Source organism: Xanthomonas sp. LMG 12461 (genome assembly GCF_009192935.1).
Taxonomy (GTDB): Bacteria; Pseudomonadota; Gammaproteobacteria; order Xanthomonadales; family Xanthomonadaceae; genus Xanthomonas_A; species Xanthomonas_A sontii.
Genome location: NZ_NQYT01000022.1, coordinates 1 through 46,691, shown reverse-complemented (window position 1 = coordinate 46,691; position 46,691 = coordinate 1). Strand labels below are relative to the sequence as shown.

Below are 46,691 nucleotides of genomic sequence, written 5' to 3'. Positions count from 1 at the left end.
CCTGTTCCTGCCGTTCGGCCCTGTCCCTTCCCCCATGCCCCTCGTCGCGCTGCCGCGTCGCCGCCAGCGTGCCGTGCGGGCGACGCAGACCGCAGGAGAGACCGATGCATCCCCATACCGAAGCCCTGGAAATCGCCACGTTCCGCCTGCTGGACTGCACCTGGCGCACCTTCCTGCGCGCCAATGCCGAGGTCAATGCCTGGCTGCAGCGCCAGCCCGGCTTCCGCTCGCGGCGCATCGCCCGCCGCCGCGACGGCAGCGTGGTCGACATGGTGCTGTGGGACAGCGTCGCGCACGGCACCGCGTCGGCACGACGGCTGATGCGCGAACTGCAGGGCGCGGCGATCCACGCCTTGATCGATCCGGACACGGTGTCGTGGGACATCGCCGCGGTCCAGCACGTCAGCGGCGAGGAAGGCGACACCGCGGAAGACGCCGCCGAGGCCGACAGCCTCGCGGCGTGACCTGCGTGGCCGGCGCCGCGCGCGACTGGCTCAGACCCAGCCGCGCCGGCGGAACCAGGCCAGCGGCAACAGCATGCTCAGCGCGATCACGCCCAGCGCCCAGTAGTAGGCGTCGTGCCATTTCAGCTCGGGCATGTGCGCGAAGTTCATGCCCCAGATGCCGACCAGCACCGTCGGCGGGATGCCGACCACTGAGGCCACCGCCATCACCTTCATCACGTTGTTCTGGTCGACGTTGATCATGCCCAGCACGCTGTCGAGCAGGAACTCGATGCGGTCGTTCAACTGCTGCTCGAACTCGCTCAGCGTGACCAGGTCCTTGTGCAGCAGGCCGATGCGCTTGGCCGCGTCCTCGCCGAACCAGTCCGGCGCGGCATCGTCCAGATAGGTGGCCAGGCGCAGCAGGCCGTGGCCGGCGTTGTGCATGCCGCCCAGGCGCCGGCCCATGTCGCCGACGTCGTGCAGCATCCGCTCCAGGTGCCGCGACTTGTGCCGCGCATGCGGCCGGTCGAACGCCACCCGCGTGGTCTCGGTGATCTGCGCCTCCAGCGCCTCCAGGCGATCGGCCAGGCGCCCGACCAATTGATCGAGCAGGCGCAGCAGCAGGTCGTCGCTGCTACGACAGGGGCTGTGCTGCAGCTGCGCGGCCACCGCGTCCAGCGAGGCCATCGGCTGCTCGCGCTGGGTCACCAGCACCCGCGGCGACACCGCGAAACCGAGCGGCGCGGTCGGACCGTCCTCGTCCTGGAAGCGCGGCACGTTGAGGAACAGCACATCGCCTTCCACCCGCACCCGGCTGCTGAACTCGATCTCGCCGATGGCCGCGCGCGTCGGCACCGCGAATCCGACCTTCTCGTCGACCTCGGCCAGCTCCGTCTCGCTCGGCCGGCACAGGTCCACCCAGCACACCGGCGTGTCGGAGGTACCACCGAGGCGATGGATGGTGATCATCAGGACTGGCTCGCGCAGGAAAGGCCGCGAGCATCCGTCAGCGCGCGCGGAGCGTCAACGCCGGCCGCGCGCACCGGTTCAGGCGCTGCGGCGCTTCAACGCATAGCCCACGCCCAGCAGCAGGAACCATACCGGGCTGGCGAACAGCGCCTGGCGGGTGTCGGCCTGCAGAGTCAGCAGCGCCAGCACGAAGGCGAAGAACGCCAGGCACACGTAGCACATGACCACCCCGCCAGGCATCTTGAACGCGGAGGCCGCATGCAGCTGCGGTCGCTTGCGCCGGTAGGCGATGTAGGCGCACAGGATCAGCGACCAGACGAACATGAACAGCACCGCGGCCAGCGTGGTGACCAGGGTGAAGGCGGTGACCAGGTTCGGGATCAGGTACATCAGCACGGTGCCGCCGAGCAGGCAGGCGCAGGAGAACAGCAGCCCGCGCGCCGGCACCGCCGCGCGCGAGAGCCGGGCGAAGCCGCGCGGCGCGTGGCGCTCCTCGGCCAGGCCGTAGAGCATGCGGCTGGTGGAGAAGATGCCGCTGTTGGCCGAGGACGTGGCCGAGGTCAACACCACGAAGTTGATCAGGCTGGCCGCGGCCGGCACGCCGGCCAGCACGAACAGCTCCACGAACGGGCTCTTGCCCGGCACCACCTCGCGCCACGGCGTCACCGCCATGATCGCCACCAACGCCAGCACGTAGAACACCAGGATGCGCACCGGGATCGAGTTGATCGCCTTGGGCAGGTTGCGGCGCGGGTCGGCGGTCTCGGCGGCGGTGGTGCCGACCAGTTCGATGCCGACGAAGGCGAACACCGCGATCTGGAAGCCGGCGAAGAACCCGCCCAGCCCCATCGGGAACATGCCGCCGTCGTTCCACAGGTTGGCCAGCGAGGCCACGTGCCCGGACGGCGACTGGAAGCCCCAGGCGACCAGCCCGGCGCCGGTGAGGATCAACGCGCAGATCGCCACGATCTTGATCAGCGCGAACCAGAATTCCATTTCGCCGAACAGCTTCACCGTCACCAGGTTCAGCCCCAGCAGCAACAGCACGCACAGCATCGCCGGGATCCACGGCGCCAGTGTCGGGAACCAGAACTGCGCGTAGGCGGCGATCGCGATCACGTCGGCGATGGCGGTGATGATCCAGCAGAACCAGTAGGTCCAGCCGCAGAAGAACCCGGCCCAGGGCCCCAGCAGATCGGTGGAGAAGTCGATGAACGACTTGTACTCCAGGTTAGACAGCAGCAGCTCGCCCATCGCGCGCATCACGAAGAACAGCATCACGCCGATGATCAGGTACACGAACAGGATCGACGGCCCGGCCAGGCTGATGGTCTTGCCCGAGCCCATGAACAGGCCGGTGCCGATCGCTCCGCCGATCGCGATCAACTGCAGGTGGCGGTTGGACAGGCTGCGCTGCAGGTGGTCGGGCTGGGCGGACGGATCGGTCATGGGCGCAGGCCATCGCGAGGGATTAGCCTGCAAACATAGAAGATGGCGGCAGCGCGCGCCAGCCGCGCGTGCGCCGGGTGGCGCCCGCGGCGGCGCGGACGGCGCCGCATGCCGTCCGCGCCGCCGCGGGTGCCGTCGCTCAGGCCAGCGCGCCGCCCTGCCCGATCGCGACGAAGCTGAAATCGCGGTCGGACTGGTTGCCGCCGCCGTCGCCGGTCTTCAGCAGCACCTGGCCCGCGTCCAGGCGGATGATCACCGCGTTGTCGCAGGTGCTGCCGTCGCCGGGATAGATCTGGGTGACCGAGACGCCATCCAGCGCCTGGAACGGCGGCTGGAAGCTCACCAGGTAATGGCCGGTACTCACATGCGCCACCGTGTACCCCGCGCCGTTGCGGACCGCACCGTCCGCGCCGACCACGCCTGCCACCACCCGCACACCCGCCGCGCCCGCATGGGCGGCGGCGTCGAGCAACTGCCCCATCGCATTGTTCGTCATGCCGTTCTCCGATCTTGATAAGGAAAGTCCGATGGCGCGGCGACCGCAGCATCCTCGCGGCCACGGCGCCTGCATTGCCTCGTCCGTGAACGGGCAGCATCGCCGCGCTGCGTGCGCGGCCGTATCGGCGATTTCCTGATCGGCGCCGGTGCGGCGACCGAGATCGGCTCAGGCGACCGCGCTCACACCAATTTGGTGCGCCGCCACCACCGCGTGACCTTCTCCTCGCGCACCAGGGTGAACAGACCGGCGCCCAGGATCAGCCCGATGCCCACCGCCATCGGCCAGTCCAGGTGATCGTGGAACAGCCAGTAACCGAAGCCGATCGCCCACAGCATCTGGCTGTACTGGGTCGGCGCCACCGCGCTGATCGGCGCCGACCGCGAGGCGTACATCATGAAGATCGCGGCCAGGCCGGCGAGCAGGCCGTAGCCGGCCAGCAGGATCCATTGCTGCCAGGTGGGCCAGACGAAGGTCGGCAGCATCAACAGGCCGCCCATCAGCAGCGGTCCGAGCACGCCGGCGCCGTACAGGGTCAGGCGCTTCTCGCCGGGCCCGGCCATGCGCAGGCTGATCACCGACACCGCCCCCACCAAGCCGCAGACGATCGCCGCGACATGGCCCTGGCCCAGGTGCCGGAAGCCCGGCCGCAGCACCACCAGCACCCCGATGAAGCCGACGATCACCGCCAGCCAGCGCCGCCAGCGCACCTCCTCCTTGAGCAGCAGCACCGACAGCACGGTGACGAAGATCGGCATCAGGAAGATCAGCGCGAACGCCTCGGCCATCGGCAGCAAGGTGAACGCAGTGACCGCGGACAGATTGCCGGCCGCGCCGGTGAACGCGCGCAACAGCCAGATGCTGGGCCGCTGCGCCACCACCACCTCGCGCCAGCGATCGCCCGGCTTCTTCAGGAACGGCATCGCCGACAGCATCAGCAGCGCCCCGAAGAACACCACCTCGTAGGCCGGCAGCGAGCCCTCCAGTCCCTTCACGAAGGCGTCGCTGATCGAATAGGCGGCATAACAGGCGAAACCGAGCAGCACACCCTTGAGCATCATCAGCCTCTTGCGATCGAACGACGGCCCATACCGGGCACACGGGAACTGGCGCCCATTATGCGGGGGGAACGGAAGCAGCGACCGCGCGAACCGTCCAGGACACAACAAATTCTTAAGCAATGCGTTGCTATAAGCCTCAGCGCAACCAAGGGTGCGCTCGCGGTTGCATCCAGGGAGCGGGAGTTGCCTCCGTGTCAGGACGACGCGAACCCAAGACCGCCTCGTCGGCCTCCCTGCTGCCTTGAACCCGATCGCAACGCGTCCGTTGCATGCAGCCAGAGACCGCCCGATGCCATCACTGTCACGTTGTCTGCCTTTCCTCCTTGCGGCAAGCCTGATCGGCTGCCAACCGTCCGCGCAAACCACGCCGGCCGACCACGCCGCCAACGGCGGCACGGACTCGCCCTCCCCTGCTGCAGCGACCACCAAGGCGCCCGCTTCGCCGGCGGCGTCGCTTTCAGGGGAGGCATCCCTGCAACCCTTGCTCAAGCCGGGAGACCAGATACTCGCCTTCAAACAGCACGACCTGACCGGCAACGGCGGGACCGATGCCGTCGCCATCGTCCGCCACGCCAATGCCGATGCATCAGGCAATACCTGCGAGCTGCTGGTCCTGCAACAGGCGAATGCGGCATGGAACGTGGCCGACCGTAGCCCGCAAGCGGTCGACTGCCTCTACAACGATGTGGCGCGCAACGCGAAGCGCCTGGACCACAACCTGAGCCTGAAGCCGCAGGAAATCGTCTACGTCAACCAGCAGACGCGCAGCAATGTCACCTACACGTTGAAGTACGACCCGGCCAAGAAAGCCTGGTATCTGGCGGAAGCGAGCAGCACGGCACCGGCAGAGAATCCGCAGAGCGGCGCGATGGACGTCTTCCGCGGAACCGCCAGCTATCCGGCGGACTTCGCATGGACGCCGATCTCGCAGATCGATCCAGAAAAACTGCAGGACGCCATGGACAAGCACCGCGCCGTCGTCCAGTAATTGATTCCAAGGAGAGAACCATGCCCCGTTTCAACGAAAGCTCGGCACTGCTGCTCAAGACTGCGGTCGATTCCGGCATCACCTCGCCGACGGAACTGGCCAACCTGATGGGAAACGCCGCCGTCGAGACCGGCCACTTTCGGCGCATGCATGAGAACCTGGGCTATACCTCGGCCGACAGCGTGATCGCCGCGGTCTCCTCGGCCGATGACCGCTTCACCCGCAAGCAGGTGGAGGACGCCGTCGCCAGCCGCGATCCGCAGCGCATTGCCACCGTGATGTACGAAAACCGCGCCGATCTCGGCAATACCGAACCCGGCGACGGCTGGCGGTTTCATGGCCGCGGCTATCTGCAGTACACCGGCCGCGACAACTACGAGCGCTACGGCCAGCGCTTCAATGTCGATCTCGCCAAGAACCCGGACCTGGCGGCCGAACCGCAGACGGCGGCCAATCTCGCGGTGGCGTATTGGCGGGATCGCGTGCCGGAGAACCTGCGCGACAACGCCCGTGCAGCGGGCCGCATCATCAATGGTGGCGACAACGGCGCCAACGAACGCGTGCAGGCCGCGAACCAATGGGCCCAGACCATCACGCCCGAACTGGTCGCCGACATCCAGAGCGGCAAGGTCTCGCTGCAGCAGTTGGCCAGCATGGGTGGGGATGAGCGCAACCAGCAAACCCGGGCACTGCAGGAACAGTTGGCTGAGCTGGGCTACCATGGCGCCGACGGCAAGCCGTTGAAGCCGGATGGCGACTTCGGACGCAATACGCGCCATGCCCTGAAAGAGTTTCAGCGCGCGCATGGCCTGGATGACGATGCCGTCGTCGGACGCGACACACGGACGGCCCTGGCCGAGGCCAAGCGTTCGCCGCTGGTCTCCGAAGCCACGCACGCCGACCATCCGTTCTTCAACGCGTTGCGCGAACGCATGCCCGGCGCCACCGACGCGCAAGTCGCGCACACCTTGCAAGCGGCCAAGGCCGAGGGCATCCAGGGCCCGCAGCAACTGCAGGCGGTCACGGTGCAGGACAAGGTTGCGTTCGTCGCCGGCAACACACCAGGATTTCGTACGCGTGTCGATCTGGACCAGGCGCCGACGCTGCAGGAAAGCACCCGCCAGGTGGATGCGCAGAATCAACAGCGCGATCAAGCATTGCAGCAGCCAGCCCCGCAGCAGGAACCTGCGCAGGCACGCGGTGGCATGGCGCATTGAGCGAAGCTGCCGCGTTGCTCGCGCAGCGCGCGGCACGTCGGTCCCGGTGGGATTTGCACCGGAGAGCAAAGCGCTTCTTCCGGAGTAGCGCTTTGGTCCGGCGCCGCAATGCTGCCGATGCGTTTCGCATTTAGCGACGGCAACTGCGGCGCTTGCCCGTCGCAGTCATCCCCTCTCGGCGCCGCGTCGGTTACGATGCGCTCCCGCATCCGAGCTCCATGCCGCGCCCTGCCGCCGGCAGATCCCCCGTGACCCGCTATTCTGGCCCTCTTCTCACCCGTCCGCTCGCCGTCGCGCTGCTCGCCGCGCGCGATGCCGGTGCCGCCACCTGGTTCGGGTCGCTCGACCTGGAGCGCAGCCACGGCCAGGCATTGCTCGGTGCCGACCGCTGGCAGTGGCAGGGACGCGAGTATCCGTACCCGGGCAAGCTCAAGGACCGCACGTTGTACTACTGGGACGGCGAGGACTTCGCCGCGGTGTCGCGCTTCGGCGGTGCGCTGATCAAGCTGGTGCCGACCGAGTGGGGCGCGCCGACCTTCGAGATCGATGGCATCAAGATGCTGCCCAGCGCGCAGCTGTCGCCGTTCGAGGACGCGCGGCGCAAGGTGGCGCTGGTGGAACCGCGCGGCAAGCAGGTGCTGGATACCTGCGGCGGCCTCGGCTATTTCGCGGCCTGCGCGCTGGAGGCCGGTGTGGCATGCCTGCACTCGTTCGAGAAGAACGCCGACGTGCTGTGGCTGCGCACGCTCAATCCGTGGTCGCCGGATCCGGCCACCAGCGATGGCCGCCTGCAGCTGACCCATGGCGATGTCGGCGCCGCCATCGGCGGCATCGCCGATGCGTCGATGGACGCGATCCTGCACGACCCGCCACGTTTCGGCATCGCCGGCGAACTCTACGCGCAAACCTTCTACGACCAGCTCGCGCGGGTGCTGCGCCGCGGCGGCCGGCTGTTCCACTACACCGGCAGTCCGAACAAGCTCACCAGCGGGCGCGACGTGCCGCGCGAGGTGGCCAGGCGCCTGGAGAAGGCCGGCTTCGCCGCGCAACTGGCGCTGGACGGAGTGCTGGCCACGCGCCGCTGAGGCGATCGCCTCCGCCGCATCAGATCGACGCGAGAATGTGCTCGCGCAACCAGCGGTGCGCCGGATCGCGGTGCACGCGCTCGTGCCAGAGCATGGCCATCTCGTAGCCGGGCAGCTCCAGCGGCGGCGCGCACACCCGCAGGCCGGGCTGGTCGCGCACCAGGCGCTCGGGCAGCATCGCCACCAGGTCGCTGCGCTGGAGCGCGGCAACGACGAACTGGAAGTGCGGCACCGACAGCACCACCCGCCGCTGCAGGCCGCGCGTCCGCAACGCCGCATCGGTAGCGCCGCTGAAGCCGCCGCCGTCGGGCGAGACGATGACATGCTCGAGCGCGCAGAACTGCGCCAGGCTCGGTCGACGTCGCAACCGCGGATGGCCGGCCCGACCGACCAGCACGTAGTGTTCGGCGAACAGCGTGCGCCGGCGCAGGCCGGGCGGCGCGTCGGCGACGGTGTGCAGGGCCAGGTCGATCTGGCCCTGTTCGGCCTGCTGCGCGATCGACGGCGGCGACAGCTGCAGCACCGCCAGTTGGGTGCCCGGCGCCACCCGACGCAAGGCGGCGATCGCCGACAGCAGCACGGTGGAGGCGCCGTAGTCGCTGGCCGCCACCCGCCACAGCGTCTGCGCGCGCGCCGGATCGAACGGCGCGTCCGGTGCCACCGCCTGCTGCAGCGCCTGCAAAGCCTCGCGCAACGGGACGCGCAGCGCGTCGGCGCGTGCGGTGGGCCGCATGCCGCGCGGCCCCGGCAGCAGCAACGGATCGCCCAGCGCTTCGCGCAGCTTGGCCAGGTGCACGCTGACCGACGGCTGCGACAGATGCAGGCGCGCCGCGGCGCGGGTCACGTTGTGCGTGTCGAGCAACGTGTCCAGGGTCAGCAGCAGATTGAGGTCCAGGCGCCGCAGATCAACCATGGCAATAGCGACTATCAAGGCAATTCATTTCCACTATAGCGAAGCGCGGCCTAGCGTGGAGACCTTCCCTCACCGAGAACCCGCATGAACGTCCTGCTGGTCTATGCCCATCCCGAACCCGCCTCGCTCAATGGCGCCCTCAAGCAGGCGGCGGTACACCGCCTGCAGGCCGCAGGCCATCGCGTGCAGGTGTCGGACCTGTATGCGATGGACTGGAAAACCACCGTCGACGCGCAGGACAGCCTGGACGGCGCCGCGGACGCGCGCTTCGATCCTTCGCGCGACTCGCAGCGCGCCTTCGCCAGCGGCCGTCAGCGCGCGGACATCGCCACCGAGCAGGACAAGCTGCGCTGGGCCGATGCGCTGCTGCTGCAGTTCCCGCTGTGGTGGTTCTCGATGCCGGCCATCCTCAAGGGCTGGGTGGACCGGGTGTATGCCTGCGGCTTCGCCTACGGCGTCGGCGAACACTCCGACACGCACTGGGGCGACCGTTACGGCGAAGGCACGCTGGCCGGCAAGCGCGCGATGCTGATCGTCACCGCCGGCGGCTGGGAATCGCACTACGCACCGCGCGGCATCAACGGGCCGATCGACGACCTGCTGTTCCCGATCCAGCACGGCATCCTGCATTACCCCGGCTTCGAGGTGCTGCCGCCGTTCGTGGTGTACCGCAGCGGACGCATGGATGCGGCGCGTTTCGCGCAGACCAGCGCGGCGCTGGGCGAACGGCTGGACACGCTGTTCAGTACCGCGCCGATCGCGTTCCGCAAGCAGAATGCAGGCGACTACGCGATCCCGGCACTGACGCTGCGGGAGGAATTCGCGCCCGGCCGCAGCGGCTTCGGCATCCATGTGGTCGACGCGGACACGCAAGCGGCGGCGACCTCCGACCGCACAGCGTCGGCACCAGCGACGTAGGCGCGGCGCCGACAGCGCACCTGTAGGATGCAGCGACGCTATCCCGTTGGAGCCGCCGCGCCGATGTCCACCGCCGTCTTCGTCCGCCTGCTCGCCGTGTGCAGCGCCGCCTTGCTCGGCGCCTGCGCCACGCAGGCGCCACGCATGCCCGAGCGCACGCCCAGCGAGGTCAAGGCCGACATCACCCGGCGTATCCCGGCCACGGTACCCGATCGCCGCGGCTGGGCCGACGACGTCTACGTGGCCCTGGCCTCGCAGAGTCTGGGCACCAATGCCGAAAACATCTGTGCGGTGCTGGCGGTGATCGAACAGGAATCGACCTACCAGACCAATCCACCGGTGCCGGGGCTGGGCAAGATCGCCCGGGCGGAACTGCAGCGGCGCGCGGCGGCGGTGCATGTGCCGGCGTTCGCGCTGGATGCAGCGCTGCAATTACGCGGGCCGGATGGACGCAGCTATGCCGAGCGCCTGGCCGCCGCGCGCACCGAACAGGATCTCAGCACCATCTTCGAGGACATCGCCGGCAGTGTGCCGCTGGGCCGGCGCCTGTTCGGCGACCTCAACCCGGTGCACACCGCCGGGCCGATGCAGGTGAGCATCGCCTTCGCGCAGGCGCATACCGACGGCTATCCGTATCCGCTGAGCGACGGCGTGCGCCACGCGGTGTTCACTCGCCGAGGCGGCATCTGGTTCGGCACCCGCCACCTGCTCGGCTACCCGAACGAAGCGGCGATGCTGTACCGCTTCGCCGACTTCAATGCCGGCTGGTACGCCAGCCGCAATGCCGCGTTCCAGGCCGCGCTAGCGCGCGCCAGCGGCCTCTCGCTCGCCCTCGATGGCGATCTGCTGACGCCCGGCGCAGACCTCGACGCCCCCGGCGCCACCGAGCGCGCCGCACGCAGCCTGGGCACGCAACTGGGCATGGACGCGCGCACGATCCGCCGCGAACTGCAGCGCGGCAGCGAGGCGGATTTCGCCGACAGCGCGCTGTATCGCCAGGTGTTCGCGCTGGCCGACCGCGATGCCGGCAAGCCACTGCCACGCGCGGTACTGCCGGGCATCGCCCTGGAAAGCCCAAAGATCACCCGCAAGCTCACCACCGCCTGGTTCGCGCAGCGCGTGGCCGAGCGCTGGCAGCGTTGCCTGGCCAAGTGACGGCCGCGGCGATCCGCCGACCCAACGCTACTTCGGTTTGCGTAACGCCATCAGCGCCCAGCCCGTGGCGATGGCCAGCGCCAGCAACACGAGGCAGACCACGCTGTCCCACGCGATCGAGAACCAGTAGCGGCCTGGATCGGTCGCCAGCAGATAGATCCGCTTCGGCCCGGCTCTCGGTACGCCGATGTACACGCCGCTCTGCAGCGCTTTCGCCAGCAGGTACAGCTTCATCGCGGCGACCGCCACCATGACCGCCGCCATCAACATCAACACGGGCCGTTCCAGACGCGCGACCAGCCGTTGCAGGCGCGTGGGTGTCGACATTGGCGGGGGCGGTCGTCGTTTGCGTTTGCCCATGGCCTCCTCGCCTGCACTGGGGACAGCATTCTAGAGCGCTGCTGGAGAATGCAGTCACAACGCACTACCGATGCAGCGCATCGCACAGGACAAGATGTCTCGCCTGCGCCGCAGCGCCTGCACTATTCCACGGCACGCTGCCCTGGCGCGCCCAGCAGGCCGATCCGGCGGAACCACAGTTCCAGCGGCACCGTGACCAGCGGCGGCAGCGCCGCCAGCAGGCTCAGCGCCCACGCCCACCAGGGCCAGCGCAACCACAGTGCCGCGAGCAGACTGGCGACCACGTACAGCAGGAACGCCAAGCCATGCAGACGGCCGAACAGCCACACGCCCAGCTCGGTGGTCTGGGTGCCGTACTTGAGCAGCATGCCGAGCAACAGGCCGGCCCAGGTCAGGCCTTCGAACACGGCGGCAGCGGCGAACAGCCGGCCCACCGGCGACAACGGACGGGAAGAAGACAAGGACACACGCAACTCCAGTGAGGGAACGAGGCCGCGACGCGATGGCGGCGGCGACGCCCGCTGGCACCTGCATTGTAGAGCGTGTCCTTGCGCGTGGCGCACAGGCGCGACTCGGTCAGGGCAGGCGCTGCGGTCGCATCGACCGAAGCGCTCCATCATCCCGTGGCCGGCAATGCGCCGTAGCACACCGCGGCAGTCCTCAGCGACGCTGTTCCAGCACCGCCACGTCGTCGGGCGCCAGTTGCACCGTGTCGTTGCTCGGCGTCGGACCCAGCAGCGCGCGCATCGGCGCCGGCAGCCGCACGGTGTGCGCGGTGGCGCCGTGGTTGATCAGCACCACGATGCGGCGCGCGCCGTCGCTGCGCACGCCCACTTCCACATCCTCCGGCACATCGGCCAGCGGCGCCTGCACCCCGGCGTCGCGCAACCAGTCGCCGGTGAGGCGATCCAGCGTGGCGTCGTCGAACCAGCCGCCGACATAGCTGATGCGGCCCTTGCCGACGCGCCGGGTCAGCAGTGCCGGCGCGCCGTCCAGCCATCCATTGGCTGCGCCGTACTGCAGCGGTGCGGTGGTTTCGGCGGCGGTGGCCTGCAACTGTTCGGCCCAGATTTTGGCGCTGCCGTCGGCGCCCGCACCGGCCAGCGGGATCGGCTTGTCCAGCGCATAGAACTGCTCCACGCGCCCACCGAGCAACGCCGCCAGCGGACCAGGCTGGCGCTGCGGATGCAGTCCGTTGTCTATGTCCTTCATGCCGCTGCGCGGCCCCAGCACCAGATGCCCGCCGTGTTCGACATAGGCCTTCAGCCGCTGTGCCTGCGCCTCGGTCAGCACGTTCAGCGCCGGCGCCACCACCAGCTTGTAGCGCTCCAGTGGCGCCATCGCCGAGACCACGTCGACCACCTGCGCCTGCTGCCGCAGCGGCCGGTAGAAGCTCTTCATCTGCACGACCGGATCGAAGTCGGCCGCGTGCTTCTGGAAGCCGATCGCCCAGCGGCTGTCGAAGTCGTTGATCAGCGCCACCTGCGCCTGCGGCGTGGTGCCGGCCAGCGCCGGACCGGCCTTGGCGAACTCCGCGCCGACCTGCTGGATCTCCGCATACACCGGCACCGGCGTGCCGTCGGCGCCGACCAGGGTGCCGTGGTATTCCTCCTGCCCGTTGGGCGCGGCGCGCCACTGCCAGTACGAGACCGCATCGGCGCCATGCGCCACCGCCTGCCACGCCATCGCGCGTACCTGGCCCTTGCGCAGCGCCACGTTGGTCGCGCGCCAGTTGACGAAGCCCGGCTGGGTTTCCATCACCCAGTAGTTGCGCTGCTTGTAGCCGCGGGTCAGATCGTGGCGTGCCGCATTGTCCACCCAGTCGTAGCGCTCGCCGGCGACGTAGTCGTCCCAGGCGGCGATGTCGAGCACGTCGTGCACGGTGTAGGCGTCAAAGCCGGCGAACCAGCCCATGGTGTTGGTGGTGATGAACTGGCGCGGATCGGCATGCGGGCGGATCGCGTCGATCTGGTTGCGCGAATAGTCGGCCCAGGTGTCGCTGACGAAGCGCTTCCACTCCAACAGCAGCGCCGGATTTTCCTCGTCCTCGCGCACCGGGATCTGCGCGAAGTCGTTGTAGGTCTGGCTCCAGTAGGCGGTGGCCCAGCGCTGGTTGAGCGCCTCGATGCTGCCGTACTTGCGCTGCAGCCAGGCGTGGAACTGCGCCTTGGCCTCGGGATCGAACGAGGACTGCGCGTACTCGTTGTCCAGTTGCCAGCCGACCACGTGCGGGTTGTGCCCGTAGCGCTGCGCCATCTGCTCGGCGATGGCATGCGCGAAGCGCCGGTAGCGTGCGCTGGCAAAGGAGAACTGCTGGCGGTTGCCGTGCTCGTCGCGCACGCCGTCCTCGCTGACCCGCAAGGTGTCCGGATAGGCTTGAGTCAACCACGCTGGCGGCGCCGCGGTCGGCGTGCCCAGCACCACCACCATGCCATGGCGCGCGGCAGCGGCGATGGCGCGGTCCATCCAGTCGAAGTCGTACTGTCCCTCGCGCGGCTCCATCCGGCTCCAGGCGAACTCGCCGATCCGCACCACGCGCACGTGCGCCGCCTGCATCAGCGCCAGATCGTGCTCCCACTGGGCCTCCGGCCACTGCTCCGGATACCAGGCCACGCCCAGCAACAGCGGCGCGACGTCGCGATAACGGGTGGCCTGCGCCTGCGCCAGCATCGGCAGGCAGAGCAGAATCGACAGCATCGCAGCGAACAGGGCAAGGCCGCAGCGTTGCGGAATACGGAACAGTGGCATGCGCAACATCCTTCGCAAGAGGAAACGCCGGCACGCCCCCTGCGCTGTGCCGGCGCCTGCATTGTGCGCAGTTTTGCCATGCGCGCACTTGTGCATCTTGCGGCGTTTGCACGCGCAACTGCGCACAATCCGCACGCCGTACCTCACGCCGCAACCGTGTGGTGCACCGCGCTGCACGCATCATGCAGCGCGACGCAGGCGCTGATGTGGATTGAGGAGACGTTAGCGCTTGAGGTGCGCCTCCGGTCTCACTTGCCCGCTTTGGACGATGGCGACATTGAAATGGTCATCTGCGCTGGCTAGCGTCACGCCTCCCCCAACCGCTGGACACGCCATGAAGACCCCTCGTTTGCTCGGCACCTTGCTCGCCGCGGCCGCCACGCTGTTCTCGGCCGGCACTGCCCTGGCGCAGACCGTCACCGTGACCCCGAGCGAGGTCCACCAGACCATCCAGGGCTTCGGCGGCATGAACGGCGCCGGCTGGATCGCCGACCTCACCCCGGCCCAGGTCGACCTGGCCTTCGGCAGCGACACCGGGCAGATCGGCCTGTCGATCATGCGCATGCGCATCGATCCGTCCAGCTCCGGCTGGAGCCAGCAGGTGCCGTCGGCGGTGCGGGCCCGCGCGCACGGCGCGGTGCTGCTGGCCACGCCGTGGTCGGCGCCGGCCTACATGAAGTCCAACAACAACCTCAACAACGGCGGCAAGCTGTTGTCGCAGTACTACGACGCCTACGCCAAGCACCTGCTGGATTTCACCGCCTACATGGACAGCAAGGGCGCACCGATCTACGCCCTGTCGCTGCAGAACGAGCCGGACTGGCATCCGGACTACGAGTCGGGCGACTGGAACGGCACCGACTTCCTCAATTTCATCAGCGCGCAGGGTGCGAAGTTCGGCAAGTTCAAGCTGCTCGCCGCCGAGTCGCTGGGCTTCAACACCGCGCTGACCGACCCGGTGCTCAACAGCAGCGCCGCCCAGTACCTGTCCATCGTCGGCGGGCACCTGTATGGCGTGCAACCCAAGGACTACCCGCTGGCGCGCAGCAAGGGCAAGCAGCTGTGGATGACCGAGCACTACACCGACAACACCGACGGCAACGCCTGGCCGTCCGCGCTCGGCGTGGGCAGCGAACTGCACAACAGCATGCTGGCCAACTACAGCGGCTACATCTGGTGGTACATCCGCCGCAGCTACGGGCTGATCGCCGAAAACGGCACGGTGAGCAAGCGCGGCTACGTGATGTCGCAATACGCACGCTTCGTGCGTCCGGGGTCCGTGCGCATCGGCGCCACCGCCGCGCCGTATAACGACGTCGCGGTCAGCGCCTACAAGACCCCGAGCGGCAAGCTGGTTCTGGTGGCGGTCAACACCGGCACCCAGCATCGGCAGCTCACCGTGCGCGTGCCCGCCGGCAGCGCCACCGCGTTCACCAAGTACAGCACCTCCTCCAGCCTCAACGTCGGCTACGGCGGCAAGTACAGTGTCGCTTCGGGCCAGACTGCGGTCTATATCGACCCGCAGAGCGTGGCGACGCTGGTCGGCGAGTGATAGGTACGATGGCCTGAGTGAGTTGGATCGACCCGCGGCAGCTGAGAGCTGCCGCGGGCCTATTTTCCAGCTACTTTTGAGTTACATCGTCTCTGTGCCGCGCCTTGCGGCAGCGCCGCGACTCGCCACGGATGCGAAAGCTGGCGATCACCCCAGCTTGGCCAGGAACCCCAACAGCGCCTGATTGAACTCCTCGGCATGACTGGTGTTGCAGCCATGCGGCGCATCCCTCAGCAACACCACGTCGCTGCCGGCGATGGCGCGATGGGTGCGCTGGCCGGAGCCTTCGTACGGCACCGTGGCGTCGGCATCGCCGTGCAGCACCAGGGTCGGCACGTCGACCTTCTTGATGTCCTCGCGGAAATCGGTGGTGCCGAACGCCTCCATGCAGCCCAGCGCCGCGGTCTGGTCGCTCTGCAAGCACAGCGCGATCGCTTCCTGGCGCTGCGCCTCGCTCACCTTCAACGTGCCGTGGGCGCTGAAGAAGCCGCGGGTGAAGTCATCGAAGAAGGTCTCGCGCGAGGCCTTCAGCCCCTGCTCCATCTCCTGCGCCTGCTCCTTGCTCAGCGGCCCTTCCGGGTTGTCGTCGGTCTTGAGCATGTACGGCGGCACCGCGGAGGCGAACACTACCGCTGCCAGCTTCTCGGTGCCATGCCGCGCCACGTAGCGCGCCACCTCGCCACCGCCCATCGAGAAGCCGACCAGCACCGCCTCGCGCAGTTGCTTGTCTTCGATGATGCCGGCCAGGTCGTCGGCCAGGGTGTCGTACTCGTAGCCGTCGGCCGGCTTCTCCGAACGGCCGAAGCCGCGGCGGTCGTAGGCGATGACCCGGTAGCCCGCCTGCTGCAGCGGCCCGACCTGGTCCTTCCACGCCTCGGCCGACAGCGGCCAGCCATGGATCAGGATCACCGGACGACCGGCACCGCCGGTATCTTCGACATGCAGACGGACGCGCGCGTTGGTTGCAGCCATGGGCAAGACCTCGTGGTGGGGAGTCACGGCAGCTTCTCCCGCTCCATGTCCTGCCCGCGTGAGCGCCGTGTGTCGGGTCGTTTAACGCGGTGCGAAAGCGCTCAACCGATCCGCGATACGGCGCGCGTCAACTGCGCCAGCGCGTCCCGCGCAATACTGTGGAATGCCGCGGACACATGCACGTCCTCGATGACACGCTCCCAGAACTGCACCGCCATGCCGGCCGCCGCACGCCAGTCGTCGCGCTGTTCTGGTGTCGGCAACGGCACCACATAGGCGCGCTCTACCACCTCGCCGCTGGCCGCAGGACGGAACGCCATCGGCAACATGTCGTAGATCGGTGCCAAGGCAAGCGGCAAGACATCGCCCAGCATCAGGCCCGCGTTGCCCAGATGCATGTCGTTGTTGCCGATCAGTGCGCCGAACCAGCCGCACACACGCAGGCGCTGCGCATCTGCGTCGCTCAGCCAGCCTTCGCGCTGCAGTTGCGGTGCGAACGACCACCAGTCGATGCGCCCATGGCCGAAGTAAGCCGCATCCACCGCGGCCAGCGAGACGAAGCCGCGCCGTCCCAGCACAGGCGTACGGTCGAAGCGCGTCGATTGCAGGAACACGCGACCGTCGCTCTCGAGCAGTTCGCTCTCGGCGGCGGCGATGCCGTGCGCACGCAGGACGTCGCTGGCCAGGTGCTCACACCGCAGCAGGTCGCTCCAACGTTGCGCGGCCGGCGTGCCGGCACGCTCGCTGAACTTGACGATGACCGGCGTGTAGCCGCCTTCCGTTTGCAGCGTTGCCGTGAACTTGGGTTGCTCACCGCCAGCCGACGAGCCCACCGGCTCGCCCAGCAACGCCTTCTCGGCATGCTGCGGATACAGACGCCGCCGCTCCGCCTGCGGTATCACATCGACTGGCTGCAGCGCGGCTTGCTGCGCGCGCTGTAACGCAAACTCGCCCAACACCAGATCGCCGGGTTGATCCTCGCCGTGCCGCAGCAGAGCCAGCACCACATCGTCGGGCTGCCAGCGCTGCAGATCCTGCGGCGCGCCGATGTCTTCGGCCACGCGCCTCGCAAAGGCCCGGCCAAGGAAGCCCTGCGGGCGCTGGTCGTCCAGAAACCACGGAAGCCCTGGAAACAGTCCACTGGCGAAGTCGCCATGGATCAGCGCGGGGCACGTGACCTGGGGAACGAACAGATAGCCATCGCCGTGCATGGCGTGCAGATGGCCGAGCGTTTCGGCACGACCGCTCGGATCGATGCGGAACAACGGCCAACGATGGCCTGCACGGCCTAGCGACCGGGTGAGCGCATAGCGTGTCGCCCGAGCTTTGCCGATCCGCAGCACCTGCTCGCCAGCACTGGCCAACAGGCGCGATACCGTCGGTTGACTGATCTCCAGCACATCGCCGATTCGGGCCGCCGTCACGGCCTTTTCGCTGCGCAAGAGGGCAACAAGATCGCGTAGCCGGTCATCGCTCATACCGGCATTGAATAGATTTAAGAATAAATAGTCAAGCGAACTAACTACTGGAACTGGCCGCTTTCGGCCAACGCAGGCTTAAGAGCTCGAACCAGAGTGCAACTCTTGAATAGATACAAGAATTGATTTTCACATTATCGGCAGCTGGCGCCAGACTGCCGATAGATGTCAACCCTTTGAAATACAAGTATAAAAGCGTCTAGCCGCTGATGTGCTCGCAGACTGGGGACGACAAGCGCTGCATGCTGGCTGCATCTTAAGTCCAGTTGTCGTTGCCGAAGTCACCGTCGTCCTGGAAGTCCTGGCCCATGTCCTGCTGCGGCGTGTCGTCGTAGTAGTTGTTGGTGATGTTCTCGACTACCGTCTCCTGCGGCGCGCCGCCGCCGAACAGGCCGCCGCCGTGGTGGCCGCCCAGCAGGCTTTCCACGCCCTCGAACAGGAACATGCCGCCGGCCACGCCGGCCGCCGTGGTGGCCGCGGTGCTGAGGAAGCTGGGGCCACGCGCGGCGGCCGGTGCCGGCGTCGGCTCCGCGGCCGCAGCGCCACCGCCGAACCAGCGCTCGCGCCAGCCGGGCGCACCGGCGCCCGCGACGCCTGTGGTGGCGGGCGCCGGGGGCAACGGCGGCGGCGCCGCATTGAAGCCCTGGCCCAGGAAGCTGGCCGGCGGCGGCGGGGGCGTGGCCGCCTGCTGCAACTGCGCGATCTGCGCCTTGGCGGCCTCCAGCGCGTGCTCCAGCAGCAAGGTGCGCTGCACCAGCAGATACGCGGCATCGGGTTGATCGGCCAGGCGCGCGTGGATCAGCGCGTCGGCCTGCGGATCTTTGGCCACCCCGCTGGCGCTGCGCAGGCGCGCCAGGAAGTCTTCGAGAAGCTGCTGTTCTTGCGGAGTCATACCCGTACCTGGATGCGATGACCGGCCCAGTGCCGGCACGGCACGGTATGGGCATGGCCCGGCGCAGGCCAAGGGTGCGTCCGAGCTCCGGTGTATCGGCATTCATCAATCGCGCGCGCCAGGACAACCAGACCGGCAGCCGCACTGGCGAACTCCGACATTCTTCCGACAACGCGCGTCAGGTATGCCCCCACTCCAAGCGCAGACGCCTTGATTATTCCTCGTCGATGTCCGCACTGGAGGAGGACGTCGCATGCGGCAGCCGCGCCGCCCACATGTTGTCGACCAGGTTCGGATACGGGCGGCCGTTCTCCTCGGCGCGCTGCTTCGCCGCTTCCTTCTGCGACGGCGACAGCGGCTGGCTGCGTTGACCGCGCGGATTCGGCTTCTTCCACGGAGGCGTCTTGGACGAGGACATGGGCGTCAGGGTGAGCGGAGAGGAGCCATCGTGATCCGGCCATGCGTGCGTGGAGGGTGAAGGTGCCAGCGGTCGGCTGTGCCGACACTTAGCCATTCAACATCTTGCCGGCGGAGGTGCGCCCCCCCTTCGTCATTCCATCAAACTCGCCAGACACCGGCTTGCTTGGCGATCCTCGCACTCCACGACGCGTAAGATTGCACCGCGCCAACTCGAGCCCACACTGCATCACCTCCACCATTGCCAGCCAACTGAGCGGAAGCCAATATCGGCGTCGCCGAGCGATGGTTGGAATTATTTACCCACCGGAATGCGTATGAGCAAGCAACACACAGACATCAGCAAGTTCCTCAGCTTTGTGCTTCGCCACGAGCCACAGGCCGCTGGCATTACCCTCGACAGCGAAGGCTGGGCGGAGGTCGATGCGTTGATCGCAGGTGCTGCGCAAAGCGGCAGGACGCTCGACGCAGATCTCATTCGCGCCGTGGTGGACAGCAGCGACAAAAAACGCTTCGCACTGTCGGAAGATGGCCGGCGCATCCGTGCTGTCCAGGGCCATTCGACTGAGAGCGTCGCCATTCAGTACGAAGCCAAGGTGCCGCCGGAGTTCCTCTACCACGGAACCGCCTCACGGTTTCTGGACGCGATCCTGGCCGAGGGCTTGCGTGCGGGCCAACGGCATCACGTGCACCTGTCGCAGGACATCGCCACCGCGACCACGGTCGGGCAACGTCATGGCAAGCCGGTTGTCCTGAAAGTCGAAGCCCTGCGAATGCACCAGCAGGGCTTTACCTTCTTTCAGGCGGACAATGGCGTCTGGCTCACCCAGGCAGTTCCGAGCAGCTTTCTTTCGGAAATCTAGTTCCTGTGGCTATCTCGCTTGGGCACCCATACCGCGTGTGCGACTGGGCAGCGACATCCAGGGACTCATAATCCTTTGCTCCGATTTGGCGGGCGTTACGAGACGATCCCTGCATTACTCCGAATCCACCCCCGCCAGCGCGAACACCCAGCGCGGCACCACCGGTTCGCCGGCATAGAAGTCCTTCGGCTTGTCCTCGGCCATCGCCCAGCGGTGCAGCCAGCTGATCCCGCCAGGGCCGGTGTACCCCTCGGCGTGGGTGTAGGCGGGATCGCGCAATGCCTCCTCCAGGCCGATGAAGGCATAGCCGCGGCGGCGCGTGGCCGCGACCAGCTCGGGGAAAGCGGCGGCGTTGAGCGCGTTCGCGTGCATCAGCCAGACCTGTGGGATGCGGCGGCCGAACAGGGCCTGCGATTCGCACTCGAAGAAATCCAGCTTGTTGAGCATGTATGGCACGTAGCCCTTGCGCAGGCGCAGCAGCATGGCGTCGCGCGCCGGGCCTGCCGGCTCGTCCAGCACATGCGCGTAGGCGAACGCCCAGACCCACTCGCCGCTGTCCACGGTGACCGGCGCGATGCGGTAGCCATGCGCTGCCAGGAACGCGTTGACCGCCTCGCGGTCGGCAACGCTGCGGCCGGTCGCGAGGTACGGATGACGGAACCACTGCAGCGGCTGGCCGCGCTCGGCGAGCAACGGCCGCAACGTGCGCTCGCCACGCACGATCGCGTCTTCGTACGCCGGCACGCCGACCTGATGCAGGTTCACGTGGCCGTAAGTGTGGTTGCCCAGCGCATAGCCGGCATCCAGCCAGTCGCGCAGCATCGCCACGCGTTGCGGCTGCACCTGTCCGTCCTGCTCCAGCTTGTCTTCGTTGACGAAGCCAACGACGGGTACCTGCGCCTGCCGCAGCGAGGCCATCAACTGCGCATGCAGCGCCGGCAACTGGGCAGGCGGCGTCTGCTCGATGCGCTGCCACGGCAGGTCGTCGATGGTCACCGCAATGCGGCGGGTGTCGTCCTGGGCCTGGGCGAATGCGGCGAAGCACAGCAGGGCTGGCAGCAGCAGGCAGCGAAGCAGTTTCATTGAACGTCCCTGAGAGTTGGGACGCCAGTCTATACGGATGGTCGCCACCGCCGACATGGCACCATGTGCAAGATCCGCACCCGCGCGGCGACATAACATCAGGAAACGACGGAATGAGGAAAGCGCTTTGGCTTGTCTGGACGTGCCTGCTGCTCGCCGGGTGCACGAACACGGCGCAGGCGCCCGCGGCAGCGTCTGCAACGAAGGAGGCCACCACGCAACCGGTGCCACCTCCCGCACGCACGGTAGCGACGCAGTTCGGTGGTCAGCGCGGCAGCGGTGCGCCGTACGAACTGGCTGGAAGCCAGGTGTGGGATGTCCCCGATCCCGTGTCCGGCCGCACTTACCAGGTGTTCGTGGCGTTGCCTGCCGGCTATGCCGACCATCCCGAGCGGCGCTACCCGGTGCTGTACGCCACCGATGCCGACTACGCGTTTCCGGTGGCGCGGCAGATTGCGCGGCGCTTGAACGGCGAAGGTCCGGCTATCGAGGACTTCATCCTGGTCGGCTTGTCGTATGCACTCGGCGATGAGCCGATGCCGAGCCGGCGCCGCGACTACACGCCCACCACCGAGGCCGGCGATGTTGCGGCCGCCGGTGCCACTCACGGGGGTTCCAGCACCTACATTGCGTACTTGCGCGACCACGTGCTCCCTTTCGTTGGGCAGCACTATCGCACCGATGAAGCGCGGCGCCTGTTCCTTGGCCATTCGTACGGCGGCCTGCTCGGTACGCAGATCCTGCTGAGCACACCCGAGCTGTTTTCCGGCTACATCCTGGGTAGTCCGTCGTACTGGTTCGGCGCGCATGCCATGCGCGCCGAGGAAGCGCGCTTCGCCTCCAGTCACCGCGATCTGCCGGCACAGGTCTACATGTATGTCGGCGAGTACGAACAGCGCCGCTACGGCAAGCGCTACGACATGGTGACCGACGCGCAGCAGATGGTGCAGACCTTGCGCGGACGGCACTATCGGTCGCTGCGCCTGCAGTTGGACGTGCTGGACGACGAGGATCACCTGGGCGTGGCGCCGCGCGGGCTCACCCATGGCTTGAAGTTTCTGCTGGGTGTTCCTCAGCAGTGAGGCGCGGCGCGCACGCCGCCGGTCGGGCGGATACTGCATCTCCACGGATGGCGTTGTCGCGGCTGAAGCCGTTCCCACAGGTGCCGGCCGGCCGCCGTTAAAGGTCTTCTAAAGCAACGCCATTTACTGGCACGTGTTCGCAGAGGTTTACTGAAGGCACTGCGCAAAAGCCGGTCAATACTTGAGCGCATCCGCCGTCGGCGCCACTGGCGCGAAGCGTGCGCCGCTGAAATCGTGCAGCAACCGGAATACCTGGGCACCCCGCTGCGCCACTTCGCGGAAGTCGCTCTTGCGCAGACGATAGAGCCTGCCCTCGCGCGCGAACACCAGGTCGCCGCAATCCCAGTCGGCCCAGTCGCTGCCCGGCAGGTCGACCAGCATGGTGCCGTCGCGGTCCAGCACCCGGTGATCCTGGCCATACCAGGCATGGTTTTCCTGGCCGACTGCATGCAGCAGCGACTGCAGGCGGCGGCCATTGGCGCCGAGCTTCTCGCGCACGCGCGGGCGGCTGAAGCGGAACAATGCGCCGCTGCGCAACCCGCCACGTTCGCCCTCGCCGTCATCGCGCAACTGCCAGCCATCGCGCTCGCGCAACACGCCGTCGATCGGCTCGTCCTCGCCGCCGCCCGAATGCGTGCCGAACGGCCGCACCTGCAGATGGTGCGGCAACTGGAAGCCGGTCGGCATCGGAAAAGGATCCCGCCCCTCGCGTGGCCGGTGGTTCAACAACAAGGTCCGCTCGTCCTCGAACATCCCGCCGCCGCCCCAGCAGTCGCCCTTCGGCCACAGCGCCAGCGCAGTGAAGAACGGCGGCCGCGACAACGCCGTCCAGGTGCCGAAGTTGCCGCGCTGCTTGGAGGCGAAGTACACCAGCAGCCGCCCCGACGGCGACAGATCGCAACGCCGCTCGTAGATGCGGCCCTTGAACCACTGGCCGTGCACGAACGTGTCGTCGCGCAGATCCCAGTGGATCAGCTGCACCTGCTTGCTCGGCCCGCGGCGGAAGATCACGCCGGTGCGGGTGTCACGCGCCAGCAGGGCGAACAGGCGGGTCGCCGGCAGGCGCTGCGACATTGAGGATTGTGCGGACTCCATCTGCGGATCTCCTCGCAAGACAGGGCTGTCACAGTGGCAGACCCGCGGCACAGCGACAACCGCTGAGGCGCGCCGCATTCGCGACGCGCATGCCACCACCGATGTCCGCGAGCGGCAGGCCACCCGAGCCCGCCTCAACCGCGTCATGCTACTTGGCGATCACCGACGTCCCCGACGGCACCATGTAGCAGGCCTGCGCCTTGGCACAGGCCTCGGCATTGATCTCGGCGATCTGGCTGGCCAGGTACTGCTCCGGGGTCAGGCCCATGCGGTTGCGGTAGGCGTTGTCCGCATCGGCCTTGGCCACCTGCTCCTGCTCGCGCTGGCGCTCGGCGGTGGTGGCTTCCACCAGGGTCTTGACCCGCTGCTGCTGCGCCGCGGTCAGGTTCATCTGCTGCAGCACGTCCGGATTGGGGCGGGCGCGGCCGAGGGTGATGTTCTGGATCTGGATTGGCAGGCCCTGTTCCTTGACCAGGGCGCGCACGTTCTCGGTCACCGCCTCGTCGATCTTCCGTGCACTGTCCGGGTCGCTCATCATCCGCGTCATGTCATAGCGCTTCACCTGGTCGCGCACGATCGCCGCGTACTGGCTGGCGACGTTGTTCTTGAACCAGTCCTGGCCGAATCCGGACAGCAGCCGCGCCGGCGCGGTGATGCGGTATTGGATCTGCGTGGAGAAGTCCAACAGGATGTTGTCGCTGGACGAGAAGTCGTCGAAGGCCACCTGCACCGTCTGCGGCGTGGTGTCCACGTACACCGCCGACGTCGTCATCCACGTGTAGGTGCGGCCGGGATCGCGCACGTCGTCCAGGCGGATGCCACCCTTGCCGAACAGCAGCGGCTTGTCCACCAGCACCGCCTGCTGCCCCGGATCGGGCGAGACCACGGTACAGCCGCACAGCAAGGCTGCCACGGCGGCGGCCAGCAGGAAATGTTTCATCGATGTTCCCCTGAAGGACGGCGCCACGCGCCGTCGTGTGCGGGGGATGCTAGCGCATCGTGGGGGGCGAGGCATCTGCTTGGGCATGGGGAGATAGACAACCCATGGACCTACATGAGATCCGAATAGTCGCCGATCTGGTTGCATACCTCTTTCGGCGGATCGGCCAACTTCACTATGCGGCGCTTGCGGGCATCCGCTTCTCCCTTGGGAGACACGATGCGGTACAGCAAGTAAAAGCCATCCATGGATTTCCATAGGCCGAAGCTGGAGAGGCCCGAGAACTGGTAGGCCTTGCCGTCCGACCGGCGAGCGGTGAAGGCGCACTCCGCGTAGCTCCCCCATCCGCAGCTAGCGTTCAGCGTTTGAAGTCCGGCGCTTCCGTCCAGATCGAAATGATAGGTACGGCCTGCATCACTTTCTACGACCATCGGGGTCATCTGTTTTACACCCACCGACGCTCCATCAGTCCAATCGCTGGCTTGGCTGCAAAGTAGGTCGCCCTGATCTACTTCGACGGCGCGGGCAGCAGAAACATTCATCCCCCCACCCAGGAATGCCGCGATCAGCCACCATCGCACTTCTGTCATTCTTCCCGCCTTAGTCGATCTGTCGTCTGTGAAATTGCCCTTCCAACTAGCCAAAGCCTGACCTGCCACGGGCCATCGTCAGGCGCGCTGCTATTTCGCCTTCCTCGTGAAGGCGATCAATAGTTCCGATCCGGCTTCCTCCAAGGCACCGACGTTACCCTCGAAGCGGACGGACACCCGGTATCGGCCGGGCTGCGTATCCCGTATAAAAGCCATGTCCAATTCGCGGTAGGTGACATTCGGAGCAACCAACCCCGCGGCTTCCATCGTTGTGACGTCCGCATCTGCCGCGAAGATACGTGGCACATGCCCATCGCTGTCCAACGCCACGACTCGATACTCGGTACGCCCTATTTCTTCGCTCCGCTGCAATACCACCGGCTGCTCGCCTGCCTCTGTCAATCGATAGAGGTGCAACTGAGCGGTCACGCCGACATCGCGCAGGAGATCGACCTTGGCCGCTGCCGCCTCCCCATCTGCAGCAGCGACCCGCAATCCGATGAAGATCGGCGGCTCAGGATCATCCTCCTGGGGAGGAACAGCGAAATCGAGCGTGATGGCATCAGACAGGAGTTGCGGACTGAGCTTCCTGACCAGCGGCACGGTCGTCCTCGCTACAGGCGACTCCTTGCGATGGAGCCCCTGGCTGGACGCCACTGATTGAGCCGATTCGGGCTGGCATGCTGTCAGTTGCAACGTCGCGGCGACGAAGACCATGCAAAGCACCTGCTTCGATTTCGCCATGAAATCACCTCAATGCTTATGCCATAGAAGTGCCGAATTGCATTCTCGCGCTAGCGCTCAGGGACGCTTATTGCTTCGGGCGCAAGGAATTATCAGGGCCGGTCGAGCCCATCGTCTTGATCCATGCATTCTTGATCGAAAGGTACATCCTTCCCTGCGACACTCGGATGAAGCGCAACGTCGCGCCGATAACCGGAACCGTACTTCTGATAGCGAACAAGCAGTCCATTTTGTAGCCGGAACCGATCTTCTGGCCCTGAGAACGCGGGGCATGCGGCGTAGCTTTTTCCTCCATCTTCGCTGCAATAGCGGATATACAACGTGCCCCCGCGTACTTCCCCCTGCACTTGCCCATCATGGCCGTGCGCGTTGGTTCCCTCGCTCCAATCTCCGGTGACGCGATCGCCATGCTGCTGCAGATGCAGGCCCAGATAATGGCCCAAGTCGCATCTCTTGGCGTAACCCCACTCGCCGGAGAATATGGTGGACTTGCTTGCGTAAGCGGAACCCGCACACGAGGTCATCAACCCCATCACCACAACTCGCGCGACCAGCGACAAGCGCCATCCGCATCGGTGCTGCTTCATCATCGGTCACCCCTTGTACATGGCCTGCGGCTCGTAGGCAGGGAAGATAGCAATCGGTTTCCCTGCGCTCCACCGACCTCCCACCAGATATCCATCCGCAGTCCAGCCTACGCAGGGGCACATCGACTTGACGCGTAGCCGCATCGCGCGTTAAAGAGCAGCAGAGAAGACAGGATCGGCGAAAGGATATGGCGAAAACACGTCCTCTGAAGATGACCTGGCTGGTCTGCGCTGCGATCGCCACGCTGTGCACAGCCGCCTGTTCGGCACAACCACCGGACGCTGCTCCGAAGGCGGGAGCGCGCAAGGAGCAGCCTGCCTTGGCGGCGCCGCATGTTGTGTCCGACAGCACTCCTCCGCCGGGCGAGTACATCACCGACAAGGGATGGGGTCGCCTGCTGATCAAGCAGCAAAACGGCACATTGACCTTCTCCCTGGAAAGCACCACGGGGGAAGACGTCTGCGAGCTGAATGGCACGATAGAGGGACACACCGGCGTCGCCAAGGGGAACAAGGGCCAACCCATCTGCCAGGTGAAGTTCGCCAGTACGCCGCAGGGCATTGACGTAGCGGCTGCCACGCCCGCCGAATGCAAGACGTTCTGCGGCTACAACGGGGATTTCGAGGCGCCCTACCTGCAGGTCAAGGATGGCTGTGGCCGGGACGCGCTGGACCGCACACGGACGACCTTCAAGCGTCTCTATGATGCGAAAGACTACAAGGCGGCGCTCGCTACCTTGTCGCCAGTCGTGCCGAGTTGCCTGCCGACGCTGGAATGGGAAGACGAAGGCGCCATTCGTAACGATCTGGCCATCACCCAGTACAAAAATGGCTTGTATGCGCAGTGCCTTTCCACACTCGACAAGTATGCGGAGGACGCCGCCAAGGACGACGACGCTGCCGTGGAAGGATGGACGCCAATGCTGGCGGACCGCTACCTGGCCATCGTGCGCGCGGCGAGAACCAACATCGGCCTGTGCCGCAAAGGCGCAACGAAGAAGTAGCCCCCAACGCGAGGGAGTGTCATGGCAGAAGGGAATGAGGGCACCACGCCGCCGCCGGCGACCACACTGACGGATTCGGAACTGCGGGCACTGGCCTACTTTGGCGTGGGCATTGGATCAGAAGGAGGCGACAGCGGGAAGAACGTCTCCTATCAACTCTCCTTCGCCGGCAATGTTCGCAATGGGGTGATGACCCCAGTGGGAAACAGCGGCTATTCCATCGGCACCTTGCAAACGGATCTGGGCCAGCATCCCGAGGTAGCCGCGTCTCTGGTGGAGGCGTATCAGACCTGGGCGGGCAGAGCTCATCCGGACTGGGTGCTCACCGAAGCGCAGCAAACCCAAACGGCCAGCGACCTCGGCCGCAACGGGCGTACGATCACGGCCCAGCATGGTCGGGCCTTGGACGCGACCGTCAAATCGCACCTGGATACCTTCCTCACTTCGGATGCGGGCCTCACCTACGTCCACGAGCGTGACACTGCCCAGGTCAACTTGTTGATGCGGCCCGGTAGCGGGGTCAACCAGCTACGGGAGACAGCGCTCTACCAAGGCGCGACACTGGACGAGCAGGCCAAACTGGCCACCATCGTGCTGAAGCTGGAGAACCAAGGCGGGGAGCGCTAATACCCAAGGATCATCGACGGCATCAGTAAGGGAACGATCACCAGCGCGGAAGACGCCCAAACCGTCGTCAACGGATTTCTGCCCAATCATGGTGGGCGAAGCCGAACCGAGCCCGATTACATAGAGACCGGAGCTGCGCACGCCCTTGAGGCGACAGATGTCTTCAACGCCTTGCGCAATGCAGACGCGCGCAGCCCGCTACATCAACCATGGCAGAACGTATTGGCCAATCCACTGGTCAACCCCACGCAGACAGGGCAGGACGCGGCAAGGCCGAATCTCAGCGCGGAATACACGACGGTCAAGAATCTGTTCCTGCAGAAGAGCAATGCCCCTGCGCTGATCGAAGCATTGAACCAGGGCGGAGCCTACGGCTACAACGTCCCTGATCGTCAGGGGCGTCCCAGGCCGCAGTCCACCAGCCTGTACGCCTCGGGCGACGACTTCGTCGTGATGGATGGGAACGGAGTGGGGAAGGCCTACATCGGCGGCGCTTGGAGCGACGTGAATCGTGCAGACCTCACGCGCGTCAATAACCGAGACGGCACCGTCGATCTGAACATCAGCCGCGGCGGCACTACCGATCGGCTGCTCCACCTGGATCCGAATGCACCGGTCTTGCGTCCGCCGCAACCAGTAACCGACCCGGTCGATCAGACACCACCCACACCTGTGCAGCAGGCACCGCTCCCCGGGAACGGAGAGCGCGGTGGCCAACGACAAGGCGCCATTGAATCCAACCCAACGCCCCTATTGCCGACAGACCTGCGCGATCCCGCGCATCCCGGAAACGCGGCATTTCAGCGCACCCTCGGCGAGGTCCACCGCATGGAGGATGGGCAAGGCATTCCGCATGGACCGCACAGCGAGAAGGTAGCCGCTGCACTGATGGTAGAAGCGGAGCGAAGCAAACAAGGCATCACCAATGTCGAGATGCGGGCCGATGGCCAGGTTCAGGGTGTCGCGCGCTACAACGCCTTCGAATCCGAAAAGCGTGTGAACGTGGATCCGCAAAGCGCTCAATCGGGAACAATGGAGACCTACGCTGCGCAGTGGTCACAGGCGCGCTCGCCCCATTACGGCAGCAATGCACCAACAGCAGAGCGAACACCCGAACAAAGCCAGGCATTGGCCCTGCTCCCACCCGAGGATCGGCAGATGTTTGACAAGATCCGCGGCGCGACGCCCGGCCATCTCTCGGACGATGTGGTGGCAAAGGCGTTGTATGCAGCGAAGCAGGATGGCATCGCGGACGCGTCCAAGATTGATAGTGTGCACATGCTGGGAGACCGTCTTGTGGTGAGCGGGACGACGCCCGGCTTCCGTGGCGTGGTGGATGTTTCACAACCAACGCCGCCGCTGCAGGAAACCGCGCATCAAACATTGGCACTCAACCAACAACAGGCGATCGCGCAGCAACAGGATGAGACTCAACGGCAGCAGCGGGCGCAGGACACAGCTACCAGAACGGTGTGAGCAACGCTGAGTGCGGTCGCATCGTCGGTAAAGCTCCAATTGCACTGGCGTCCGCTTTAGGCGGCACAGCCGCTGGACCGCCGGGAAAACTTGTTCTTCGTGCCCGCGTTCAAACCGTGGTGCGCATAGTGACGACAACGCGGTTCTGCAAGACAGGACAGCTGGATGACACCGCTGACCGACGCACAAACATTTGAATCCGCCGCAGGAGCTACAAGCGACCACAGCATGGCGACCCCACTGCCGCCTTAGCGAAAGGCTTTCAGGCAGAACTGCTCCATCGCCTTGCCTTCTTGCGATGCTTTGGTCACCGCACCATTGCGCAAGAACGGCATCAAGTCTCTCGTCACAGAAAGACCCACGGCATTGGATGCCGCGACACTTTCCGAGACACCTTTGACGTGAGGAGCGAGGGCAATCGAAGGTAGATCCCTGCTCCTCACCCATCCCAGTGCCTGCAGTTGCGCGCATGCACCCATCGTGTAAGCCAGGCGTTCTTCCTCCTGCATCTCGGACGTCGTGCCACGGAGGCCACGCAGCAGGTGGAATGTTTCGTGAGCCGTCGTGGAGACGACATTCGCGGCGGGCAGATCACGTTCCTTGTCTAGGGCGAATGCATAGCGCACGCTAGCGCTGGCCGCCGTTGCCAGCGACGACGTGCGGGCAATGAGTTGTTGACCGGGAATGATCAGATCCACAGTCAGCTTCAACTCCAGGTCGGGCAAGTCGGACGCAGCGACGGCGTACTGAAGTGCCGCCAGCACTGCAACACAGGCCGGCGCAGCATAGGGCTCTGCACTCTCCTGTCGTCGCAAGACGACGTGCAGCGTTCCGCTGCGACACTCGTCAGTGACAGCGAACTTTTCGGCCGCGCGTGCGCTACCAGGCAACACGCTCACGGTTCTGACCACGAACACCGGCCCGATCCTGGTCACCGCCGTGGCGTGCGCGCCCTCTTTGGCGATCAAGTTGGCAGGTGGCGCCTCGATCGAGGTGCAGGCAGGCAACAGCAAAAGCGCCGTGGCCAGTGCGATGGCGCAGACGTGCCACCGCGCCGCACGCGGCGCATGCCGTATCAGCGCGACGTCGATGGCCACTGCTGGCCCAGCGCCGCCACCGCGCGTTCGAGCACGGGGTCGTTGCCGTCGCGTAGGTCGGTGCGGGTCGGTGCGGCCACGATGTCCGGCAGCACGCCGACGCCGACGAAGTCGGTGCCGTCGGGGTAGCTGTCGCGTTTGACGCAGATCCGCGCCGAACCGCCGCCGGGCAGGGTCAGCAGCAACGGCTGGCCGGTGCTCCCGCCTGTCGCCTGCCCCACCAATGGGCCGCGCCGCATCAGCCGGAACACCGCCGCCGTGTCCTCGCCGGCGGAGAACGTGCCCGCGTCCACCAGCATCGCCACCGCACCGGAATAGGCGTTGGGCTCGGGTGCCACCGGCTCTTGTTGCACCGGCCGCCACTCGATCAGCCTGGCTCCGCGCGCCTGCGCCAGCGACGAGCCGTTGTCGCGCTCGACAGAGCGCAGCGATGGCAGCGGCGCCGCGGCGACGTAGCGCAGGATCTGCAAGCCGAACCACGTGTTGCCGCCACCATTGCCGCGCAGGTCCAGGACCAGTCCGCGCGCGGCGCGCACGCGTGGCAGTGCCTGCTTGAGCGCCTGCAGGCTGGCATCGTTCTCCAACTGCGGTACACGCAGCACCGCCACGCCATCGCGGCGAATGCGCAGCAGCGGCGCCTCCGGCATCTTCACCGCGGTGTAGCCGCTGCGCGCGGCACGCACCTCGCTGCGGTGCCCGTCGGCATGCTCCACCGACAGCCGCACCGGGGTGGCGGCATCGCCGGCCAGCAAGGCATAGGTATACATGCGCAATTGCAGGTCTTGCGGGGTGGAGCTGCTGAGCTGCGGACGCACCACCCGCTGCGCGTACTGCTCCACCGGCTCGCCGTCGATCGCGAGGATGCGGTCACCGCGTGCCACCCCTTGGCGGCGCAGCGCGGCATCACTGACCGAGGTCACCACCACCTCCCCGTCCAGCCAGGCCGTCCGCAGCCCGGGACGGGCATACCAATGGTCCTCCAGTTCCTTGGGCGGCAGGATCCCGGTGTGTCCGTCGTGCAACTGCGCCAGGAAGCGCGCCAGCACGCGGTAGTAGGCGTCGGTATCCGCCGCGCGCTGGACCAGCGGCAGCGTCTCCAGGTACAGGCGGTCCCAGTCCAGGCCGGGCACGTGGTCGAACCAGACGAAGCGCTCGCGCGCGGCCATCCACACCTGCGACAACCCGGCCACGCGCTGGGCTTCGGTCAGCTGCACGGCGTAAGGCACCGCAATCGAGGGCGCCGTGGCATCGCGGACCGCCAGCGCTTCGTGGCGCCGGACCTCAGCCAGGCGCGGGTCGTCCAGCAACGCCGCCGTGGCCGGGTCCTTGTCCACCACGAAGTCGATCAGCCCCTCATGCCAGGACATCGCGTCCAGGACGCGCCAGGCCGCCACCGCCGCGTCGCGGTCGCCGAGCCACACCTGCACCCGCACCAGATCGCCCAGCAGGTTCAGGCGGCGGAAGCGCAGCGTCTTGCTGCCCTCGGCCAACGCCAGCACATGGGGATCGTCCAGATAGCGCAGACCTTCGAGCAATGCGTCGCGTGCGCGCTGAAGATCGTCGGGCGAGCTCGTCGCCCCGTGTTCGGTGAGCTGACTGGCACGGTCGCGGAATTCGGTCACATGCGCATAGGCCTGTAGAGCCGGATCTTCAGCGGCGCTCGCCCACTGCGCCAACGAAAGGCAGAACACCCAGACAGCCCATACTGGAAATCTCATCGAAGCTCCTTGCGCGCCAAGGTCATCTACAAAGCTGAAGTATCGAACACACCGCTAACGAGCCGTTGATTGAGCGTCTGTCACCGACGCACCGTGATCCGTCGCTCTCCCTGCGGCCCACCTGTCTGACTCACATGCCCACGAAGAATGTCTGGCCGGTATAGCGTCCCTGGAACACGTCGATGGGCTTCCCAGCCCACTGGGCCACCTCGGCATCCAGGGCGCGGTACTCGTCGCTGCTACGTTTGTACGCGTACATGCGTCCCATCTGATAAACGCGTGCACTGCCTGCGCCGTACACCTTGGACTCGGCATAGCCGCTATTCAACACGGCCGCCAGCTTGGCACCCGGCTCAACCGTCAGCACCCAGCGCACTGGCTCATAGGAACTGAGCGCAAGGATGATTGGCTTCGCCGATCGCCGCACGTGGACTTGAACAGTCCCGGTGCGATGCGATGTGCCAGGCAGTGCGACGGCATCAGCGCCCTCGTAGATCCCAATCGCCTCGATCCGCGCTGTACGGCCCACTTCTACCAACGGCCCAGGCCGCGCCAGCGTGGAAGCAGCCTGGAATCCCGGGCCTTGGCGGGCTACCAAAATATCGGCCTGCTTTGCCCATAGTCGCGCCTGCTCAGCGGTCGTACCACGAGTGCCTGCAGCTGGAACGTCCATGGCGCTTAGATCGCTCAGTATATCCTGGATCTGCGACGCTCTTGCTGCGTTCGCTTGTTCCACCGCCTGGGGGCGCGTCTCCAGATAAGCGCTCACGTCCATCGGTGGTTGCGACACGAATTGATCTACAAGGCCAATCTTCGATCCATCGATGATGGCGTTGCGGTTTATCGATTGAATATAGATTACCCGGCCGGCACTGACCCGCGGAGAATCAATTTTCGCCAAGGTATGCTTGCTGAGCGAATAGAGGTAGGCCTGGCTGCCATCAGGATCGTTGGTCAAAAAGCCTGTCACTACCAGGCGATCGGGATCTGGCGTGGTGGTTGCCGAATCCACCTTGAGTGGATCCAGCGTGACGGTCGATGTTTGCAACGACGGCAACTGGATCCGCCTCACTGTGCCAGCCTTGGAGAACGCGAACGTTCCGTCGGACGACAGTTCCGCACCTCGCCACCCAGCCGCCGGCATTTCCCGTTCTGAAAGCAACTGGACGGACCAGCCACCGGAGCCACGACGCAACTCGATTTCCGCCGCACTTTTCCACTTCAGCAACAAATAGCGCAACGGCTGTCCTGGCACGGGCAGCACGCCCTGAAGGCCGGCACCTTCTGCCATCGGAATGGGTGATGTCTTCCCAGTGGTGAAGTCCAGGAAAACGATTCCTGAAATGGCGCTATCCCCCGGGCGCCCCCTTTGGACCTCGTAGATCGCTCCGACGTCGCCGACCCAATGGAAGTCGAGGTGCCGCACGGGGAAAGTCGCGAGCATGTCGCCAGTCTCGGTGTCACTGACCTGCGCCTGCGAATCGTCCTTGCTGCCAACCAGCAGACGCCCGTTGGGCGAGAACGAACCTGTGAGCCATCGCCCCTCGCCCTGCGCCACCACCTGGCCGCTACCTATGTCCACGACCATATGCTTACCGGCCGTCTCGAGCATCGCCACGCCCGCGCGCGGAGCGAATTTGACGGCCTGGATGTAACTGGGCGCCGTCAGGACGCTCAGTGGAGATTTCGGCACGTCGCGCAATGGCGGAGCGGCCAGTAGCAGACCAGCGCGGCGCAATCCCAGCCATTGGCGCAACGCGTCGTCAGCGCGTGCAAAACAGGCCTTGTTGCTCAAGTTGGTGCGAATGTCTTCCGCACTGGCAAACAGGGAAGGCTCGTAGCCGCCAGCGCAGTCCCCCGCGCGTTGCGTCAAACGTGTCTGGTACTCCGCCTCGAGTGGCGCCACATCCCGCGAAAGCGATGTCGCGATTGCATCCAGTCGTGACTTGCTGGCCAAGACCTCGCTACTTGGAGGCATGGCGTCGTTAATACGCTCGGCCGCCGACCGCCCAAGATTCCCGCAGCCCCCCAGGCATACCGCCATCGAAAGCAGCCCCACTATCCCTGTCACAGACTTCATGTCGTCCCCCTGATTGGATTCCTAGCCGGCATGCGCAGCGGCGGACGGATAATAGTAGATATTTGGAGAATTTCGGGACGACCAGCGCCGCGCCTCAGAAGGAAGACAATTCGCGTCAGATCGCGAACATTGGATGCTTCCTGACATCGGACGCAGGCTTGATCCACACATGCGTCTTTGTGCCAGCCGGGTTCACCGACAAGCTATTCCTCGGCGCGGTGATCTGTACCTACCCGACTGCCTTGCCCCAACCATGCCGCGATCAATGCAGCCATCCGCCTCCAGCAGGCGGCTCGCCCAACTCCACCGCATAGACTGCCCGCTCCTCGCGCACCGCGTTGGATGCAACGTCGTGTAGCGGCTGGCGTTCGATTTGCTCCAACAGGGTACGCATTGCGTTCGCTGCCTCGCAGAGCGCCTCGCCCGCTTGCGGCAGCGCTTGGCCGGCATGCTCGCTGCCATCGGCGACCGTCAGAGCCTGGGCGTGGGCCGAGACGGTACCGGCCAGCAGCGAGAGGTGGTGGAGTTGTTGCAGCGTGGTCCGAAATACAGCGCCGCCGGCGTCAGACGCGAGCGCGACAGCAGCATGCCGAGCGCCTTGCATGGTGTCCGTCCGCTGAGCGGGATAGGACAGCGCGTCCAGCACCAGGTCCACTTGCTCGGCCAACAGCTCCAGACAGAGCGCCAGTTCGCCCATGCGTACCTTGGGTTCGGCGGCGCGCTCCTCGGCCTGCGTGCGTGGCTGTGCCAGCCGGACCAGGAAGCGCACGTGATCGCGCAGCTTCGTCAGGCGGAACTGGCTGTCCTCCGGCAGGAAATAGCCGGGCATGTCGTCGTCGTCAAAACGGTCGTGCGCCATCGTTGCCTCCTCGTTCCATGAAGGGGTCGGTCCGCCACGCACGGCGGACGGGAAGTCGGGAGGTTCGAAACCGCTCATAGACGGCGGGCGTATTTCCCCCGAGGGGTATTGTATTAGCCGCCCTCCCGACGCAGGCATCGCGTCGGCTTGCGCCCGAGCATCGGGCACAAAAAACCCACCGGTTTGTCGGAGGTGGGTACCGCTATGAGGGGAGTTTCGACGCTCCTTGAAGTGGAGAGTGCTACTGCACGCCATGGCGTGTCAATAGCGATTTGTAGACCATGCATTGGGCGATCGGATTGCTCTAGCGCGATGTCAGTGGCTGCGGAATACTTGCTGCAGACAGCCTCAGCTGGACGCTCGAAGGTAGAGACATGGCGAACGCAATGGAAGAAGTGCCCGCAGCGCCTGCTAAGCATCCCGAAGACGGTGCGGCAGCCCACGCGCTCAGCTTTCCTTGGCTCGCCGAGGTGATGAGCCACTACTCGCAAGTGACCGACCAGAATCGCGCTGGCCGATTAGAGCGGTGGAGTTTCATCGTTGGCTTCTTGGGCGCAGGGTTTGGCATGTTGTGTGGCACTGTGCTGGATGGCAAGGCAGCGCTCGTCTGCGCGGCAACGGGGCTCATCATCGAGCTCGTTGGCTTTGCAATAGCCGCCATTTTGCAGCTCAAACGTGAGCTGCCTGGCGTTAGACATCCGCATGCAAAGCATGCAGAGCAGATGGAGCAGGAGTTCTCTCAGTACCAAGACATCGTCACGGCACTGCGCGCGTTTCCGCTTGAGCAGCGTCGTCAACGCGAGACCTTCATGCGTGACCGCCGGACGAACATGCATGAACGCCTGGGCCTGTTCACCGGCGGAATGGAGAAGCTCGGCATCATGCCGGTGCTGCTCGCCCTCTATCTGCAGTTCAAGGACTGGCATTGGGGTGACTGGAGCGTCCTGAGCAAGATCACGATCATGCAGAGCGTTCTCGCGTTCCTGCTGCTGTTCGCTTACGCGCTTTCCTGGCACCTGATCCGATTGCGCGTTCGCGTGCAGACATACGAGCAACTGCTTGCTGAAGCGAACCGGCAAGACAATACCGTAAGTGGTTGAGCATGCCTCATCGCGTAAAAAACCACTCCATGAACTCCTCGGCGACATCGGGCGTGAGTTCGAGTACAGCCTCCGCGACCCCGGTCTGCCCCTTCGCAACGGCGACGGCGGCTAGAGCGCAGGCAAGAAACTCCGGGCCCCAGGCGCGAGAGGACGCAGCCGCAACCAAGGAGGGAAGTTGAGCGAGGGAATGCAGGTAGGCGGCCCGAAGATCTTCAGGGATCTCGGTCTGGTTCTTCGCGTGGCTGATCTCGACCCAGGCAGGGAACTGGAAGTATCCGTGATCCGCCTTGTCGGGTGCGCGCGCCAGCGCATGGACGACATGCGGGACGGCGGCGAAGGAGGCCGAGTAAACGTCGCCCTGATGCGCAAGGGCGCTCCACAAGGTGAACCACGGCTCCGATCCATCCATGGATGAGGGCAACGTCTCTAGCTTCCCCAACAAGGCGGGGATGTCACCGGCTGATCCATATGCGTGCTGCAGCTCGGACCAGCGCGGACTTTCGAGACTGAGCACAGTGCCTCCTCCGGTAAAAAATTGATTGAGCTGTGAAGGCCAGACAATAGTAGAGGTGTTTTTTATAGCAGTGTGGGCTCAGGATCATCTTTCAACCTGGCAACATATTCATCTTTAATGGGCAGCAACGGCTCATAAAGTCGATGATATGCATTGCCGATGGCGCCATTAAAAAGACGCAAACTTGGCCTCACATCTTTGCCTCCAGACCTAAGCACATGGCTGGAAGAAATTCCTGGATAAGGGTCTACGTAAACTATCTCTTTCATACCAAGCTGAAACGCCTTTTTTGAACATAACTCACAAGGACTTGCCGTTGTGTAGAGAGTACCTCCTGCAATTCCACTGTTACCATGCTTGGCCAGTTGTAAAAATGCATTCTCTTCTGCGTGTAGAGATCTGGTATGAACTTGGTTCTTTTCGCCAGTAAGTGCGTTATATGCATCCTTGAAGCAAAAAGGACACGGCAGACCTTTCGCAACCTTCATCGCATGAACATTAGCCGAATTCTTCGATATACTTGTTCGAAACTCAGCGTTACTCATCTCGTAGTCACTAAACGCTAGCTCATCATGGCCATTGAGGAGAACCCCAACGTCTCTAAGCAGGCAGGGCACCTGTCCCTTGGGCACATCATTCCAACCAACAGCCTTTATAGAGGATGAGGCATCTGACACGGCAGCTCCAACTTGTCTTGAAATACAGCCACTATTCAACTTTGCCACGAAAGCAAGCTGCATGCAGCGCTCATCCGGAGTTGGGGTTACCAAGCCAGGCCGCAACATTAAGGCCACATAGCGCACAATTTGCCTATTCAATATTGACCTATTCTTTTCAAACTCAGCTGGCTTGCCTGGATTATTTATAAAGATATCTGATTTCTGTATACACTCCTGCAAATTTTGCGACACAAAACTTTCGTACTTATTCAACGATTTTTTGGAATATTCTCGCTTATCAAGTGCATCTACCTCGCGTTTTGGCATACCCAATTCAGTAAGACGAGCGCGGCGATCGTCCTCATCGGAAGTGACCGCTATCGAAAAAAAAGCCGCAAACTGATCTCGTAAATATACAAGTTCAAGCGGATTTCGCACCGCATCTATCACAACGCGTGTGCTAGCAGCACCTCTTCCTCGGCCCCAGGCATTCGCCGCTTTTGCTAATCGCTTCACCCTAGTTATCAGAGAGAATATCTTGTCGGGATTGACAGCACTCGATATAGCCGAGCCGCTTAGCCTTATATTGTCCCCCAGCGACTGAAAGAGCTCAGCATACTTATTTGCCAGCAGCCCTCTCAGCTTGCTTGCCTCAGGGTGGAGGCAATTACAATAGAAATCCCACGCTTGAGCGGACTCTTTTGAATCATGCTCTTCCGTCAATTCCTTAAAACTGGCATATGCAGCTTCAGATCTAAGAAGGTCGTATATACCCTTAAAATGACCCACTTGGGAATCGAGCTTTGAATTTCTTAAAAATGAATTGACGGCAGCCCACTCCTCTTGAATCAGAAAACTAAGTATCACCGTCGAAACCGAGATGGTTTTAAAAGGAACCCAATGCGCGCCTAAAAAAGTCTTGCATATATCAAATTTTCTAGATTCAGCAGGTGACAAACCTGCATTTGAAGCTGAGATATCTGAATAATCTCTTCCCATCGTTTGCGCAGTCGTAGTGCAGCCACTGCCAGTACGTCCTGTAAGAGCTACAACAAGCAAATCGACTCTTTCGCTATAGGCTCTATCAATTCCATTGGTAAGATCCCGTGCCATTTCCGCCCCCTAAATCGTCTTGCATAGAGTAGGCTGAATTGCAATCAGCTTTGTAGACGATGTCAGGATCCTGCGCGGCATCGCTAGCGGCATTCTTCGAACCGTTCTACTGACGTGCCCCACTTCCAGCGATGTGACCTTCCCAGCACTCCCAAGCACATCTTGCAGCGGGAATAGCTTACTACTGCACTCTGTAAGTAGCCGCGACTTAACCACCACACCATAGCTGCGGCGCTGCAAATGACGGCGAAGCCATGCGGCACCTTAGGCTTTAATAACCCCAATCGCCCCACTAAGGGTTTGGAATGTAGCGCCGATATAGTCCGTCGGGCAAAACTAATCAGCCAGCAGCTTTTCGCGATATTTAGACCGATAGGCCTCTTTAATGAATGAGAATTCAGCGAGCTGCAATCGCATAGAATCTATCAAACTTCGCGCCAGCTCATACAATGAATGGAACCTAGCTTCCAATTGACCAGATGTACTGTTTGCACCGATAGCTTTTGGATCGGCTCTTCCGTGGGCAACTTGATTCCTTTTCTCTACAACCTCGGTTAATGCAAAAGCCACATCATCGCCAACAATCTGCACGCTTAGGCCTAAATATCCAAGGATATCGATCAAGACATCAGGGCGTACATTCTGTAGCCTATCTGAGAATAACCCTTCATTTATTGGGCACATATCTTCGGACTGGAGGAGGGTTGCAAATTCTCTTCGTTTCGCCCACCCTCCCTTGCCTTGTACAGTCTGGAGGGATCGAAAATAGTTATCAAAAGCCGAAGGCCACATTTCGAATCCAACGTGACAACTAGCCAGTTCAATCTCCGCTAACTTCCTGAGATAAGCCTGTACAGTATCAGTAACTGACTTTTCAAATGCGCCATAGAGGTGCACAAAGAAAAGCCCCCTGAGAATTTTAACTTCATCTGTGTTAACTGGTGGCAGCGAGTCCGACTCCATAGACTTGATTAGGGTCAACAAAGTACGCGCAGATCGGAAACGATCTTCGATAACTTGATCGACCTCTTGACCGAACATCACATTGCGTCCGCAACATAGTCAATTCGGCTATTAAGCATCTTTCTACTATTAGTAGCACCAGTGGAGAACTTCTTCAGCTTCGAGTCAGATACAAGCGGCCTTAACCTAGATACTCGAATAGTTTTTCCTTGCTGAATTGCAACTGCGACACCAATTGCAAGCGCCTCATAGAGAACAGCGGAGGTTGTACTGGACTGGCCACGCTTAATACCTGTCGGAAACGCAGCGGCGAGATACGCCATAGTATCCCTAAACAACTTTTTCTTTGCGCCAGTTATTTTCTTCTCGGAATTTTTCTTCATGTATGAGTTCAAAAAATCTTTAACGCTATGTTCAAATAGATCACGATCATCAAGATAAGCAAAGAAGCGAAGGACATATTCCTCAGCTGTGCCATTGTATTGATCAGAATCTTTAAGCTTCACCACCTTCAGAAAATCACTAGTCTTTGACAGAGACTTTAGATCAATATTGAATTGACCCCTAAATATACAATTTCTAATTTCCTGGTTAGTCAGCAAAACTCCGCCGGTATTCAGGCGTTCAAACAAATCAAAGCGAACACTTAAGTCACTCTTATCATTCAACACCGTAACTCTGATAGGGCGTGTCTGGAACAACAACTGCATGGATTTACTCAGATTCTCATATATGAGCCCATCCAACTCTGAAATCTTCTCCAGCCCACTTATCTTAAGAACATCTTGGCGACCGACACGCGCGGCCACTTCATCCTTCCCCATGAAGTGGGCTATGGTCGATAAACGCTGCACGCCATCCACAATTTCCCATGTGGAGTCCGGATTTGTTGCCATAAAGAGGCTCGGCACCGGAATTCCCAAAAAAATCGACTCGATTAAATTAGATTCTCGCACCTCATCCCATACAAACTGGCGCTGATACTCTGGCGGCACAAATATTGAACCATCCAGAAACATGTCAAATATTTGTTTTACGGTCATGTCATAGCTATCAAAAGAGACGAGACGCCTCTCAGTATCTAGCTGTGCTTGAAGTCGTGTAAGACGTGCGGGCGCGGCCGTAGTCATCATATCTCCATCCTGCAGATAAGCATGAGGCTGATTGCAGCCTCTAATTTAACTAATGTGCCAAGAAGAAGGGCGGCCAACTGGCCGCCCCTGACTTTACCAATCAAACCCCAACCGGATTAGCCTTCTCCGGATCAATCTTGTACTGCTTGATCGCCCGAGCCACATCCTTCCCAGTCATCTTCCCATCCTTCGCCAACGCCGCAATGGCGGCATGCGCGATGTAGTAGCGATCCACCTCGAAGAACCGGCGCAGGTTGGCACGCGTATCCGAGCGGCCGAAACCGTCGGTGCCCAGCACGGTGTAGTGCATCGGCACGAAGGCGCGGATCTGGTCGGCGAAGGCGCGCACGTAGTCGGTGGCGGCGATGGCCGGGCCCTGGCGGCCTTCCAGCAGTTGGGTGACGAACGGCTTGCGCTGTTCGCCTTCCGGGTGCAGGCGGTTCCAGCGCTCGGCGTCGAAGCCGTCGCGGCGCAGTTCGTTGAAGCTGGGGCAGGACCAGATGTCGGCGGTGACGCCGAAGTCCTTGTCCAGCAGTTCGGCGGCGGCGATGGCTTCGCGCAGGATGGTGCCCGAGCCCAGCAGCTGCACGCGCAGTTCGCCCTTCTTGGGCTTGCCGGCGTCCTTGAGCAGGTACATGCCCTTGATGATGCCGTCTTCCGCGCCCGCCGGCATTTCCGGGTGGGCGTAGTTCTCGTTCATCAGGGTGATGTAGTAGTACTCGTCCACCTGCTCCTGCATCATCCGCTGGATGCCGTACTGCATGACCACGGTGACTTCGTAGCCGAAGGTGGGGTCGTAGCTGCGCACGTTGGGGATGGAGCCGGCGATGACCTGGCTGAAGCCGTCTTCGTGCTGCAGGCCTTCACCATTCAACGTGGTACGGCCGGCGGTGCCGCCGAGCAGGAAGCCGCGGGTGCGCATGTCCGCCGCCTGCCAGGCGATGTCGCCGACGCGCTGGAAGCCGAACATGGAGTAGTAGATGTAGAACGGCAGCATCGGCACGTTGCTGACCGAGTAGCTGGTGCCGGCGGCCAGCCACGAGGAGATCGCGCCCGGCTCGCTGATGCCCTGCTGCAGCACCTGGCCGGACTGGTCCTCGCGGTAGAACATCAGCTGGTCGGCGTCCACCGGCTTGTACTTCTGGCCGAACGGGGCGTAGATGCCGATCTGCCGGAACATGCCTTCCATGCCGAAGGTGCGGGCTTCGTCGGCCACGATCGGCACGATGCGGGGGCCCAGTTCCTTGTCGCGCAGGGCGATGTTGAGGCTCTGCACGAAGGCCATGGTGGTGGAGTAGGTGCGCTCGCCGCTGTCCTTGAGCAGGCGCTCGAACTTGTCCAGGCCCGGGGCCGGGATGGACAGGTCGGCCTTGCGGCGGCGCTGCGGCAGGTAGCCGCCGAGGGAGGCACGGCGCTCCTGCAGGTACTGCACTTCCGGCGAGTCCGGGCCGGGGTGGTAGAACGGCACTTGCTCGGCGTCGGCCAGCTGCTTGTCGCTGAGCGGGATGTTGAAGCGGTCGCGGAACGCGCGCACGGCGTCGTCGTCCAGCTTCTTGGTCTGGTGGGTGGGGTTCAGCGCCTCGCCGGCCGAGCCCATGCCGTAGCCCTTGACGGTCTTGGCCAGGATCACGGTGGGCATGCCCTTGGTGTTCACCGCCTGGTGGTAGGCGGCGTAGACCTTGTGCGGATCGTGGCCGCCGCGGTTCAGGCGCCAGATGTCGTCGTCGGACAGGCCGGCGACCATGGCCGCGGTCTCCGGGTACTTGCCGAAGAAGTTGGCGCGGGTATAGGCGCCGCCGAAGGCCTTGCAGTTCTGGTACTCGCCGTCGACGGTTTCCATCATCAACTTCTTGAGGACGCCGTTGGTGTCCTTGGCCAGCAGGGCGTCCCAGTAGCCGCCCCACAGCAGCTTGATGACGTTCCAGCCGCCGCCGCGGAACACGCCTTCCAGCTCCTGGATGATCTTGCCGTTGCCGCGCACCGGGCCGTCCAGGCGCTGCAGGTTGCAGTTGACCACGAAGATGAGGTTGTCCAGGCCTTCGCGGCCGGCCAGGGCGATGGCGCCCAGGGTCTCGGGTTCGTCGCTCTCGCCGTCGCCGATGAAGCACCACACCTTGCGGTCGGACTTCTCGATCAGGCCGCGGTGCTCCAGGTACTTCATGAACTGCGCCTGGTAGATGGCGCTGAGCGGGCCCAGGCCCATCGACACGGTGGGGGTCTGCCAGAAGTCCGGCATCAGCCACGGGTGCGGATAGGAGGAGATGCCCTGCCCGTCCACTTCCATGCGGAAGTTGTTGAGCTGGTCTTCGCTGATGCGGCCTTCCAGGAAGGCGCGGGCGTAGATGCCGGGGGAGCTGTGGCCCTGGATGTACAGCAGATCGCCGGGGTGCTTGTCCGAGGGCGCGCGCCAGAAGTGGTTGAAGCCCACGTCGTACAGGGTGGCGCTGGAGGCGAAGGAGGCGATGTGGCCGCCCAGGTCGCCCGGCTTGCGGTTGGCGCGGACCACGGTGGCCATGGCGTTCCAGCGGATGATCGAGCGGATCTTCCACTCGATGGCCGCGTCGCCCGGGCTCTTGGCCTCGTTGGCGGGGGCGATGGTGTTGACGTACTCGGTGGTCGGCGAGAACGGCAGGTAGGCGCCGGAACGACGGGTCAGCTCGACCATGTCCTCCAGCAGCTGATGCGCGCGCTCGGGGCCTGCGACATCGATGACGGCCTTGAGCGATTCGATCCACTCCTGGGTCTCAGTGGGGTTCGGATCGTTCTGCAGCACCTCGTTCAACCAGTTCATAACGCTCCCGTAGGTCGCACGCACGCGCGCGATGGCATGTGTTTTCTCGAAGCCTGCAAGTGTAGCGCAACCGCCTCTCAGGACCTCGTACGCCAGCGTATGGAACGGACTGTCACATTGGCCCGGGACACCCCGCGGGACACCCCGCGGGACAGCCGCAAAGGCCGCTGCGCCGGGCGGCCGCGGCTGCGCTTATGATCGGGCTCCAGGCCCCCGTGGAGCGCCGCCATCGCCCTTGCCTCGTCAGCGCAGGACGCCTCCGCGGTCGCCTGGCGGCACAGCCTGCGCACGCGGCTGCTGCTGTGGGGCAGCCTGCTGCAGGTGGCGCTGCTGCTGGGCCTGGCCCTGCTGTTCTACCTGGGCGCGCGCGAGGTGATGGTGCGCAACGCCCGCGAGGAGGTCGCCGGGCTGACCCAGCAGACTGCGCGCAGCCTGGATGCCACGCTGGGTTCGGTGCAGGTGAGCGGGCGCACCCTGGCCGCCGCCGCGGCGGGGCTGGGCCGGCAACCGTTCAACCTGCGTAATCTGCTGCAGGCCACGCTGCAGGGCGACCCGGACATCGCCGGCGCCTTGCTGGTGATCGAGCCCGGCGCGCTGAAGGACGACGGCCGCGGCTTCGCCTGGCACCTGCGGCGCACCGCCACCGGGGTGCAGGAGCAGTCGGCGGAGGCGCTGGGCTTCGACCTGCACAGCATGCCGTGGTACCGGCGCACGCTGGCCGCGCCGGCCCCGTGGTGGTCCGAGCCGTACAGCGACGCCAGCAGCGGCGGCACCTACCTGACCACCTACAACCTGCCGCTGCGCCTGCCCGGCGACGGCCCGCAGGCGCCGGCGATCGGCATGGTGAGCGTGGACGTGCCGCTGCAGCGCCTGCAGGCCATCGTCGCCGAACTGCCTGCCAACAGCGGGCTGCAGCCGATGCTGCTGTCGCCGGACGGGCTGTTCGTGCTGCACCCGGACCCGGCGCTGCGCTTCCGCCGCACGTTGGAGACCCACGTGGCGCGGGCGCGGCCGGACCTGTCGCCGCTGGCGCAGGCGGCCGACACCCACAGGCCGGTGCGCTTCGAGCACACCGCACCGGACGGCACCCGCTACCTCACCCAGAGCGCGGCGGTGGGCGACACCGGCTGGACCTTCGCGCTGAGCGTGTCGGAGGACTACATCCTGGCCGGGCTGGACCGCATCGTGCTGTGGGGCGCGCTGGCCGGCGCCGCCGTGCTGGCGGTTTGGTTGTGGCTGCTGCATCGCTACACGGTGCGGCTGGTGCGGCCGATCGAGGACCTGACCGACTCGGCGCTGCATTTCAGCCAGGGCGCGTTCGACTATCCGCTGCGCCACGTCGAGCGCGCGGACGAAGTGGGGGTGATGGCGCGCGCCTTCGACAGCGCGCGCGGCTCGATCAAGCGCCAGCTGGACGAGATCGCCACGCTGGCGCAGGCGCGGCAGCGCATGCAGAGCGAGCTGTCGATCGCGCGCGACATCCAGTTGGCGATGCTGCCGGTCGGGCGCACCTTCGACAGCGCCCACAAGCATCTGGAAACCTACGCGCTGCTGGAACCGGCGGAGATGGTGGGCGGCGATTTCTACCAGTTCTTCGAGACCGAGCCAGGGCTGTTGTGGTTCGTGGTTGGCGACGTGTCGGACAAGGGCGTGCCGGCGGCGCTGTTCATGGCCCGGGCGATGACGGTGCTGGAGATCGCCGCGCGCCGGCACACACGCCCGGACGCGATCCTGATCGCGGCCTCGCAGCGGCTGGTGGAAGGCAACGAGCCGTGCATGTTCGCCACCGTGCTGTGCGGGCTGATCGACGTGCACAGCGGCGACTACTGGCTGTCCAGCGCCGGCCACGAGCCGCCGCTGCTGCTCGGCGCCGATGGACGCGCCGAGCTGCTGCCGCTGGAATCCGGCCCGCCGCTGGGGCTGGAGCCGCAATCGCGTTATCCGGTGGTGCATGGGCGGCTGGCCGCCGGCGCCACCCTGCTCAGCTACACCGACGGCATCACCGAGGCGATGGATGCGCAGGACCGGCCCTACGGCGAGGAGCGGCTGCTGGCGGCACTGCAACCCGGCGCCGACGCGCAGGCGCAGTGCGCCGCGGTGCTGGCTGACGTGCAGGCGTTCACCGCACCGGCACCGCAGTCCGACGACATTACACTCCTGGCGATCCGGCTGCGCCAGGATGCGGCACGGGAGGCGACGCGATGATGCTGCGATGGCAGATGGAACCGGCAATCGACGCACTGGCGCAATTGAGCGACAGCGTGGAGGCGGCGCTACGGCGCCACGGCGTGAGCGGCGAGCAGGTGAGCCGCACCCGGCTGATCGTCGAGGAACTGGCCTGCAACACGCTGGAGCACGGCCACCTGCGCCGCGCGCCGCTGCCGGTGGACGTGATCGTGCACCTGCAGCCCGACGCGCTGGTGCTGGAGTTCCACGAAAGCGGCCCGGCCTTCGACCCGCGCGATGCGCCGGTGCCGGACCTGGACGCGGACATCACCGAGCGCCCGATCGGCGGCCTCGGCCTGCACCTGGTGCAGCAACTCGCCGATCGCCTTGAGTATCGCCACGACGGCGGCCGTAATGTGGTGCGCATCGTGTTGCTGCAACCTGCCGATCCCCCTCTTCAGGAGTCGCCCGCATGACCACGTTGAGCCTGCAGATCGACCCGGCGCAGGACAAGCGCCAACGCCTCACCCTGAGCGGGCGCCTGGACACGCACACCTATCAGGCCCTGGACGAGGCGCTGGCGCCGCTGCTGGCCACGCCGATCACCACGTTGGTGCTGGACCTGTCGCATCTGGACTACATCAGCAGCGCCGGCATCCGCTCGATCTTCAAGGCGCGCAAGGTGCTGGCCGCGCGCGACGGGCGGGTGCTGGTGGTGAACCCGCAACCGCAGATCCGCAAGGTGTTCGACGTGGTCAAGGCGGTGCCGTTGAACGAGATCTTCACCTCGGTGCAGGAACTGGACGAGTACCTGGACGAGATGCAGCGGCGGGTGCTCGCCGATGGCGCAATGCGTCGGGACTGAAGTCCCTCCCACAGTGCACCCGGCAAGCTCGCTGCAAGACCCTCTTTCCACACAAGCGGCCTCAGCCGCGACGGGATTTGCTGGTACAGCCCGTCGCGGCTGACACCGCTCCCACAGGGATGGGCTGGGCATCTCTTGTGGGAGGGACTTCAGGGCACCTCTAAAAACCCCGCCTTTGGCATCATTGGTCTGGAGAACACGCCGAGGACGCCACGATGATCAGCCTGTTTGCCGGCCACGAACGCGAAGCCAAGCGGCAGCAGATCGGCGATCCTCTGGCTCTGCTGTCACGGCATATCGACTTTGCCGGGATTGCTCACGCCGTAGACGCGAAGCTGTCCCTGGGTACTGGCTGTATATTAGACACATCTGACGCTGCCGACGATCTTACGCGGGCAAGTCCTCTTGCTCTCTACTGACATA

At 64.6% G+C, this 46,691-nt stretch carries 44 protein-coding genes; 17 read left to right on the top strand and 27 right to left on the bottom strand.

Annotated elements, in window-relative coordinates; translation table 11 throughout:
• Nucleotides 1–104 precede the first annotated feature (104 nt).
• Nucleotides 105–464: a hypothetical protein gene (locus CEK68_RS06435; RefSeq protein ID WP_152238905.1), complete on the top strand. Its 360-nt coding sequence runs from the start codon at nt 105–107 to the stop codon at nt 462–464.
• 30 nt (nt 465–494) lie between these two features.
• Here the strand turns inward: CEK68_RS06435 and CEK68_RS06430 are convergent, their stop codons facing one another.
• The 4 genes from CEK68_RS06430 to CEK68_RS06415 form a co-directional block, all read right to left on the bottom strand.
• On the bottom strand, nt 495–1,415 hold the full coding sequence (locus tag CEK68_RS06430) for a CorA family divalent cation transporter (RefSeq protein ID WP_152238904.1): 921 nt from the start codon (nt 1,413–1,415) through the stop codon (nt 495–497).
• A 78-nt stretch (nt 1,416–1,493) separates the two neighbouring features.
• On the bottom strand, nt 1,494–2,864 hold the full coding sequence (gene cycA / locus CEK68_RS06425) for a D-serine/D-alanine/glycine transporter (protein ID WP_010340292.1): 1,371 nt from the start codon (nt 2,862–2,864) through the stop codon (nt 1,494–1,496).
• Nucleotides 2,865–3,003: 139 nt separating this feature from the next.
• Nucleotides 3,004–3,360 carry a hypothetical protein gene (locus tag CEK68_RS06420; protein ID WP_152237325.1) on the bottom strand — a complete coding sequence of 119 codons (357 nt, stop codon included), beginning with the start codon at nt 3,358–3,360 and terminating at the stop codon, nt 3,004–3,006.
• 182 nt (nt 3,361–3,542) lie between these two features.
• Complete coding sequence (locus CEK68_RS06415; protein ID WP_152238903.1) at nt 3,543–4,418, bottom strand: DMT family transporter; 876 nt, start codon at nt 4,416–4,418, stop codon at nt 3,543–3,545.
• Between the two features lie 292 nt (nt 4,419–4,710).
• On the opposite strand from CEK68_RS06415, the gene CEK68_RS06410 reads away from it, so the two are divergent.
• From CEK68_RS06410 to CEK68_RS06400, 3 genes are all read left to right on the top strand, one after another.
• On the top strand, nt 4,711–5,409 hold the full coding sequence (locus CEK68_RS06410) for a hypothetical protein (RefSeq protein WP_226977791.1): 699 nt from the start codon (nt 4,711–4,713) through the stop codon (nt 5,407–5,409).
• A complete protein-coding gene (locus tag CEK68_RS06405) occupies nt 5,334–6,626 on the top strand; it encodes a peptidoglycan-binding protein (protein ID WP_152238902.1) in 1,293 nt (430 codons plus the stop codon). Before CEK68_RS06410 ends, CEK68_RS06405 begins: the two co-directional genes overlap by 76 nt.
• 218 nt (nt 6,627–6,844) lie before the next feature.
• Nucleotides 6,845–7,711 carry an SAM-dependent methyltransferase gene (locus tag CEK68_RS06400; protein ID WP_226977790.1) on the top strand — a complete coding sequence of 289 codons (867 nt, stop codon included), beginning with the start codon at nt 6,845–6,847 and terminating at the stop codon, nt 7,709–7,711.
• Nucleotides 7,712–7,730: 19 nt separating this feature from the next.
• On the opposite strand, the gene CEK68_RS06395 is transcribed toward CEK68_RS06400, so the two are convergent.
• Nucleotides 7,731–8,624 carry a LysR family transcriptional regulator gene (locus tag CEK68_RS06395; RefSeq protein WP_152238900.1) on the bottom strand — a complete coding sequence of 298 codons (894 nt, stop codon included), beginning with the start codon at nt 8,622–8,624 and terminating at the stop codon, nt 7,731–7,733.
• A gap of 84 nt (nt 8,625–8,708) precedes the next feature.
• Here CEK68_RS06395 and CEK68_RS06390 point away from each other — a divergent pair, with 84 nt between their 5' ends.
• A complete protein-coding gene (locus tag CEK68_RS06390; protein WP_152238899.1) occupies nt 8,709–9,542 on the top strand; it encodes an NAD(P)H-dependent oxidoreductase in 834 nt (277 codons plus the stop codon).
• Nucleotides 9,543–9,605: 63 nt separating this feature from the next.
• The gene (locus tag CEK68_RS06385) at nt 9,606–10,697 is read left to right on the top strand and encodes a DUF1615 domain-containing protein (protein ID WP_152238898.1); all 1,092 of its coding nucleotides are present in this window, start codon (nt 9,606–9,608) and stop codon (nt 10,695–10,697) included.
• Nucleotides 10,698–10,724: 27 nt separating this feature from the next.
• Here CEK68_RS06385 and CEK68_RS06380 read toward each other — a convergent pair whose 3' ends face one another.
• The 3 genes from CEK68_RS06380 to CEK68_RS06370 all read right to left on the bottom strand — a co-directional run bounded on the left by CEK68_RS06380 (nt 10,725) and on the right by CEK68_RS06370 (nt 13,805).
• A complete protein-coding gene (locus tag CEK68_RS06380) occupies nt 10,725–11,057 on the bottom strand; it encodes a hypothetical protein (RefSeq protein ID WP_226977789.1) in 333 nt (110 codons plus the stop codon).
• 122 nt (nt 11,058–11,179) lie between these two features.
• Nucleotides 11,180–11,500, bottom strand: a complete 321-nt coding sequence (locus CEK68_RS06375) for a DUF3817 domain-containing protein (RefSeq protein ID WP_152238912.1) — start codon at nt 11,498–11,500, stop codon at nt 11,180–11,182.
• A 217-nt stretch (nt 11,501–11,717) separates the two neighbouring features.
• Complete coding sequence (locus tag CEK68_RS06370) at nt 11,718–13,805, bottom strand: beta-galactosidase (RefSeq protein ID WP_152238897.1); 2,088 nt, start codon at nt 13,803–13,805, stop codon at nt 11,718–11,720.
• Nucleotides 13,806–14,139: 334 nt separating this feature from the next.
• Here CEK68_RS06370 and CEK68_RS06360 point away from each other — a divergent pair, with 334 nt between their 5' ends.
• Nucleotides 14,140–15,357, top strand: coding sequence for a glycoside hydrolase family 30 beta sandwich domain-containing protein (locus CEK68_RS06360; protein WP_193314122.1), 1,218 nt, complete (start codon nt 14,140–14,142; stop codon nt 15,355–15,357).
• A 147-nt stretch (nt 15,358–15,504) separates the two neighbouring features.
• On the opposite strand, the gene CEK68_RS06355 is transcribed toward CEK68_RS06360, so the two are convergent.
• From CEK68_RS06355 to CEK68_RS06340, 4 genes are all read right to left on the bottom strand, one after another.
• Nucleotides 15,505–16,329: an alpha/beta hydrolase gene (locus CEK68_RS06355; RefSeq protein ID WP_152238895.1), complete on the bottom strand. Its 825-nt coding sequence runs from the start codon at nt 16,327–16,329 to the stop codon at nt 15,505–15,507.
• Nucleotides 16,330–16,430: 101 nt separating this feature from the next.
• Nucleotides 16,431–17,807 (bottom strand): type II toxin-antitoxin system HipA family toxin YjjJ, encoded by a 1,377-nt coding sequence (gene yjjJ, locus CEK68_RS06350; protein WP_152238894.1) that lies wholly within the window; start codon nt 17,805–17,807, stop codon nt 16,431–16,433.
• Nucleotides 17,808–18,063: 256 nt separating this feature from the next.
• Nucleotides 18,064–18,699 (bottom strand): DUF2076 family protein, encoded by a 636-nt coding sequence (locus CEK68_RS06345; RefSeq protein WP_152238893.1) that lies wholly within the window; start codon nt 18,697–18,699, stop codon nt 18,064–18,066.
• A 214-nt stretch (nt 18,700–18,913) separates the two neighbouring features.
• Complete coding sequence (locus CEK68_RS06340; RefSeq protein ID WP_152238892.1) at nt 18,914–19,117, bottom strand: hypothetical protein; 204 nt, start codon at nt 19,115–19,117, stop codon at nt 18,914–18,916.
• Nucleotides 19,118–19,433: 316 nt separating this feature from the next.
• Here CEK68_RS06340 and CEK68_RS06335 point away from each other — a divergent pair, with 316 nt between their 5' ends.
• On the top strand, nt 19,434–19,979 hold the full coding sequence (locus CEK68_RS06335) for an RNA 2'-phosphotransferase (protein ID WP_226977788.1): 546 nt from the start codon (nt 19,434–19,436) through the stop codon (nt 19,977–19,979).
• A gap of 114 nt (nt 19,980–20,093) precedes the next feature.
• Here CEK68_RS06335 and CEK68_RS06330 read toward each other — a convergent pair whose 3' ends face one another.
• Nucleotides 20,094–21,062: a polysaccharide deacetylase family protein gene (locus tag CEK68_RS06330; protein WP_148827950.1), complete on the bottom strand. Its 969-nt coding sequence runs from the start codon at nt 21,060–21,062 to the stop codon at nt 20,094–20,096.
• A 113-nt stretch (nt 21,063–21,175) separates the two neighbouring features.
• On the opposite strand from CEK68_RS06330, the gene CEK68_RS06325 reads away from it, so the two are divergent.
• Nucleotides 21,176–22,144, top strand: coding sequence for an alpha/beta hydrolase-fold protein (locus CEK68_RS06325; RefSeq protein ID WP_152238910.1), 969 nt, complete (start codon nt 21,176–21,178; stop codon nt 22,142–22,144).
• 174 nt (nt 22,145–22,318) lie between these two features.
• Here CEK68_RS06325 and CEK68_RS06320 read toward each other — a convergent pair whose 3' ends face one another.
• The 5 genes from CEK68_RS06320 to CEK68_RS06300 form a co-directional block, all read right to left on the bottom strand.
• Nucleotides 22,319–23,218 (bottom strand): hypothetical protein, encoded by a 900-nt coding sequence (locus CEK68_RS06320; RefSeq protein WP_152238890.1) that lies wholly within the window; start codon nt 23,216–23,218, stop codon nt 22,319–22,321.
• Between the two features lie 169 nt (nt 23,219–23,387).
• Complete coding sequence (locus CEK68_RS06315; RefSeq protein ID WP_017907998.1) at nt 23,388–24,167, bottom strand: SPFH domain-containing protein; 780 nt, start codon at nt 24,165–24,167, stop codon at nt 23,388–23,390.
• A gap of 122 nt (nt 24,168–24,289) precedes the next feature.
• Nucleotides 24,290–24,769: a hypothetical protein gene (locus tag CEK68_RS06310; protein WP_226977787.1), complete on the bottom strand. Its 480-nt coding sequence runs from the start codon at nt 24,767–24,769 to the stop codon at nt 24,290–24,292.
• Nucleotides 24,770–24,859: 90 nt separating this feature from the next.
• Nucleotides 24,860–25,513 carry a hypothetical protein gene (locus tag CEK68_RS06305; RefSeq protein ID WP_226977786.1) on the bottom strand — a complete coding sequence of 218 codons (654 nt, stop codon included), beginning with the start codon at nt 25,511–25,513 and terminating at the stop codon, nt 24,860–24,862.
• A gap of 92 nt (nt 25,514–25,605) precedes the next feature.
• The gene (locus tag CEK68_RS06300) at nt 25,606–26,103 is read right to left on the bottom strand and encodes a hypothetical protein (RefSeq protein ID WP_226977785.1); all 498 of its coding nucleotides are present in this window, start codon (nt 26,101–26,103) and stop codon (nt 25,606–25,608) included.
• Nucleotides 26,104–26,312: 209 nt separating this feature from the next.
• Here CEK68_RS06300 and CEK68_RS06295 point away from each other — a divergent pair, with 209 nt between their 5' ends.
• From CEK68_RS06295 to CEK68_RS21205, 3 genes are all read left to right on the top strand, one after another.
• The gene (locus CEK68_RS06295) at nt 26,313–27,104 is read left to right on the top strand and encodes a hypothetical protein (RefSeq protein WP_152238889.1); all 792 of its coding nucleotides are present in this window, start codon (nt 26,313–26,315) and stop codon (nt 27,102–27,104) included.
• A 21-nt stretch (nt 27,105–27,125) separates the two neighbouring features.
• The gene (locus CEK68_RS06290; protein ID WP_152238888.1) at nt 27,126–27,731 is read left to right on the top strand and encodes a hypothetical protein; all 606 of its coding nucleotides are present in this window, start codon (nt 27,126–27,128) and stop codon (nt 27,729–27,731) included.
• A 222-nt stretch (nt 27,732–27,953) separates the two neighbouring features.
• Entirely contained in the window at nt 27,954–29,207 is a 1,254-nt protein-coding gene (locus CEK68_RS21205) for an XVIPCD domain-containing protein (RefSeq protein ID WP_226977784.1), read from the top strand.
• A gap of 248 nt (nt 29,208–29,455) precedes the next feature.
• Here CEK68_RS21205 and CEK68_RS06280 read toward each other — a convergent pair whose 3' ends face one another.
• The 4 genes from CEK68_RS06280 to CEK68_RS06265 form a co-directional block, all read right to left on the bottom strand.
• Nucleotides 29,456–30,304 carry a hypothetical protein gene (locus tag CEK68_RS06280; protein ID WP_152238887.1) on the bottom strand — a complete coding sequence of 283 codons (849 nt, stop codon included), beginning with the start codon at nt 30,302–30,304 and terminating at the stop codon, nt 29,456–29,458.
• Nucleotides 30,283–32,022: a S41 family peptidase gene (locus CEK68_RS06275; RefSeq protein ID WP_152238886.1), complete on the bottom strand. Its 1,740-nt coding sequence runs from the start codon at nt 32,020–32,022 to the stop codon at nt 30,283–30,285. Before CEK68_RS06275 ends, CEK68_RS06280 begins: the two co-directional genes overlap by 22 nt.
• Before the next feature lie 130 nt (nt 32,023–32,152).
• Nucleotides 32,153–34,102 carry a hypothetical protein gene (locus CEK68_RS06270; protein WP_193314121.1) on the bottom strand — a complete coding sequence of 650 codons (1,950 nt, stop codon included), beginning with the start codon at nt 34,100–34,102 and terminating at the stop codon, nt 32,153–32,155.
• Between the two features lie 262 nt (nt 34,103–34,364).
• Nucleotides 34,365–34,961, bottom strand: coding sequence for a hypothetical protein (locus CEK68_RS06265; protein ID WP_152238884.1), 597 nt, complete (start codon nt 34,959–34,961; stop codon nt 34,365–34,367).
• Between the two features lie 374 nt (nt 34,962–35,335).
• Between CEK68_RS06265 and CEK68_RS06255 the strand changes: the two genes are divergently transcribed.
• Nucleotides 35,336–36,061, top strand: coding sequence for a hypothetical protein (locus tag CEK68_RS06255; RefSeq protein WP_226977783.1), 726 nt, complete (start codon nt 35,336–35,338; stop codon nt 36,059–36,061).
• Between the two features lie 7 nt (nt 36,062–36,068).
• Here CEK68_RS06255 and CEK68_RS06250 read toward each other — a convergent pair whose 3' ends face one another.
• The 5 genes from CEK68_RS06250 to aceE form a co-directional block, all read right to left on the bottom strand.
• Nucleotides 36,069–36,578, bottom strand: a complete 510-nt coding sequence (locus CEK68_RS06250) for a hypothetical protein (protein WP_152238882.1) — start codon at nt 36,576–36,578, stop codon at nt 36,069–36,071.
• Nucleotides 36,579–36,640: 62 nt separating this feature from the next.
• Complete coding sequence (locus CEK68_RS06245; protein ID WP_152238881.1) at nt 36,641–38,350, bottom strand: deoxycytidylate deaminase; 1,710 nt, start codon at nt 38,348–38,350, stop codon at nt 36,641–36,643.
• A 336-nt stretch (nt 38,351–38,686) separates the two neighbouring features.
• Nucleotides 38,687–39,391: a HEPN domain-containing protein gene (locus tag CEK68_RS06240; RefSeq protein ID WP_152238880.1), complete on the bottom strand. Its 705-nt coding sequence runs from the start codon at nt 39,389–39,391 to the stop codon at nt 38,687–38,689.
• Complete coding sequence (locus CEK68_RS06235) at nt 39,391–40,443, bottom strand: DUF262 domain-containing protein (protein WP_152238879.1); 1,053 nt, start codon at nt 40,441–40,443, stop codon at nt 39,391–39,393. Before CEK68_RS06235 ends, CEK68_RS06240 begins: the two co-directional genes overlap by 1 nt.
• A 103-nt stretch (nt 40,444–40,546) precedes the next feature.
• The gene (gene aceE / locus CEK68_RS06230; protein WP_150409817.1) at nt 40,547–43,237 is read right to left on the bottom strand and encodes a pyruvate dehydrogenase (acetyl-transferring), homodimeric type; all 2,691 of its coding nucleotides are present in this window, start codon (nt 43,235–43,237) and stop codon (nt 40,547–40,549) included.
• A 228-nt stretch (nt 43,238–43,465) separates the two neighbouring features.
• On the opposite strand from aceE, the gene CEK68_RS06225 reads away from it, so the two are divergent.
• The 4 genes from CEK68_RS06225 to CEK68_RS06210 all read left to right on the top strand — a co-directional run bounded on the left by CEK68_RS06225 (nt 43,466) and on the right by CEK68_RS06210 (nt 46,687).
• The gene (locus CEK68_RS06225; protein WP_226977792.1) at nt 43,466–45,442 is read left to right on the top strand and encodes a SpoIIE family protein phosphatase; all 1,977 of its coding nucleotides are present in this window, start codon (nt 43,466–43,468) and stop codon (nt 45,440–45,442) included.
• The gene (locus CEK68_RS06220) at nt 45,439–45,879 is read left to right on the top strand and encodes an ATP-binding protein (protein WP_152238877.1); all 441 of its coding nucleotides are present in this window, start codon (nt 45,439–45,441) and stop codon (nt 45,877–45,879) included. Before CEK68_RS06225 ends, CEK68_RS06220 begins: the two co-directional genes overlap by 4 nt.
• The gene (locus CEK68_RS06215) at nt 45,876–46,268 is read left to right on the top strand and encodes an STAS domain-containing protein (RefSeq protein ID WP_017910037.1); all 393 of its coding nucleotides are present in this window, start codon (nt 45,876–45,878) and stop codon (nt 46,266–46,268) included. The genes CEK68_RS06220 and CEK68_RS06215 overlap by 4 nt, the downstream gene beginning before the upstream one ends.
• A gap of 215 nt (nt 46,269–46,483) precedes the next feature.
• Nucleotides 46,484–46,687, top strand: coding sequence for a hypothetical protein (locus CEK68_RS06210; protein WP_226977782.1), 204 nt, complete (start codon nt 46,484–46,486; stop codon nt 46,685–46,687).
• Nucleotides 46,688–46,691: the final 4 nt, after the last annotated feature.

Coding starts and splice junctions, on each gene's coding strand:
- CEK68_RS06220 (WP_152238877.1), top strand. CDS start 45,439: ATGATGCTGCGATGGCAGATGGAACCGGCAATCGACGCACTGGCGCAA.
- CEK68_RS06400 (WP_226977790.1), top strand. CDS start 6,845: ATGCCGCGCCCTGCCGCCGGCAGATCCCCCGTGACCCGCTATTCTGGC.
- CEK68_RS06255 (WP_226977783.1), top strand. CDS start 35,336: ATGGCGAACGCAATGGAAGAAGTGCCCGCAGCGCCTGCTAAGCATCCC.
- CEK68_RS06275 (WP_152238886.1), bottom strand. CDS start 32,022: ATGAGATTTCCAGTATGGGCTGTCTGGGTGTTCTGCCTTTCGTTGGCG.
- CEK68_RS06270 (WP_193314121.1), bottom strand. CDS start 34,102: ATGAAGTCTGTGACAGGGATAGTGGGGCTGCTTTCGATGGCGGTATGC.
- CEK68_RS06325 (WP_152238910.1), top strand. CDS start 21,176: ATGAGGAAAGCGCTTTGGCTTGTCTGGACGTGCCTGCTGCTCGCCGGG.
- CEK68_RS06235 (WP_152238879.1), bottom strand. CDS start 40,443: ATGACTACGGCCGCGCCCGCACGTCTTACACGACTTCAAGCACAGCTA.
- cycA (WP_010340292.1), bottom strand. CDS start 2,864: ATGACCGATCCGTCCGCCCAGCCCGACCACCTGCAGCGCAGCCTGTCC.
- CEK68_RS06370 (WP_152238897.1), bottom strand. CDS start 13,805: ATGCCACTGTTCCGTATTCCGCAACGCTGCGGCCTTGCCCTGTTCGCT.
- CEK68_RS06385 (WP_152238898.1), top strand. CDS start 9,606: ATGTCCACCGCCGTCTTCGTCCGCCTGCTCGCCGTGTGCAGCGCCGCC.
- CEK68_RS06390 (WP_152238899.1), top strand. CDS start 8,709: ATGAACGTCCTGCTGGTCTATGCCCATCCCGAACCCGCCTCGCTCAAT.
- CEK68_RS06410 (WP_226977791.1), top strand. CDS start 4,711: ATGCCATCACTGTCACGTTGTCTGCCTTTCCTCCTTGCGGCAAGCCTG.
- CEK68_RS06210 (WP_226977782.1), top strand. CDS start 46,484: ATGATCAGCCTGTTTGCCGGCCACGAACGCGAAGCCAAGCGGCAGCAG.
- CEK68_RS06435 (WP_152238905.1), top strand. CDS start 105: ATGCATCCCCATACCGAAGCCCTGGAAATCGCCACGTTCCGCCTGCTG.
- CEK68_RS06430 (WP_152238904.1), bottom strand. CDS start 1,415: ATGATCACCATCCATCGCCTCGGTGGTACCTCCGACACGCCGGTGTGC.
- CEK68_RS06310 (WP_226977787.1), bottom strand. CDS start 24,769: ATGACAGAAGTGCGATGGTGGCTGATCGCGGCATTCCTGGGTGGGGGG.
- CEK68_RS06335 (WP_226977788.1), top strand. CDS start 19,434: ATGAGCAAGCAACACACAGACATCAGCAAGTTCCTCAGCTTTGTGCTT.
- CEK68_RS06240 (WP_152238880.1), bottom strand. CDS start 39,391: ATGTTCGGTCAAGAGGTCGATCAAGTTATCGAAGATCGTTTCCGATCT.
- CEK68_RS06355 (WP_152238895.1), bottom strand. CDS start 16,329: ATGGCTGCAACCAACGCGCGCGTCCGTCTGCATGTCGAAGATACCGGC.
- CEK68_RS06245 (WP_152238881.1), bottom strand. CDS start 38,350: ATGGCACGGGATCTTACCAATGGAATTGATAGAGCCTATAGCGAAAGA.
- CEK68_RS06340 (WP_152238892.1), bottom strand. CDS start 19,117: ATGTCCTCGTCCAAGACGCCTCCGTGGAAGAAGCCGAATCCGCGCGGT.
- CEK68_RS06290 (WP_152238888.1), top strand. CDS start 27,126: ATGGCAGAAGGGAATGAGGGCACCACGCCGCCGCCGGCGACCACACTG.
- CEK68_RS06405 (WP_152238902.1), top strand. CDS start 5,334: ATGGACGCCGATCTCGCAGATCGATCCAGAAAAACTGCAGGACGCCAT.
- CEK68_RS06330 (WP_148827950.1), bottom strand. CDS start 21,062: ATGAAACTGCTTCGCTGCCTGCTGCTGCCAGCCCTGCTGTGCTTCGCC.
- CEK68_RS06320 (WP_152238890.1), bottom strand. CDS start 23,218: ATGTCGCAGCGCCTGCCGGCGACCCGCCTGTTCGCCCTGCTGGCGCGT.
- CEK68_RS06295 (WP_152238889.1), top strand. CDS start 26,313: ATGACCTGGCTGGTCTGCGCTGCGATCGCCACGCTGTGCACAGCCGCC.
- yjjJ (WP_152238894.1), bottom strand. CDS start 17,807: ATGAGCGATGACCGGCTACGCGATCTTGTTGCCCTCTTGCGCAGCGAA.
- CEK68_RS06305 (WP_226977786.1), bottom strand. CDS start 25,513: ATGGCGAAATCGAAGCAGGTGCTTTGCATGGTCTTCGTCGCCGCGACG.
- CEK68_RS06420 (WP_152237325.1), bottom strand. CDS start 3,360: ATGACGAACAATGCGATGGGGCAGTTGCTCGACGCCGCCGCCCATGCG.
- CEK68_RS06380 (WP_226977789.1), bottom strand. CDS start 11,057: ATGGGCAAACGCAAACGACGACCGCCCCCGCCAATGTCGACACCCACG.
- CEK68_RS06415 (WP_152238903.1), bottom strand. CDS start 4,418: ATGCTCAAGGGTGTGCTGCTCGGTTTCGCCTGTTATGCCGCCTATTCG.
- CEK68_RS06300 (WP_226977785.1), bottom strand. CDS start 26,103: ATGATGAAGCAGCACCGATGCGGATGGCGCTTGTCGCTGGTCGCGCGA.
- CEK68_RS06360 (WP_193314122.1), top strand. CDS start 14,140: ATGAAGACCCCTCGTTTGCTCGGCACCTTGCTCGCCGCGGCCGCCACG.
- CEK68_RS06215 (WP_017910037.1), top strand. CDS start 45,876: ATGACCACGTTGAGCCTGCAGATCGACCCGGCGCAGGACAAGCGCCAA.
- CEK68_RS06265 (WP_152238884.1), bottom strand. CDS start 34,961: ATGGCGCACGACCGTTTTGACGACGACGACATGCCCGGCTATTTCCTG.
- aceE (WP_150409817.1), bottom strand. CDS start 43,237: ATGAACTGGTTGAACGAGGTGCTGCAGAACGATCCGAACCCCACTGAG.
- CEK68_RS06345 (WP_152238893.1), bottom strand. CDS start 18,699: ATGACTCCGCAAGAACAGCAGCTTCTCGAAGACTTCCTGGCGCGCCTG.
- CEK68_RS06395 (WP_152238900.1), bottom strand. CDS start 8,624: ATGGTTGATCTGCGGCGCCTGGACCTCAATCTGCTGCTGACCCTGGAC.